42 protein-coding genes and 2 tRNA genes (2 of these 44 running past the window's edge) are annotated in these 57,671 nt (G+C 33.2%); 26 read left to right on the forward strand and 18 right to left on the reverse strand.

The window, feature by feature from the left end:
• Window positions 1-688, forward strand: the 3' portion of a protein-coding gene (gene ctaD / locus OXU93_RS00365; protein ID WP_267383859.1) for a cytochrome c oxidase subunit I. Its footprint begins 980 nt before the window's first position; only the last 688 of its 1,668 coding nucleotides appear in the window; its start codon lies off the left edge, out of view; it ends in the stop codon at window positions 686-688.
• A gap of 112 nt (window positions 689-800) precedes the next feature.
• Window positions 801-1,397 carry a heme-copper oxidase subunit III gene (locus tag OXU93_RS00370; RefSeq protein WP_324127515.1) on the forward strand — a complete coding sequence of 199 codons (597 nt, stop codon included), beginning with the start codon at window positions 801-803 and terminating at the stop codon, window positions 1,395-1,397.
• 519 nt (window positions 1,398-1,916) lie between these two features.
• Here OXU93_RS00370 and OXU93_RS00375 read toward each other — a convergent pair.
• A complete protein-coding gene (locus OXU93_RS00375) occupies window positions 1,917-3,101 on the reverse strand; it encodes a TRC40/GET3/ArsA family transport-energizing ATPase (protein ID WP_267383861.1) in 1,185 nt (394 codons plus the stop codon).
• 444 nt (window positions 3,102-3,545) lie between these two features.
• Here OXU93_RS00375 and OXU93_RS00380 point away from each other — a divergent pair, with 444 nt between their 5' ends.
• Complete coding sequence (locus OXU93_RS00380) at window positions 3,546-3,794, forward strand: winged helix-turn-helix domain-containing protein (RefSeq protein WP_267383862.1); 249 nt, start codon at window positions 3,546-3,548, stop codon at window positions 3,792-3,794.
• 531 nt (window positions 3,795-4,325) lie between these two features.
• Here OXU93_RS00380 and ilvD read toward each other — a convergent pair.
• The 4 genes from ilvD to OXU93_RS00400 all read right to left on the reverse strand — a co-directional run bounded on the left by ilvD (window position 4,326) and on the right by OXU93_RS00400 (window position 9,379).
• Complete coding sequence (gene ilvD, locus OXU93_RS00385) at window positions 4,326-6,011, reverse strand: dihydroxy-acid dehydratase (protein ID WP_267383863.1); 1,686 nt, start codon at window positions 6,009-6,011, stop codon at window positions 4,326-4,328.
• Between the two features lie 865 nt (window positions 6,012-6,876).
• Window positions 6,877-7,638, reverse strand: a complete 762-nt coding sequence (locus tag OXU93_RS00390) for a pantothenate kinase (protein WP_267383864.1) — start codon at window positions 7,636-7,638, stop codon at window positions 6,877-6,879.
• Window positions 7,639-7,901: 263 nt separating this feature from the next.
• Entirely contained in the window at window positions 7,902-8,825 is a 924-nt protein-coding gene (locus OXU93_RS00395) for a TIGR01777 family oxidoreductase (RefSeq protein WP_267383866.1), read from the reverse strand.
• A 440-nt stretch (window positions 8,826-9,265) separates the two neighbouring features.
• Window positions 9,266-9,379, reverse strand: a complete 114-nt coding sequence (locus OXU93_RS00400; protein ID WP_267383867.1) for a PetM family cytochrome b6-f complex subunit 7 — start codon at window positions 9,377-9,379, stop codon at window positions 9,266-9,268.
• Between the two features lie 169 nt (window positions 9,380-9,548).
• Between OXU93_RS00400 and pdxA the strand changes: the two genes are divergently transcribed.
• On the forward strand, window positions 9,549-10,691 hold the full coding sequence (gene pdxA / locus OXU93_RS00405; protein WP_267383868.1) for a 4-hydroxythreonine-4-phosphate dehydrogenase PdxA: 1,143 nt from the start codon (window positions 9,549-9,551) through the stop codon (window positions 10,689-10,691).
• Window positions 10,692-11,117: 426 nt separating this feature from the next.
• Here pdxA and groL read toward each other — a convergent pair whose 3' ends face one another.
• The 4 genes from groL to OXU93_RS00420 all read right to left on the reverse strand — a co-directional run bounded on the left by groL (window position 11,118) and on the right by OXU93_RS00420 (window position 14,520).
• Entirely contained in the window at window positions 11,118-12,740 is a 1,623-nt protein-coding gene (gene groL, locus OXU93_RS00410) for a chaperonin GroEL (RefSeq protein WP_267383869.1), read from the reverse strand.
• 143 nt (window positions 12,741-12,883) lie between these two features.
• The gene (gene groES, locus OXU93_RS00415; protein WP_267383870.1) at window positions 12,884-13,195 is read right to left on the reverse strand and encodes a co-chaperone GroES; all 312 of its coding nucleotides are present in this window, start codon (window positions 13,193-13,195) and stop codon (window positions 12,884-12,886) included.
• Between the two features lie 1,073 nt (window positions 13,196-14,268).
• Complete coding sequence (locus OXU93_RS08670; protein WP_416378799.1) at window positions 14,269-14,340, reverse strand: hypothetical protein; 72 nt, start codon at window positions 14,338-14,340, stop codon at window positions 14,269-14,271.
• A gap of 57 nt (window positions 14,341-14,397) precedes the next feature.
• Window positions 14,398-14,520: a hypothetical protein gene (locus tag OXU93_RS00420; RefSeq protein WP_267383871.1), complete on the reverse strand. Its 123-nt coding sequence runs from the start codon at window positions 14,518-14,520 to the stop codon at window positions 14,398-14,400.
• A gap of 227 nt (window positions 14,521-14,747) precedes the next feature.
• Between OXU93_RS00420 and ndk the strand changes: the two genes are divergently transcribed.
• From ndk to rpmA, 3 genes are all read left to right on the forward strand, one after another.
• Window positions 14,748-15,197 carry a nucleoside-diphosphate kinase gene (gene ndk, locus OXU93_RS00425; RefSeq protein ID WP_267384885.1) on the forward strand — a complete coding sequence of 150 codons (450 nt, stop codon included), beginning with the start codon at window positions 14,748-14,750 and terminating at the stop codon, window positions 15,195-15,197.
• Between the two features lie 821 nt (window positions 15,198-16,018).
• The gene (rplU, locus tag OXU93_RS00430; RefSeq protein ID WP_267383872.1) at window positions 16,019-16,402 is read left to right on the forward strand and encodes a 50S ribosomal protein L21; all 384 of its coding nucleotides are present in this window, start codon (window positions 16,019-16,021) and stop codon (window positions 16,400-16,402) included.
• A 69-nt stretch (window positions 16,403-16,471) separates the two neighbouring features.
• Window positions 16,472-16,735, forward strand: a complete 264-nt coding sequence (gene rpmA, locus OXU93_RS00435; RefSeq protein WP_267383874.1) for a 50S ribosomal protein L27 — start codon at window positions 16,472-16,474, stop codon at window positions 16,733-16,735.
• Window positions 16,736-16,852: 117 nt separating this feature from the next.
• Here rpmA and aroA read toward each other — a convergent pair whose 3' ends face one another.
• The 3 genes from aroA to OXU93_RS00450 form a co-directional block, all read right to left on the reverse strand.
• Window positions 16,853-18,199, reverse strand: coding sequence for a 3-phosphoshikimate 1-carboxyvinyltransferase (gene aroA, locus OXU93_RS00440; protein ID WP_267383875.1), 1,347 nt, complete (start codon window positions 18,197-18,199; stop codon window positions 16,853-16,855).
• A gap of 101 nt (window positions 18,200-18,300) precedes the next feature.
• The gene (locus tag OXU93_RS00445) at window positions 18,301-20,100 is read right to left on the reverse strand and encodes an SLC13 family permease (RefSeq protein ID WP_267383876.1); all 1,800 of its coding nucleotides are present in this window, start codon (window positions 20,098-20,100) and stop codon (window positions 18,301-18,303) included.
• 1,760 nt (window positions 20,101-21,860) lie between these two features.
• A complete protein-coding gene (locus tag OXU93_RS00450; RefSeq protein WP_267383877.1) occupies window positions 21,861-23,663 on the reverse strand; it encodes an aspartate kinase in 1,803 nt (600 codons plus the stop codon).
• Between the two features lie 477 nt (window positions 23,664-24,140).
• On the opposite strand from OXU93_RS00450, the gene gpmI reads away from it, so the two are divergent.
• The 3 genes from gpmI (at window position 24,141) to OXU93_RS00465 (ending at window position 26,876) form a co-directional block, all read left to right on the forward strand.
• Window positions 24,141-25,739: a 2,3-bisphosphoglycerate-independent phosphoglycerate mutase gene (gene gpmI, locus OXU93_RS00455; RefSeq protein ID WP_267383878.1), complete on the forward strand. Its 1,599-nt coding sequence runs from the start codon at window positions 24,141-24,143 to the stop codon at window positions 25,737-25,739.
• 21 nt (window positions 25,740-25,760) lie between these two features.
• Complete coding sequence (secG, locus tag OXU93_RS00460) at window positions 25,761-26,000, forward strand: preprotein translocase subunit SecG (protein ID WP_267383879.1); 240 nt, start codon at window positions 25,761-25,763, stop codon at window positions 25,998-26,000.
• 90 nt (window positions 26,001-26,090) lie between these two features.
• The gene (locus OXU93_RS00465) at window positions 26,091-26,876 is read left to right on the forward strand and encodes a peptidase (RefSeq protein WP_267383881.1); all 786 of its coding nucleotides are present in this window, start codon (window positions 26,091-26,093) and stop codon (window positions 26,874-26,876) included.
• A gap of 468 nt (window positions 26,877-27,344) precedes the next feature.
• Here the strand turns inward: OXU93_RS00465 and OXU93_RS00470 are convergent, their stop codons facing one another.
• Both OXU93_RS00470 and OXU93_RS00475 read right to left on the reverse strand, forming a co-directional pair.
• Window positions 27,345-27,701, reverse strand: a complete 357-nt coding sequence (locus tag OXU93_RS00470; protein WP_267383882.1) for an NAD(P)H-quinone oxidoreductase subunit M — start codon at window positions 27,699-27,701, stop codon at window positions 27,345-27,347.
• A 1,543-nt stretch (window positions 27,702-29,244) separates the two neighbouring features.
• Window positions 29,245-29,757: an inorganic diphosphatase gene (locus OXU93_RS00475; protein ID WP_267383883.1), complete on the reverse strand. Its 513-nt coding sequence runs from the start codon at window positions 29,755-29,757 to the stop codon at window positions 29,245-29,247.
• 736 nt (window positions 29,758-30,493) lie between these two features.
• Between OXU93_RS00475 and OXU93_RS00480 the strand changes: the two genes are divergently transcribed.
• The 8 genes from OXU93_RS00480 to OXU93_RS00515 all read left to right on the forward strand — a co-directional run bounded on the left by OXU93_RS00480 (window position 30,494) and on the right by OXU93_RS00515 (window position 40,555).
• The gene (locus tag OXU93_RS00480; RefSeq protein ID WP_267383884.1) at window positions 30,494-30,991 is read left to right on the forward strand and encodes a 2TM domain-containing protein; all 498 of its coding nucleotides are present in this window, start codon (window positions 30,494-30,496) and stop codon (window positions 30,989-30,991) included.
• Window positions 30,992-31,069: 78 nt separating this feature from the next.
• Window positions 31,070-32,464, forward strand: a complete 1,395-nt coding sequence (locus OXU93_RS00485) for a YcjF family protein (protein ID WP_267383885.1) — start codon at window positions 31,070-31,072, stop codon at window positions 32,462-32,464.
• Window positions 32,465-33,426: 962 nt separating this feature from the next.
• Complete coding sequence (larB, locus tag OXU93_RS00490; RefSeq protein ID WP_267383886.1) at window positions 33,427-34,200, forward strand: nickel pincer cofactor biosynthesis protein LarB; 774 nt, start codon at window positions 33,427-33,429, stop codon at window positions 34,198-34,200.
• Window positions 34,201-34,654: 454 nt separating this feature from the next.
• Window positions 34,655-35,290, forward strand: a complete 636-nt coding sequence (gene ruvA, locus OXU93_RS00495) for a Holliday junction branch migration protein RuvA (protein ID WP_267383888.1) — start codon at window positions 34,655-34,657, stop codon at window positions 35,288-35,290.
• A gap of 652 nt (window positions 35,291-35,942) precedes the next feature.
• Window positions 35,943-36,182 carry a hypothetical protein gene (locus tag OXU93_RS00500; protein ID WP_267383889.1) on the forward strand — a complete coding sequence of 80 codons (240 nt, stop codon included), beginning with the start codon at window positions 35,943-35,945 and terminating at the stop codon, window positions 36,180-36,182.
• A gap of 1,723 nt (window positions 36,183-37,905) precedes the next feature.
• Complete coding sequence (locus OXU93_RS00505; RefSeq protein WP_267383890.1) at window positions 37,906-38,583, forward strand: ABC transporter ATP-binding protein; 678 nt, start codon at window positions 37,906-37,908, stop codon at window positions 38,581-38,583.
• Window positions 38,584-39,689: 1,106 nt separating this feature from the next.
• Window positions 39,690-40,367 (forward strand): uracil-DNA glycosylase family protein, encoded by a 678-nt coding sequence (locus OXU93_RS00510; protein WP_267383891.1) that lies wholly within the window; start codon window positions 39,690-39,692, stop codon window positions 40,365-40,367.
• Window positions 40,368-40,482: 115 nt separating this feature from the next.
• Window positions 40,483-40,555, forward strand: a tRNA-Arg gene (locus tag OXU93_RS00515).
• 616 nt (window positions 40,556-41,171) lie between these two features.
• Here OXU93_RS00515 and OXU93_RS00520 read toward each other — a convergent pair.
• Entirely contained in the window at window positions 41,172-41,573 is a 402-nt protein-coding gene (locus tag OXU93_RS00520; protein ID WP_416378800.1) for a pentapeptide repeat-containing protein, read from the reverse strand.
• Between the two features lie 1,156 nt (window positions 41,574-42,729).
• Here OXU93_RS00520 and petB point away from each other — a divergent pair.
• From petB to OXU93_RS00540, 4 genes are all read left to right on the forward strand, one after another.
• Window positions 42,730-43,398: a cytochrome b6 gene (gene petB, locus OXU93_RS00525; protein WP_267383893.1), complete on the forward strand. Its 669-nt coding sequence runs from the start codon at window positions 42,730-42,732 to the stop codon at window positions 43,396-43,398.
• A gap of 117 nt (window positions 43,399-43,515) precedes the next feature.
• Entirely contained in the window at window positions 43,516-43,998 is a 483-nt protein-coding gene (gene petD / locus OXU93_RS00530; RefSeq protein ID WP_267383894.1) for a cytochrome b6-f complex subunit IV, read from the forward strand.
• Between the two features lie 167 nt (window positions 43,999-44,165).
• Window positions 44,166-44,239 (forward strand) — tRNA-Pro (locus OXU93_RS00535).
• 512 nt (window positions 44,240-44,751) lie between these two features.
• Window positions 44,752-46,500, forward strand: a complete 1,749-nt coding sequence (locus OXU93_RS00540) for an Rqc2 family fibronectin-binding protein (RefSeq protein ID WP_267383895.1) — start codon at window positions 44,752-44,754, stop codon at window positions 46,498-46,500.
• Window positions 46,501-47,233: 733 nt separating this feature from the next.
• Here OXU93_RS00540 and OXU93_RS00545 read toward each other — a convergent pair.
• The gene (locus tag OXU93_RS00545; RefSeq protein WP_267383896.1) at window positions 47,234-47,806 is read right to left on the reverse strand and encodes a peroxiredoxin; all 573 of its coding nucleotides are present in this window, start codon (window positions 47,804-47,806) and stop codon (window positions 47,234-47,236) included.
• A gap of 197 nt (window positions 47,807-48,003) precedes the next feature.
• Here OXU93_RS00545 and OXU93_RS00550 point away from each other — a divergent pair, with 197 nt between their 5' ends.
• From OXU93_RS00550 to OXU93_RS00565, 4 genes are all read left to right on the forward strand, one after another.
• Entirely contained in the window at window positions 48,004-48,420 is a 417-nt protein-coding gene (locus tag OXU93_RS00550) for a Fur family transcriptional regulator (protein WP_267383897.1), read from the forward strand.
• A gap of 1,640 nt (window positions 48,421-50,060) precedes the next feature.
• A complete protein-coding gene (locus OXU93_RS00555; protein WP_267383898.1) occupies window positions 50,061-51,893 on the forward strand; it encodes an ABC transporter ATP-binding protein in 1,833 nt (610 codons plus the stop codon).
• A gap of 588 nt (window positions 51,894-52,481) precedes the next feature.
• Entirely contained in the window at window positions 52,482-54,767 is a 2,286-nt protein-coding gene (locus OXU93_RS00560) for a heavy metal translocating P-type ATPase (RefSeq protein WP_267383899.1), read from the forward strand.
• Window positions 54,768-54,921: 154 nt separating this feature from the next.
• The gene (locus tag OXU93_RS00565; RefSeq protein ID WP_267383900.1) at window positions 54,922-55,155 is read left to right on the forward strand and encodes a hypothetical protein; all 234 of its coding nucleotides are present in this window, start codon (window positions 54,922-54,924) and stop codon (window positions 55,153-55,155) included.
• Window positions 55,156-55,874: 719 nt separating this feature from the next.
• Here OXU93_RS00565 and OXU93_RS00570 read toward each other — a convergent pair.
• Both OXU93_RS00570 and OXU93_RS00575 read right to left on the reverse strand, forming a co-directional pair.
• Complete coding sequence (locus tag OXU93_RS00570; protein ID WP_267383901.1) at window positions 55,875-56,480, reverse strand: DUF4340 domain-containing protein; 606 nt, start codon at window positions 56,478-56,480, stop codon at window positions 55,875-55,877.
• 50 nt (window positions 56,481-56,530) lie between these two features.
• Window positions 56,531-57,671, reverse strand: the 3' portion of a protein-coding gene (locus OXU93_RS00575) for a GldG family protein (protein WP_267383902.1). It continues 593 nt past the right edge of the window; the window shows 1,141 of its 1,734 coding nt (coding positions 594-1,734); its start codon lies beyond the right edge, outside the window; its stop codon occupies window positions 56,531-56,533.

A 57,671-nucleotide genomic window follows, 5' to 3' on the forward strand; every position in this document is an offset into this window, starting at 1 on the left:
TACGGGGATTAAGATCTTTAGTTGGTGTGCAACCCTTTGGGGAGGAAAACTTAACCTTAATACTGCCATGTTATTTGGTGTTGGGTTTATCGCAACCTTCGTCATGGGTGGCTTAACGGGAGTTATGTTATCTTCCGTTCCTTTCGATATTCACGTCCATGATACCTATTTTGTGGTAGGACATTTTCACTATGTCCTCTTTGGTGGAGCAGCTATGGGACTGTTTGCCGGATTTTATCATTGGTTCCCTAAAATGACGGGACGGATGATTAATGAACCTCTCGGTAAATTACACTTTATCCTCTTGTTCATCGGTTTAAATATTACATTTTTACCTATGCACAAACTTGGTTTAATGGGGATGAATCGTCGTATTGCCCTTTACGATGTGCAGTTTGAACCCATCAATTTAATTTGCACTGTTGGGGCTTATATTCTAGCTGTTTCTAGTCTTCCCTTTCTTATCAATATTCTTTGGAGTTTGAACAAAGGTGACAAAGCTGCTCGGAACCCCTGGCGTGCTTATACCCTAGAATGGCAGACTGCTTCTCCTCCCATCATTGAAAACTTTGAAGAAACACCCGTATTATGGGCAGGTCCCTACGACTACGGTACAGATTCAGAAGTTTTCAATGGGGGGGAAACTATCGACGATATGTTAAAGGAAGTCGGTTCTCAATCGAGATAATGCTCATGAACAAAAGCGATCACGGTTAATCTGTATAATGCGTGATCGCTATTCTTTTCGTTCTTTTTCTCTTAGATTTACTCTGTCACTATTACTCGATCAAACAATAGTTATGCAAGGATCAGCAATTGAACAGTCACAAGGAACTGTAAGTCATCATAGTGGTCATCCGGACCATCGCTTTTTTGGGATTGCCCTTTTTCTAATAGCAGAAAGTTCTATATTTTTAGGACTATTTGCTGGCTTTATTGTTTATCGCACGATAATTCCTGTTTGGCCTCCCGAAGGAACACCGGAATTAGAATTATTATTGCCTGGGATTAATACGATAATTCTAGTTGCTAGTAGTTTTGTGATGCATAAAGGTCAGACTGCTATTAAGAAAAATAACATTTCTGGGTTAAAATTCTGGTTTGGTATGACAGCTGTTATGGGGCTTGTTTTCCTTATCGGTCAGATGTATGAGTACTTCCATCTAGAGATGGGTTTAACCACTAATTTGTTTGCCAGTTGTTTCTATGCCTTAACAGGATTTCACGGACTTCATGTTACTTTTGGTCTGTTATTAATACTAGCAGTGTTATGGCGTGCACAAGAAGAAGGGCATTATTCTAGTGAGTCTCATTTTGGGGTTGAAGCAGCCGAAATTTACTGGCACTTTGTGGATGTAATTTGGATTATCCTTTTTATCCTGGTTTATCTTCTATAAAGTTCAGGAAAATCTTAAATTTATTTAAATTAACTGGGTTTTGGGAATTTCTTAATGACCCAGTTTTTTAGTTACATCTAAATGACCATGATTTATCTATGCTATTGGAACAAGGTATTTTACTTAATAAATTAGTAGGTTGAACATTATTTGTTAAATATTATTTAATTTATTCAAAACCAATAAAAATACTAAGATTTTTAGATTTTTGTGCACACGAACTAGGATCAAGTAAAGTTTTCTAGAATATTAGAAGCGACTATTTTCTGTTAGTTCTTAATAGTTTAATTTGTTATCTTAATTATTATATGTTATGTACTAAGGCTTGTTTTCTCCTTGATATTACTCCAATATAATATTGGCTTTTCTTTTTGTAAATAAACCGTATTTAGTAATTAAATTTGAATTCAGAATTATTGATCCAGTATACTACGAAAGTTTTCAGAGCAATAAAAGTCAAAGACATAAATTACGTTCAATTATTATTTTCTTAAAATTTTGGACCAATCGCCTAAAATTTTATTTTTCCTGGAGAAGAAAACAAATTCTTAGGTAATCGTTTTCTATTTTTGCACTTGAAGCCTTTAAAGTTGCTAAAGCTTGAGGGAGAATTAGATTCCGACGATGATTGCCAATTCGAATATTTAACTCATCTCCTGTCTTATTAAGTTGAATTTGTTCTTTACGTATTCCTGGTAAGTACAACTCCAAAATATAGCCTTCAGCATTTTGAACTACTTTAAGAATATTTTCTTTATAGTAAACCTGAGTAGGATCTTCGTTATCATATAGAGTTGATTTTAACCTTTCCAAAGCTTTTAATCCACACATTTCTTCAGAATAAAGGGGAACTTCCTTCACAGGTAAAGGGTGAAAATTATCGTAAATTTCTTTTCTGTAGATTTGTTGATTTTCTTTCCATCTTTGAAAAAAATCATCCGTAACTGTATCAGGAATTATGCGATTAGCTACAACTAAATCTGTGGACACATTATATAAACTTAGATAAGCATGCGCGCGCAATGATTCTTTAATCACCATTTTTTCAGGATTAGTGACTAAGCGGACTGTAGTTTTATTATTATCTGTTAAGACTTTTTCTAATGCTTCAATCTGCTCATAAAATTCGTAGGGGGCTTCCATTACTTCTTTATCAGGTAAAGAAAATCCTGCAATAGGCTTAAATAAGGGTTCTACTAACGGTCTTAATGCAATAGACATTCCTTGTAAAGGCTTATAAAAGCGTCTCATATACCATCCTCCTACTTCAGGTATACTTAACAACCTTAAGGCTGTTCCTGTAGGAGCTGAATCAATAATCAAAACATCATAGTCTCCTTCATCATAGTGACGTTTCATACGTACTAAGCCAAAAATCTCGTCCATTCCAGGTAAAATTGCTAATTCTTCAGCCTGAATACCATCGAGTCCTCTCGCTTGTAATACTTTGGTGATGTAACGTTTAACTGCTCCCCAGTTATTTTCTAACTCCATAAGCGCATCCAATTCAGCCCCCCAGAGATTAGAACAAATTTTACGGGGATTGTGTTCCAACTCTAAATTAAAACTATCGGCAAGGGAATGGGCAGGGTCGGTACTTAAAACTAGGGTTTTATAGTCTAATTCTGCACACCGCAGCCCTGTAGCCGCTGCAACGGAGGTTTTTCCAACTCCTCCTTTACCAGTCATAAGGATTATACGCATTGTTTTCCAATAGAGTTTGCATTACTTAACTTATCTTTATTATGAGGGATTTAGAGAAAAATATTGATTAATTGCATCTTAATTAGAAAGGATTTCAATAGTCGATATGGGTATCTTCCATAAAGAGTGCAGTCCCCATGTAAATTTTCTTAGAAATAGTAAATTTTATGTAAGTTGGTATTTATTTATTTAAGTGTACGGTATCTAAGATCCTAAAAACTATCAAAAATATCTTTATTTCTAGATAAAAAACAACATAAAATAAGCAAATTTACTGATAGTAATTATTGATAATAGTCATAATAAATTTTATTATGACTATTCAACTTTTGTGCAAAATTAGATTTAAAAGACATCGTCGACTCTAATACCTGGGAACTATATTAAAATCAACAATGTCTTTTCTCTAAAAATAGAAACCCTATTGATTGAGTAAACTAAGCCTTGCCATTTACTATTATTCATCCTACTCCCGGACCAACAACAACCCAAAAAATCCGAGAACTAATTTTTACCCATCCTCAAGGGATTACGGTAAAAAAGTTAAGTAATCTCCTAAATCGTCCTGTATCAATGATACAGTGCTGTCTCAAGTCTCTCTTAGCTGTAAAAGTTATTGAAGCCAAGCGACCTTCTGATACCCAAAAGTGGGTTTATTATCCTGCTTCTGTTCCACCCCTCAAATCTAATTGAAGTTAACTATAAATTTATCCTCTCGTTTGACTAAGGGGAATCATTTTTTAATAGCTTTAAATTTTAATAGCTTTAAATGAATACAATGATTTTTGTAGTCATCTGCATCCATGTTATTTTATTATCAAGGAATGAGTATACTTCTTTTGGGTAGTCTGAAAATCTAAATTTAACCTTTTCTAGCTCTGATATTGACTGTAGGAACAGTGATTAATTTATAATTATTTTCTATAAGAACTCCTTATTACAGAAAAATTGAGTATATTTTCTAGATTTTTGCAAAAAATCGATGCTTTTAGAGAGTAGAGATAGATAATTCCTTACCCATTTTGAGCACAATATTTAAAGACTGTTTTCACAGCCAAATTTAAATTCTTACTGTACTATATGTTTGTGTAATATAAACTCAGATTTACTAGCAATATCATGCTTAGTGCACTTTAGTTAATATTATATGTGCAAACCACTTTTGTTGAGCAACTAGTCCGATATTAAGGCAAAAAACTCAAGGGGCAGACAATGCCCCATAATTTAGAACAAATCTAAATCTGTGACCGCTCCCAAACTACTTGAAGAAACTAACTTAGCATATTTACCTAAAACTCCTCGTTGATAATTTGATTGTGGCGCGGTCCAGCTCTGAAGACGTTGGGCTAATTCCTCTTTGGAAACATTTAACTCTAATAATCTTTCTTTTGCATCAATTGTGATAATATCCCCCTCTTCTACTAAGGCAATAGTTCCTCCAACAAAAGCTTCTGGGGCCACATGACCAACTACTAACCCATAAGTCCCCCCAGAGAAACGACCATCTGTAATTAAACCTACCGAATCTCCTAACCCCGCCCCAATAATAGCTGAGGTTGGGGCTAACATCTCCCGCATTCCAGGGCCTCCTTTAGGACCTTCATAACGAACGACAATGATATCCCCTGCTTTAATTTTTCCTGTTAAAATTGCATCTAAACAGCTTTCTTCCGATTCAAAAACTTTTGCCGGCCCAGTAATTTTTGGATTCTTAACTCCACTAATTTTAGCAACGGCCCCTTCCGGAGCTAAATTACCCTTGAGAATTGCTAAATGACCTTCTGCATAAACGGGTTCATTCCAAGGGCGAATTACATCTTGATATATTGACGGTTTATCAGGAATATCTTGTAATACTTCGGCAGTAGTTTGTCCCGAAATTGTCAAAGCATCTCCATGTAAGAATCCGTTAACTAATAACATCTTCATCACTTGAGGAATTCCCCCAGCTTGATGTAAATTTGTAGTAACGTAGCGTCCCGATGGTTTTAAATCACATAATACGGGAACTCTTTTTCGAATGACTTCAAAGTCATCTAGAGTTAATTCAACTCCAATTGTATTAGCTATTGCTAATAAGTGTAATACCGCATTAGTAGATCCCCCTACTGCCATAATCACAGCAATAGCATTTTCAAAGGCTTTACGGGTTAAAATATGACTTGGCAGAATTTGATGGCGAATAGCATTCACTAAAAAAAAAGCAGATTTTTCCGTATTGTCGGCTTTCTCGGCGTCTTCAGCGGCCATTGTTGAAGAATAAGGCAAACTCATTCCCATTGCTTCAAATGCTGATGACATAGTATTGGCCGTAAACATTCCCCCACACGAACCTGCCCCAGGACAGGCATTACGTTCAATAGCTAATAATTCGTTATTATCTATTTTACCGGCACTGTATTCTCCTACTGCTTCAAAAGCACTAACAATGGTTAAATCTTGTCCCTTATAGTGACCAGGTTTTATCGTTCCTCCATAAACAAAGATCCCTGGAATATTTATCCGGGCAATAGCAATCATTGCCCCAGGCATATTTTTATCACAACCGCCAATAGCCAAGATTCCGTCCATACTTTGAGCATTACAAGCAGTTTCGATGGAATCAGCAATTACTTCCCGTGAAACGAGAGAATACTTCATCCCTTCAGTTCCCATAGATATACCATCACTAACGGTAATTGTCCCAAAGATTTGAGGCATTGCCCCGGCTGTTCTTAGCCCAGCTTCGGCTCGTTTCGCTAAATCATTAATGCCAATATTGCAGGGAGTGATAGTACTATACCCGTTGGCTAACCCTACGATAGGCTTAGTGAAGTCATTATCTGTAAACCCTACTGCTCTTAACATAGCTCGGTTTGGGGTTCGTTGGCTTCCTTGAGTAATGGTACGGCTTCTGAGATTATCCGACATTTATAAGGTTCTCCTTGTAGCAATAGCACTTCTTCTATTCTTTATAGTTATACAAGCTTTTTACGGATGCACCTAAAATTGTCTATATTAAATGTGATTTTGATAGGAGTTAACAATATAGTTGCTATTCTTAATGCATAAGTCACAACTCTACAATAGACTATATAGAATATATATAAAACATTGATAATCAGTATTACAGTTTTTATCAAAAAGCAATAAGGATGAGAGAAGTTTAATTTTTAAGTCCAAAGGAAGAAGATGATTTTTAAGTAATTCTGAATATATTAATTTAGAAAAAAAATTATAAACGCTTATATTTCTCTAGTATTTAATTTAGGACTTGTTTTAACCTTGATTGTGAATCATTGCAATCAAAAAATACTGACGGAATAAACTCATATAACTTTGTTCTATTAACTATTACTTTATATTCCTAATCTTTACAATTAAACTTTGTGTTAACTCAAAAGTTTTTATTAACTCGGAAGCTGTATTCTTATCATTTGTGTTGTCTGGAGTTAACTTGAGAGTTAATAATTTACTGTGTTCGTTCAGAATTGAGTTATGTTTGATATTGTAATGCTACATTACGATATCTTGGTTTAATAAAACTCAGTCTTTAAAGACTAGGTAGTTAGCACCACGGCAAGGCTAACAGAATACTCATATTTAAAGCAAGAGTAGAATGACAGTAATATAGCTAAATAATATTTAGCTATTTATTAGGACATAAATACAACCTAAAAAAGTTATCAATATTTTTGATAGATAATTAATTTTTATTAATAAAAAGCAATAAACTGACTTAATAAAGTATCCAAAAAATATAGTAATAATTATACTTTATTTATTGTAAAATTGCTTATTCTATACAAGAAAAAACTTCTCTAATTCCCCAAAAAATAAGATTACTATCTTGTTTTAACCTTTCCGAGAAATAATCATTATCAACTTTTAGATAACTTATAATTCGTTGCGAATCTCCCCCTGTTATAAGTACTTTACTAGTAGAAAAATTTTTAAGCCAATCTTTAACAAATGTTTTAATTGCTGCTAGGACAGTGTAAATGATACCACTTTGAATTGCTTCAGAAGTTGTCATCCCCCAGGGGATAGGCAAATTCGTTGGCAATACTTCTTCAGATAAAGCAGCTGTATTATTAGCTAGAGACTTAAATTGTAATCTTAATCCCGGTAAAATTGCTCCCCCAACTAAAGTATGATCGTGATCAACTCCTGTAAAAGTTAAGGCGGTTCCTGCATCAATTACAAGGCAAGGAAACCCATAAGTTTTTCCTGCACCTAAGACTGCTAAAGCACGATCCATTCCCAGACTTGGGTAAAGTTTGTGTAGAGGTATATGTGCTTGAGTAATAATTTTTATTTTCGGATAAGTTTTCCATAATTTAGTTTGAGAAAAAACTACAGAGGTGAAATAAACGGGTAAATTATCCGGTAATTTAGGAGGTAATAAATGCTTAGGTAATTTGTTAGTTGTAATAGGTCTAGATAAATGAGGAGTATCCCAGGTATTTTGTAATTCACCTGTTTTAAAATATCCCCAATGCAGACGAGAGTTACCTACAACTAAAGCAAAATATGTAGGAGAATTTGAAATATTCATATTATTATTAAATAGTTAAACTATCTAACATTCTATTGTTTAGTCATTTATTATTTTACTTAAAAACCAGATTGTTAAGTAAAGTTTTATAATTTTTAAAATCAAATAATAGCTAATTACCTTTATTTTTATTGTTAAATAATGTATTCTATCAGTATTTGAATAAAACCTCTAATATAAAAGATAAATTTATTATTTTATTAGTGCTTTAAGAGTAATTACTCTTGGAGTTATTCATATATTCCCATAGTCATTAACTTTAATTAAATCCTAGGTACAATATCTACTAGAGCTTTTTCTAAATTCGGATATTGATACTTGAAACCTATGGATTGAGTTCTTTTGGGTAGAACATGTTGTCCTTCTACTATTAATTTCGATGCGTCCCCTAACAAGAATTTTAAAACAAAAGCAGGGATAGGCAACCAAGAGGGACGATTCATAACTCTTCCTAAAGTTTCACAGAGTTCATTCATACGAACAGGATAAGGAGAGGTAGCATTAAATATCCCTTCAACATCATTCCTATCAAGAGACTCAATTATTAAATTAACTAAATCATCTAGATGAATCCATGAAAACCATTGATTGCCATTTCCCAATTGCCCTCCTATAAACAACTTAAATGGAGGAGTTATTCTTGTTAATGCTCCTCCATTTCCCAAAACAACACCTATACGTAATACAACTAAACGAACACCTGCTTTTTTTACCTCGTTGGCTTCTGTTTCCCATATCCGACAGACTTGAGCCAAAAAACCATCTCCAGAATCACTATCTTCGTTGAAGATATTTATTTCACTGCCTCCATAGTAACCAATAGCCGAAGCATTCACTAGAACTGAAGGTTGAACATCTGCTTGAGCAATAGCCTCGACAATCTTTCTGGTTCCTAACTGACGACTTTCTAAAATAGCTTTTCTATTTTCTGGAGTCCATCGTTTCGTAATGGGCTCTCCTGCTAAATTTACTACTCCATCACAACCTGAAACAACTTTTTGCCAATCTCCCGATTCTGCTGGTTGATAAGGAATAATCTCTAAGTCAGAAAACTCAGAAGCAGAATATAGTTGTTGAACATGATTGGCATTACGGGTCAAAATCAATAATTGATGTCCATCATTTTTTAATTTTTTAACCAACCGACTACCAACAAATCCAGTAGCTCCGGTAATAGCAATTTTCATAAAAAAAATAGATAATAAATAATTAAAAATTTAACTAATTTGAGCTACTTTTGTAACTAACAGTACTGGTCTCTTTATAGAATAATGCATATATTAGTAAATAAGGTAAATAACTTGGCTTAATTTTAAATTCATATTTAACTCATTGTAACTTATGTTTTTTATTCTTACCCCGAAGCAGACTCTCCCAAAGAAGTTCAGTTCTAAATTGAATATTCAGAATTAACTAACCACAAATTTCTATGAATTTTTTTTATAAATCCTCACATTTTCTAGAAGTTTTAGAACTTTAAATATTATTAGAACACAATGGAAAACTCTCCCTTTGAGATAATGTAAACTATCATCATTTTAAGCTTCTTGAATATATATTCTATATTTGATAGATATGAGGGATAACAAGATAATTTATTTCGTTATCCCTCAGTATAAATTAAAAATTACTCAGGTCCTCCTCCCTGAATCTTTAGGATAAGAAATCCCCAAGCTAAACCTACCAATACGAGAACAACACAGAGAATAGCTCCGTTAAACATCATACTTTCTGCGCTCATCCTAATTGCTCCTTAACGAATTAATAAACATTAACTTTTGTTGCAATTGTAGCTGTCAACAAGTTACTTAATCTTAGTTGAAAGTAAGCGGATAAAAATACCTACAAACCTTAAGCCGAAACTGGCTTATCCATTGATATCATTGTAGAACATAAGGCGACATTGTGAGATGCAACCTCTTAACTTGAAAACTGCATTAAAATCTGAAATTATCGACCGACCTAACTCCCACCGTCTTCATTTAGCTATAACGATGGGAGACCCTGGAGGAATTGGAGCAGAAATTATTCTGAAAGCGTTGGCTGATCCCTCAATTACTGAAAATTGTTGTATAACAGTATTTGGAACACAGTCAATTTTAAAAAAAAACTATCAATTATTACAGACTACTGGGGAATCACTGGCTGATCCTGAATCTTTGTCTGTGGTAGATGTTCCACTTAACAAGACAACCTTATCTCAGATTACTCTAGGACAGGGAAATCAAGCTAGTGGTAAAGCAAGTTTTGCTTACTTAGAGGCAGCTATTGACCTTACCATAAAAGGTAGATTTCAAGGCATTGTAACCGCACCTATTGCTAAGTCTTGTTGGAAGGCAGCAGGGTTTAACTATCCAGGACAAACTGAAATATTAGCCCAGAGAGCAGGTGTTGAAAAGTTTGGAATGTTATTCGTTGCACAATCGCCACACACAGGGTGGACATTGCGCACTTTATTGGCCACTACCCATATCCCTTTGTGCCAAGTTTCTGCTAATTTAACCCCCGAATTGATGACCTTAAAGTTAGAACTGTTAATCAACTGTTTACAGCGAGATTTCTCGATTAAAAAACCCAAAATTATTATTTCTGGACTAAATCCTCATAGCGGGGAGCAGGGACACTTGGGTACTGAAGAAAAAGATTGGCTGTTCTTTTGGTTGAAGACTCAACAAAAACGATATAAAGATGTTGAACTGGTAGGGTTGGTGCCGCCTGACACTATGTGGGTTAAACCTGGAAAATCCTGGTTTGGAAGTCAGCTAAAGTTTATGCAAACGAAGAATACTTCAGCTGATAACTCAAATACTAGTGCAATAGATTCAGGAGATGCTTATGTTGCACTGTATCACGATCAAGGACTAATTCCCGTTAAATTAATGGCTTTTGATCAAGCAATTAATACTACTATTGGTTTACCATTTATCAGGACTTCTCCCGATCATGGAACTGCCTTTGACATTGTAGGTAAAGGCATTGCTAGAGCTACGAGTATGAAAACAGCTATCAAATTAGCTTCTAAATTAGCCTATCACCGGTTAACTTTAGGATGATTTTCGATTTTTTATCTCTATAAATAGCTCCTTTCACACAAAATAATAATATTGTTCAGATATTATTATTTTGCTCATCAATAGACGGTATTTATTTGAGAAAAAGAGCTTTTTACTATACCATTTTGTAGTTAAGTAATAAGTTTTGCAATCTCTATTTTATTGGTCAACATATTGAATTTTTAAGTAATTATATAAACCACAGAACGAATTTTTCTATATTGAAATTGAAGATAAGGTTTCTCTATCTAGTTAAATATAACCATTTACATATCAGTTAAAACTTAGGATAAAATTTCGTTATCTTTCCTAATCCTTAGTTTTTAGAAAGAGTAACTTAGTGCAGATTGGCTCAATAAGTAGGTGAGTATAAACAGAAAGGGTGGGAAATACCCACCCTCTTGAAAATATTCAATAAATTTGAACTTAATAATCAAAATCTCCGCCGGCAGGGGCAGCGCCTTTTTCTTTCTCTGGTTTATCCACCACAATACACTCTGTGGTCAGGATCATTCCAGCAATAGAGGCTGCGTTTTGCAGTCCGGAACGGGTAACCTTAGCAGGATCAACTACGCCGACGGATATCATATCAGAGTAGTTATCCGTAGCGGCATCATAGCCAACATTGAACTCCTTCTCTTTTACTCGTTCAGCAACGACAGCACCATTCTGACCAGCGTTTTCAGCAATACGCTTAAGGGGGGCTATTAAAGCGCGAGATACAATTGTCGCTCCAATTAGTTCTTCGGCTATCAGGTTGCTATTAGCCCATTTTTCTAATTGAGGAGCTAGGTGAGCTAAAGTTGTACCACCTCCAGGAACAATTCCTTCTTCAACAGCTGCCTTAGTAGCATTGATAGCATCTTCTAGACGAAGTTTACGATCTTTCATTTCCGTCTCAGTAGCCGCGCCTACTTTGATGACAGCTACTCCACCAGACAATTTAGCTAAGCGTTCTTGAAGCTTTTCTTTGTCATAGGAAGAATCACTATCTTCAATTTGACGACGAATCAGATCACAGCGTGATTTGACCGCTATTTCGTTCCCTTCAGCTATAATGGTGGTGTTATCTTTAGTTAAAGTTATTCTACGGGCAGTACCTAGCATTTCTACCTTAGTATTCTCTAGTTTAAGCCCAGCATCTTCACTGATTACCTGACCGCCGGTGAGAACAGCAATGTCTTCTAACATTTGTTTACGACGATCACCAAACCCAGGTGCTTTAACTGCCGCAACTGTTAGAACACCTCGTAGACGATTGACTACTAGGGTTGCTAGAGCTTCTTTCTCGATATCTTCGGAAATAATGACTAAGGGTTTTCCTTGACGGGCAACTTGTTCTAAAACAGGAACTAAGTCTTGCACCAGGGTAATTTTTTTGTCGGTGATTAGAATATAAGGGTCATCTAATGCTGCTTCCATCCGTTCGGTATCAGTTACAAAGTAGGGAGAAATGTAACCTTTATCAAAACGCATACCTTCGGTAATTTCTAATTCTGTAGTCATGGACTTTCCTTCTTCAAGAGAAATAACTCCCTCTCTACCTACTTTGTCCATGGCGTTAGCGATCATCTGACCTACTTCTTCATCATTTCCTGCAGAGATAGCCCCTACTTGGGCAATAGCTTTGGAATCTTCAATAGGTTTAGCGTATTCGGCAATTTTAGTAACTAAGAATTCCGTAGCTTTATCCACACCCCTTTTGAGGGCGATAGGATTAGCTCCGGCAGCTACATTTCGTAATCCTTCTTTAACAATGGCATGAGCAAGAACAGTTGCAGTAGTAGTTCCGTCTCCAGCTACATCATTGGTTTTTGAGGCAGCTTGACGAATTAAAGATACTCCAGTGTTTTCAATATGATCTTGTAATTCAATTTCTTTAGCGATAGTTATTCCGTCATTAATAATTTGGGGAGCACCAAATTTTTTCTCGAGAACTACGTTCCGTCCTTTAGGACCTAAAGTAACAGCAACAGCCTCGGTGAGAGTGTCCATGCCTCTTTCCAGGGCACGGCGCGCATCTTCATTGTAAACAATAGATTTAGCCATAGATATGCCTTTTGTGAGTAACCTTGAGTAAATAAGTAATGGATGTCAATCTTTATGTGTAGGTGTCAGTAGTCTTTGTTGTGCCTATCCTGATTGACTTTTCAATGAATTGAGGGGGGGAATAGATTACCCTTGCTTCAAGCTTACGCAACTGCTGCTAAGATGTCCTTCTCGGATAACAATACATAATCTGCTCCACCGAGTTTAATATCAGTTCCAGCATATTTAGAGTAAAGAACTTGATCTCCAACTTTAACCTCAATTGCAGAACGGCTACCATCATCATTACGTTTACCGGGTCCAACGGCGACGATTTCACCAATCTGGGGCTTTTCTTTAGCGGTTTCGGGGAGTAATATGCCTCCGGCTGTTTTTTCTTCAGATGCACTGACCTTAACAAATACGCGATCGCCAAGGGGTTTAACGGTTGAAACGTTGATACTAATTGCTGCCATGTATAAATCCTCTAGGATTTGATTTAAAGTTAAATCTCAGAAAAGGTGATGTATCTCAATAAGTTAGCACTCTCACCTCATGAGTGCTAATTTAGCGAAATAGAGGCAAGAGTGGCAACAGGTAGTTATGTACGGGTTTCCGAACTGATCTCAAAAGATCATTGATTAACTATCACGTATGGACGGAAGACTAAGATATTTTTAAATATTAGTTATTTTTACTGACAAATTTTGTTTTTTTTATAGTTTAGTTTAAACATAGTGAATTTAAACTGAACTCTTCAGTCCTTGATTATTCAAAATTTAACAAATAAATTACCATAACTAAAACTATTAAAACTAAGTACAGTTATTAACTGGCTACCAATAAGTAATGTTTATACTGGTCACAATGTAAACATTACTTTTGAGTTCATTGATCGTGTTAATACGATTAATAACAATGTTTAATTGTTATATATTAATGGCAGTATTCTTGAATAAGATTCAATATTGTTTTTGATTAAATCTTAATTAACCGTACATCCTTTCAGGATCAAATACTGTGACTAGCCTGAATTTTGTTTATGAAAATTTACAAATATTTTTATCAACTATAGCTATATTGAAAATAAAATTTTTCTTGAAGTCTAATCCAATATTCCGCTGATTTTCAGCAGAGAAAGACTTTTATGCTTTCCTAACGATCAAATCATCATAAAATAATTTACTATTTAGTTAAATATTACTTATGTAGAATAGAATATTGATATAACTTGTTAGTTTTAATCAACTTAACTAGATTGTAAAGATTTGGATAGGTTAATTGAATAAACAATCAATGTTTTTTTTGATGAATTGCTGTAGAATAGTTAAATTAGTAAAAGAAATTTAATGTCCACTATATTAATTTCATGATATTCAATCATTGTACTGATATTTTTTAAAGTTTCCTTATCTTTATTGACAGCTCGAACTGGAACTATCATGCCTTGTATTCCATGCACGATTAAAATAGGAGAAACAAAAGGTGTGACGGCTTGAAGTTAAGAATGTAAATAACCACTTAAGCTACAAATACCAGCTAGTGACACTTATAAACCAACATTAAGGGACATTGCACCTCCTTGCGAAAAACCAGTAAGAATAGTTCTGGATAGTGGAATTCCAGTTGTATCTTTTAAAGAATATAATCAGTTTTGTAAAAGATTCCTACTTTGAGACTATCCTTGATAGTTCCGAGTTTCGAGATCGTACCAAGCTCGTCCTCCAGAAATTTTAGGGTGAGAAAAAGGTGCATTAGGAAAATTTAGCTGAAAATTTTTTAAAGATAGTATTGCAGCCAAAGAAGATAAATCCTTGGCATTAGCCCCCAACCATCCAACATTTTAAAAGAAATAGAGGAACTATTCCCTCAGTATGGGCGATGGAAATAGCCTTTGAAGACACTAAAAACAACTCCTGTTTAAAAAATATTTTATCCATTATTGATTGATCCTTGTTAACCCACAAAGGTAAACTAATTGAGTGTTTTTCAGACATTTTTATCAGGCAAGTAAAAAAGGAGTTAGCTTTGGAACAAACATTTATTATGGTCAAACCTGATGGAGTGCAACGTGGCTTAATTGGCGAAGTTATCAATCGTTTTGAAGCTAAAGGCTTTGTCCTCGTAGGACTCAAACTCATACAAGTTTCTAAGGAATTGGCTGAGGCACATTATGATGTCCATAAAGAAAGACCTTTTTTTGGCAGTTTAGTTGAATTTATTTGTTCTTCACCAGTGATAGCAATGGTATGGCAAGGAAAAGGGGTAGTCGCATCCGCTAGACTTATCATTGGAGCAACAGACCCTTTAACGGCTACACCAGGAACTATTAGAGGTGATTATGGAATGAGTATTGAACGTAATCTGATTCACGGTTCTGATGCCATTGAGACTGCTCAAAAAGAAATTAGTCTTTGGTTTAATAACAAAGAATTGAGCAGTTGGGAACCTACGATAACACCCTGGTTGTATGAATAGATATATTTACCTTTATTTAATTAATTGCTAACGGGCTCGCTCACAAGAAAAGGTTTACCCTCCTCCTTCGTGTGAGCACCGTAATATTTTTGAAAAAATCTTATTTTATTTGTACTTAACAATAGCATTTCTAGAACTAAATTCAAGAGTAATCTCGAAAATCATAACTAGATTTTATGGACTTATTTAAAAGTCATTCTAGGTGAATATACTGATACTATTTGTTGTTAACAGAATATATAAAAACAATTACCATAGTTTTTTTGCTAAAATTTAAGAGATAAAAAATTATAATTTTGTGCACTGAAATATTTTGTTATTTTTTGTTGAAAGAGCATTAATTATCCAACTGTTCTTTATTTTATTTACAATATAATTAAAATATAATGATTGTTCCTATTCATTAGAAAATCACAGTAAATTACAAGCACAATACTTATATTTTTGTTAATTTGTTATGACTTCAATCCTACCAAGTTATTATTGAGATTTACTAATCACATTTACTCAAAAAATATCAACAATTTAAACAGTTTTTTAAATAAAAATAGAAAATTATAATTTATACAAAATCAATAAAAACAACTTGTATTAATTTTGCTAAACTTTAAGCATTTTAACTAATTATTGTTGATTATTCTTTTTCATGAGATTGACATAAATAGTTAAATCATAGATAATAACGGGTGATGTATCTCAATCATCCCTGCTCGGATCAGGTTAAGACATCGCTCTGAAAAGTAGAATATGGATAAACAAACTAAGTAAGATCTAATTCTGCTACCTGTACGGCAACTAAAAAAGGACAGTTTATTTAAGTTATGAGTTACGCTATCGTTGAAGTAGGCGGACAGCAGATTCGTGTTGAGCCAGGTCGCTTTTATGACCTAAATTATCTCGGAGTTGACCCCGACAGCTCTTACAGTATTGATAAGGTTTTATTAGTTAACGATGAGGAAGAAGTTAGAGTAGGACAGCCTTTTGTTGAGGGAGCAATCGTTGAGGGGAGAATTCTGGAACATCGGCGGGGACGTAAAATTATTGTTTATAAAATGCGTCCTAAGAAGAAAACTCGGAAAAAAAGAGGACACCGCCAAGAACTGTCTCGCTTGATGATTTCCGCTATTAGGATTAATGATAAAGTCATTGGAGGGAACTCAAAAGACACATCAGAGGCTAAAACAGAGGCTACCTCCCCGTTGTGACAAGTGCTACCGAGGAAGGATAAATATCTATCATATAAATAATTTCATTGTACTATAAAGGACAAAAAAATGGCTCATAAGAAAGGAACGGGTAGTACGCGAAACGGTCGTGACTCGAGAGCACAAAGACTTGGGGTTAAACGGTATGGTGGTCAGATTGTTAGAGCTGGAAATATTCTGATTCGCCAACGGGGAACTAAAGTTCATCCAGGGAATAATGTTGGTCGTGGTAGTGATGATACCCTGTTTGCTTTGATTGATGGAATTGTCACTTTTGAACATAAAACCCGCAATCAGAAAAAGATCAGCATTTACCCTATAGTGGATGAATAGACCACTGTAAAGTAAAACGGTAACCCCGGCAAATTAATCCGACTACAATACTGTTTCTGTGATGACAAATATGTTCTTAATTGATTGTAGGGTGGGCATTGCCCATCCTGACAGTCTTTACGTGATCAGTTGTTGCAAAGTGGTTATAAATTCGGGATAAGAAACTGCTATCGCTTCTGAACGATGAATGATAGTCGGCCCCTTAGCCATGAGAGCAGCGATAACTAAACTCATAGCAATTCGGTGATCAGCATAACTATCTAATTCCCCCCCTGTTAAGGGAGTCCCTCCAACAATCTCTAGTCCATCGGGGAATTCTGTAATTCTGGCTCCCATACGGTTTAATTGAGAAGCTATAGCTGCCAGACGGTCACTTTCTTTAACTCGCAGTTCTGCCGCATCCTTAATGACAGTTATCCCTTGAGCAAAAACTGCCGCCACCGTTAGAATAGGAATTTCATCAATTAGGCGGGGAATAATTTCTTCGCTAATTGTACAAGCTTTTAGACGACTTGATTTTACCCGCAAATCTGCTACAGGTTCCCCAGTAACCACCCTTTGATTCTCAAAAGTAATATTGGCTTCCATCATAGCCAATACTTCTAAAATACCGGTTCTTGTCGGGTTAACTCCCACATTTTTAATAACCAATTCTGATTCTGGAACAATAGCTCCGGCAACTAACCAAAAAGCTGCGGAACTAATATCTCCAGGGACCACCACTTTTTGTCCAGTTAAGGGGGTTCCTCCTGTGATAGTCACACTATGAGTCGACGGATCAATATCTAAAGTTGCCCCAAAAGCTTGTAACATTCGTTCGCTATGATCCCTGGATAAAGTAGGCTCGGTAATTGTCGTTTTACCCTCAGTCATCAGCCCTGCTAGAAGAATACAAGATTTAACCTGAGCTGAGGCAATGGAAGAATAATAATGGATGGGGGTTAAATTATGTCCTTGGATGGCAAGAGGAGCTAGGGAATGATTTTTTCTTCCCCAAATTTTTGCCCCCATTTCCTGTAAAGGTTTAACTACACGAGACATAGGACGAGTTCGTAAAGAATTATCCCCCGTTATGCAAAAAAAATGACCTTGATGGGAGGCTAGTAACCCTAACATTAATCGTATGGTTGTTCCTGAATTGCCAGCATCAAGAACATTTAGTGGTTCTTGTAAATTTTTTAGTCCTACTCCCTTGAAAGTGATACAGTCGCTATTGAGGGGAGGGATTTCAACTCCCATTCTCCGCAGACAAACGGCAGTATTGTGAGGATCTTGCCCCAATAATAATCCTTTAATGATAGTCTCTCCTTGAGAGATTGCTCCCAATATTAAAGCGCGATGGGAAATTGATTTATCCCCGGGAATTTTAAAAGTTCCCTGTAATGCTAATTCTGAAGACTGTAAATTAATAATCAAGTCCTGGTGGTCGGCAATTGTTTTGAGAGTGATAAAAGATGATGACATAAGCTAAGCTAGTTGCTGGTAAATATTTACTAAGGACGTTAAAAATTTAACAGACTATATAACCTGGTACAAAATTTAATTGTTCTATCATGTTCCAGTATTTATTGAATCTCAAGACCGTATAAACGCACGATCAGAATGGGGACGAAAATGATCATCATTAAATTTATTGGTCCGCCAACTCGTACGAAATCTAAGAAACGATAGCCTCCTGGAGTATACACCATTGTATTAGTTTGATAGCCAATGGGGGTTGTGAAACTATTAGAAGCAGCAAAAGTTACAGCAAACATAAAAGCATAGGGGTTTAGATTTAAAGTTTCGGCAACTTGAACTGCGATAGGAAACATAAGAACAACAGAAGCATTGTTTGATAGAATTTCTGTAAGTATAGAGGTAATAAAAAAGAAGAATGTTAATATCCAATATCCTGATATAGTTCCTCCTAAATCAACCAAATAATTTGCTAACCATTCAGTTGCCCCCGATTTGTTCATGGCTGTACCTAAAGGAAGTAATCCTGCTAAAAGGAAAATGACATCCCACCGTACGGAACCATAAATTTCTCCCGGCTTTAAACAGCGTGTGAAAATCATCATTAAGACCCCTGATAAACTACTAACCAAGATCGGTAATAGATTAACAGCGGATAGAATAATGACACTACTTATAATTACTAAAGCAGTCCAAGCTTTATCTTGTCTGACTGTTTCTAGGTTTCGTTCTTCTAATACCAACATCTCTCGAGTTGTTTGTAAACCAATAAAACTCTGTTTGGGACCTTGAACTAATAATAAATCTCCAAATTTTAAAGGAACTTTTCCTAATCTTTCTCTAACTAATTCTTCTCCCCTCCTAACGGCTAAAACTGTAGCATTATAACGTTGACGAAATCTTATATCTTTTAAGGTGGAACCAATTAAACTAGAGTTGGAAAGAATTAATATTTCAGCTACTTTCTCTTCACCTGTATTAATTTCTTCTTCAATACTTTCATTATTAAATTGAACATTTGGAAATATTTCAATTCCTTTTTCATCCCTGATTTTTAGTAAATCTCCTTTATTTACTCTAACTAGTAATATGTCACCAACTGAAATAATTTTATCGGCCAATGGTTGAGGAAAGCGAGTATCATTATGAATAATTTCAAGAACATCTAAATCAAACTTTCTCTGAATTTCACTTTGATAGAGAGTTTGTCCAACTAAACTTGAACGAGGTGTAATAATAACTTCACTAACGTAATCTTTAAGATTGTAACTTTCTCCCAATGAACTACTACTAGGAGATTTACGGTCAGGTAAAATCTTAGGGGCAATTACCACTAAATAACTTAAGCCAATTATAAAAGTTAGTACCCCTAATCTACTAAATTCAAATAGACCAAATTCTTTATATCCTAACTGTTGAGATAATCCGCTAGCTAAAATATTAGTTGAAGTACCAACAAGGGTTAACATACCTCCCAATATTGAACAATAAGACAAAGGAATCATTAATTTAGAAGAAGAAATATTTTGCTTTTTACTCCATTCTTCAATCATTGGTAAAAACATAGCAACTACAGCTGTATTATTAATAATAGCTGTAATTGGACCTATGATTATTCCAACGATAAAAATATTTCGGCTAGTACTATTTCCTCCCCACTTGATGAGCCAGTTCTGTATTACTTGAAGTGCACCAGTACGAGTAATTCCAGCACTTAGAATAAACATTGCCATGACAGTAACCGTAGCAGAATTTCCAAAACCAGCAATACCTTCTTCAGGAGTTATTACTCCTGAAATCATCAAAATTACGGCAATAGTAATAGCTGTTATATCAGGAGGAAATAGTTCACAAACAAATAAAATTAATGCACAAAAAACAACCCCTAATGTAAAAACAATTTCCATAGTATTTGATGGTTAAGTACAGTAATAAACCACAATAATTAAAATCTTTTAATTGATAGCGATTTACTTCAATAATTAGTTAATTATTCGGTATATTTTTGTATTTTAATACAATACATTATGTTGCACGCTATCCATTGATTTTATTATTTTTAGGTTAAATTTATTAAGTCTATTATCTCGTTTTTAAACTTTATTATATTACTTATCTACTATAAAAAATAATAGGACGTATATTATTATTTTATAGCTCTTCCAGAAAAGGTAAAAAAAGATAATTAAATCAATCTTGATTCTAATTGACTTTATCTAATCATTTTTTTATGCTCCTCCAGTAATTCTTAGGGACAGAGACAAGCTAGCACGATAGAAGCTATTATGTTGTCTCTAAAACATATGGACATATAATTGAGGCGAGATAATTATTTTAGTTTCATATGTATCCTTTCCCATCACATCTATCAGAATATTAAGCGGAAAGAAACATTTACTGTCAATCTTCCTCGACCTGTCCAAGCATTCCTAACCAGTTTAGCAATATCCTACTGATATTTTAAACAAGCCGTAATGATTAAATAGTATTAATATAAGTTTACCTTTTTCTTAAATATTAGTTAGAGTAAAATATTATGGTTAATTGTTTCTATTCCTGACTTACTAAATATTTGAGAACATAATTACATGTTAAGAGTTAAGATATTGGCTATAATTTATAATTTATAATTTATAATTATGTCTTTTTATGGATTAATTTATGAGATCAACCAATAAATATGAGCTATATTTATTGCCGTTAGGGAAATAATTAAGCTTTTGAAATAAGTAGTTGTCGTAAATTTTTCTTAGACTTACTGTTAGGGTCTTAACGAAGACTACATATCTGTAGTAAAAATTAAAACAGAGTGTAAGTGTCATTTTAAAGTTATCTTTTATTATTCAACACTTGTTTATCACTAATAACAAAATTTTATTCTTAATTGAATAAGATAAAAAACTTTAAAGAATTTAAAACCTCTTTTAAAATCATAATTAATAGTCTTTAATACTTGATAATATTATTCAAAACAAGTTACGATTATTTTTTGCTATTTAAAGAAATAAAACATCAACTGGGAGCGTATATTATTTTCGATAATTTTTGATAGTATCTTATCGATAGATAATAAAAACTGCATAGTACAAGATACTATAGTTCACCCTAAATACTATATTTTAACTATTTTGATTCTATCAACTTCATTTTTAAATATACTTGTGGAGTTTTGTTAGACTTTACTTAAAACTAATTATTTAAATTTTGTTTGATCTAAAAAAGTAGGGTGCATTAATTAATAAATATAAATAAACTAATATTTATTTTCTTTACATTTATTATATAGTCTATTTTTGTTTCTTTAATATCTTTTTATTTTTAGATATAAAATCCTCGTCTATTGCTTTCTACTTACGGTCCTATTTTAAAAAAAATATTTCTTAAAACTAGTGTTTAGATTATGATTGATAATCATTTACTTTGATTCAGGAATAATATTCCTGCTCTTAATTGTCAGTTTATAGATAATTTTTATCCTCAAGCTAAATTTAATACAGCTTACTTTCATGATCTCATTGGCATATCCTTATAAGATTTATTATTTTGAAATTTCTTCCCCACTTTTTATTTATTTTTTCCTTATATAAGAATACTCGATTTTAAATAAAAATCTAATAGTCAACTCAATAATTTAAATTTATGATGTTATCATTTTTAATTGTTTAAATTATAAAACAGAGATTTTTGAGGTCTCTTGTTCTGTTAATTCAAAGGCTTTATGTACTGCCTTTAATGCTTTGATCCCCTCCGCTTTAGCTACCACACAACTAATTTTAATTTCTGAAGTAGCAATCATTTTAATGTTAATTCCCTGCTCGGCTAAAGCCCCAAAATACTTAGCAGCTATTCCGGGCTGTCCAAGCATACCTGCTCCAACAATACTTACTTTAGCAATCTCTATGTCAGTAATAACCTCGGTAAAGCTACCTGAAAGGATATCTAGGGAAGTGTGGACGGCTTGCAAATCCTCCTGAGAAACTGTGAAGACAATGTCACTTGTGGGCATTCCATTAATAATGCGACAACGTTGAGATTGAATGATTGTATCAACACTGATATTTTTATCGGCTAAAGTTCCAAAAATTTTGGCCGCCATCCCCGGACAATCCTGAACACTAAGTAAAGCAATTTGAACTTGTTTGGTATCAAGGGCGACTCCTCGAACATGGGGGGAAACCTGAACAAGATTAGAGGCTATTGGGGTTTCAGATAGTTGAACATCGAATGCTTTACTTAAAGCATCGATAGCGCGATTGCTGTTATTTGGTGAGATAACACAACTGACCTTTACCTCAGATGTAGCAATCATCTCAATATTAACTTGAGCATCAGCTAAAGTCTTAAACATCTTAGCGGCGATTCCTGGCCGTCCAATCATTCCAGCCCCTACAATGGCAATTTTAGCTGCTCCTTTTTCTATCAAAACTTCAGCTTCATCATTGTTAGTTGGAGAATTTCTTAAAGCAGGGGCTATCGCTTCAACTATAGCTTCAGCTTTATTTAAAACATTTTTAGATACAGTGAAGGCAATATCATTACTATTATTTTCATGAATGGACTGAATAATTAAGTCCACATCTAGCTGTTGGCTAGCAATTTCCCCAAATATACGCGCTGCTACGCCAGGAGAATTAGGGACCCTTAATAGAGCTATTTTAGCTTGATCAGAGTCAAAGTTTATACCGTCAACTGACTTAGTTAGTTCCAATTTATCAATGTATCTGGGTTTAGGAGTAGGAGAAATAACTCTAGTTCCTGGGGTATCACTCCAACTGGATCGCACCACTAACGGAATTCCATAATTCCGTGCAAGTTCTACTGCTCTGGGATGGAGAACCTTCGCTCCTAAACTGGCTAACTCCAGCATCTCATCACAAGTAATTTCATTTATTAATTGGGCATCAGGAACTAAACGTGGATCAGTAGTTAAAATACCAGGAACATCAGTATAAATTTCGCAGCAATTCGCCTTTAATGAAGCTGCAATGGCTACTGCAGAAGTATCTGATCCCCCTCGTCCTAGAGTAGTAATCTCTAAATCAGTTCCATCACTAATTCCTTGAAATCCTGCTACTACAACTACTTCGCCTCGATCTAAATGACGTTGAATGCGATGGGGGTTAATTGATAAAATGCGGGCGCGACTATGCTCAGCTTCAGTAATAATCCCCACTTGCGCCCCAGTTAAAGAGATTGCTGGCTGTCCTAATTCTTGTAAGGCTATACTCATCAAGGCAATAGATACCTGTTCTCCTGTCGACAACAACATATCCATTTCCCTACGACAGGGACTAGAAGTAATTTCTGAAGCTAATTTAACTAGCGTGTCAGTAGTTTTGCCCATAGCTGAAACTACAACTACGACTTTATTGCCCTTTTGGGCTATTTTGTGAATACGTTGTGCTACTGTCTGAACTCGTTCTACAGAACCTATGGAGGTTCCACCGTATTTTTGGACAATTAAGTTCATAATCGTATTTTTTTATTCTCTTGAAAAAGAGGAATTAACTAAATTGATGAAGTATCCTTAGCCCTTAAGGGTAGCAAATTTAATAAATGTAAGTTGGGCATAAATTTTAAGAGACTGTTATCAAACATGTTCTAAATTTAGGACACGTTTGATAACATACAGTTTTTTGGGGACAGTTGATATTTTTTTTCTATACTGTAATCTACCAAAATATCTGTTTTGTCATAGGTAATATGCCCTAAAGTTCTTTCTAGAATTTACTTTATGAAAAGTATATAAAGATGTGTTGATTAATTTAATATATCTTATATATTTGACAGATGATGTAATTAATATTTTTTAGCAAAAAATAGTTAAAATAAGCAGAATATATTCCCTGTAATTACGTGGGAAAAATATTAGAGGATGGGCGGATTTTGAAGGTCAGTGGTATCATCGATGTGCATAAAATAAAAATATCAAACTAGGTGAACAATCATGGCAAAAGTGCCTATATCTCCAGTGGTGCTAGTGGTTCTAGACGGCTGGGGTTATCGCCCGTATATGGACGATAACGCCATTGCTCTAGCAAAAACTCCAGTCATGGAATGTCTTTGGACTACTTATCCCCGTACCTTGATTCAAGCCTCTGGAAAAGATGTCGGCTTGCCCCAAGGTCAGATGGGTAACTCAGAAGTGGGACACTTAAACCTTGGAGCTGGCCGTATAGTGCCTCAAGAATTAGTTCGCATTTCCGATGCAGTAAAAGACGGCTCATTATTAAAAAATCCTCAACTAGTAGAAATTTGCCAAGAAGTACGTTCCCATCAGGGAAAACTACATTTGATCGGCTTATGTTCTGAAGGAGGAGTTCATTCTCATCTCGATCATCTGTTGATGCTATTAGATCTGGCGAAAGAGCAAGCTATTGAACAAGTATGTATTCACGCTATCACTGATGGTCGGGATACTAACCCTACTGAAGGGATAAATGCTATTCAAAAACTTGAGTCTCATATCGATAAAATTGGATTGGGGCGTATTGTTACTCTTAGTGGCCGTTACTATGCGATGGATCGTGATCGCCGTTGGGATCGTATTAAAAAAGCCTATGATATCTTAACTATAGATAGTATGGGAGATAGCCTCTCAACCATCGAGGTAATTAAAGATTCCTATAGTAGAGGTGTTACTGATGAGTTCATTCTCCCAACCCGCATTGCCCCTGGGGCAGTGGAGTCTGGAGATGGAGTGATTTTCTTTAATTTTCGTCCCGATAGAGCACGGCAACTGTGTTATGCTCTGACTTCAATTGAGTTTGATGAGTTTGAACGGCAAAGAATTTCTCCCCTGAGCTTCGTTACCTTTACTCAATACGATACTAATCTTCCTGTAAAAGTGGTTTTTGAGCCACAAAATTTGGATAACATTTTAGGGGAGATAGTTGCCCGTCAAGGATTAAAACAATTTCGGACTGCGGAAACAGAAAAATACCCCCACGTTACCTATTTCTTCAATGGAGGATCAGAAGAGCCCTTTGAAGGAGAAGATCGAGAGTTAGTACCAAGTCCTATGGTAACGACCTACGACAAATCTCCAGCAATGTCAGCATCGACTGTTACTAGCCGTGCCTGTGCTGCTATTGAAAAGGGGATTTATACTTTGGTGGTGATTAATTATGCCAACGCTGATATGGTAGGTCATACAGGCAACATAGAAGCTGCCATTAAAGGGGTGGAAACCGTTGACAATTGCTTAGGACAATTATTAACTAGTATTAGCAAAATGGGAGGAACTGCCTTAATTACTGCCGATCACGGTAACGCAGAGTTAATGCGTGATAAGCAGAAAAATCCTTGGACGGCTCACACCACAAATCCTGTTCCCCTAATCGTAGTTGAAGGAGAAAGACGAAAAATTATTGGACACGGGGGGGTCGTTGAACTTAGGGATGATGGGCGGCTTGCAGATGTTGCACCAACTATCCTTGAAATTTTACAATTACCACAGCCAGCAGAAATGACGGGGCGATCATTAATTAAACCTACTGCGGTTGAGTTTAAGACAAATCATGCTCCTATTTTGCTTTCTCATTAATTTATTTATCATTGAATTTCTATGATTCTTTCACAACTTTTGCAAGTTATCTGGGTGGTTTCTGCTGCTTTGTTAATTGTTTCTGTCCTTTTACATAGTCCTAAAGGAGACGGTATTGGGGGGATTGGAGGACAAGCACAACTGTTCACTAGTGCTAAAAGTGCTGAGAAAACCCTAAACCAAATTACTTGGACGTTGAGCACGGTCTTTATAGCTTTAACCATTGTTTTAAGCGCAGGATGGTTAAATACACCTCAGTAGAAAATTCAATTATTTCGATGTTGACTACTGGTTGACTAAGGGGATAAAAATCTGAAATAAAAATTTTTTCTTTGTCTGGATTGTAAACAAATGCAACTGCTCACTAATATTCTCAACCAAAAAAGCCGAAAATATTATTTTTTGTTGGGCATAATTTGGCTAACTATATTAGTCGTATTTTGGACTCAATCTGTGAATGCTCAAAGGGAAGATTTAGAAAAGTCTTTACCCCCTTTACGATCCCATAGTCTACCCTTAACCTTAATTGAGTGGCAAGATTCCAAAAACTTAGGGGATTATTTTGACAAAATTTCATTGAGCCCTGCAGGCTATTTAATTTGGTCACAATTCCCTATTAAATTCTATTTGGATCGTCCTACCAACCTTAATACTCCCGACGCCGCAAGTACCCATCGTTTTCTACAATGGGTGGATACTGTCTTGAAGGCGATCACAGAGTGGCAAAATTTTTTGCCTATGGTAGAAGTAAAAGATCCACAATTGGCAGATATTGTAATTAAAAGAACTGAGCCGCCCTTGGGTGTCAATTTTGATTCCGAAACTGGGAAACTACAAATTCCTAGGGCGCGATCGGCCCAAACTAGTTATAAATTCTACCTGACTCAGGATAAGCCTCCTGTGCTACGCCATCGTATGACTATTAAAATTAGTCCTGGTTTAAGTCAATTGTCTATCCTATCAGCCTCCCGTCATGAACTTGGCCATGGGTTGGGAATTTGGGGGCATAGCGATCAAGAAACCGATGCTTTATATTTTTCTCAAGTCCGCAACCTTTCTCCTATTTCTGTAAGGGATATTAATACGCTGAAAAAAATCTACCAGCAACCCACAAGATTAGGATGGGAATTACCCTAGCTAGTACATTTTTAATTAACTTTTGACCCATGCATCGTATCTACTGTTAGATTACCTCTATTTTCCTAGAGGTCAGCTTATCTCCCTAGCAATAATATTCTAATCAAATACCTAGCCATAACGTTTAATTCTGGAGAGAAGTATTTAAAAAGGTATTAATCACTTTCAAATGCCAATTTTTATTTAAGTAAGCTGTCACTATACCAATCAAGATTGGGTTGTTTCCAAGTAGTTATTTAATTACCTTTATATTATGCTTAGTCTTCCCTGAAGCTAGGTTAGGCATACCGCATGGCAAGTTGACTGGAGAAACAGCAGTCTGGTTTAGTCCTTTTTAGTTGCAACTCCTTCCCCACCCATTACCACTGGGCTAGAGACGGGTGGGGATATAGGACACTATCATGTTGTTCCAGTCGTTGCGTAGTGTTTGTCTAGAATCTCTATTAACTTGCGCAAAGGAAGAAATAATTAATTATAGTTCCCTTCAGTCTCTGGACTTTCAACTTTAGGGAGTCCCATGCTGTAGTTAAGGACACGACTTCCAATATTGTAACTAATATCCCCGTTTTGTAACATAGAGCGAATAAAATGTTCCAGACTTGAACCAATATGACGAAGATTATAATCAGTTAAATCCTCTCCACTGTAGGATTCTACCAGAACATCAAATTTTCGATAAACTTTCTGTAATGAACCTTCACTCCAATTGAACTCATTATCGGGATCAATATCAAGAGTTAAGACATTTTCACTAGGAATTAGTTCGTTATTTTTAATTTCAGCCGTGTAAAGGCGAATATGACGAGTAGTAGACTTTAAGAGCATGGACTTAAATGCTAATAGGACATTTACAATACAGTATATTAATATTAATTCACTTTCATCCTTAGGAATAACAAAAGAATATAAGCAACGACTTAGTAGAGTATAATTGCTCCGTTTGATACCTTATAGAGACTACTAATGCTTGAAACCGCTTTGGTGATAGTCCTAAGTTAGGCATTTACTTATAGTGTCAATTTTACCTCAATAATTGGATATACTATAACGTATGGGTTGAAATCAATGCTTTTTCTAGACTTGCTATTATAATAATTCCAATAAACAAAGACTGAAAATCGAAATTTTCCATATTCATAATTATTAATCGAATAGGTGAACTGTGCACTTATATTGCAAAGGTCAAAATATTTTCTATTCTAGAAAGCTCAAGTAAGGCTCAAAAATAAATATATACATTAGTTATTTTAGGTTCAATACTGATTTGAGCCTATTGAATAGAATTTAAATTCTATTGTTTATTTTTTTATTTAATTACCCCTTTTTTAAAATATTAACAATTAGTTTTTCTGTCTTTGAAGTAGTTTATTTATAGTTAATATAAATAGTTTTTTGTGCTATGTTAATTGATATACATTTTTCAGGATACTTTTTGTTGATTTAAGTCCCTTAATCTTGTACTGATTACTCTAAGTTTTATTTTTTATAGGACTTAATAGCTAACAACACAAATATATTACTTTTAAATATCTTTTGTGTGAAAACAATATAAATTGCTAGAATTTTTAAGCCTATATTTTGCCTGTAAGAAAACATATTTATTTAGTTTTTAAAATATTTTTGACTCAATAAATTAAATTTAAGGATTCAGTAATTTAAATAAGAATATTAAAAATTTTAGATTTAATTTTATTTAGGAGATTAAATGTTTTTTGTAAAACAGAAATAATATTGATTTAGTCATTTTAGCCATTAATATAATTACTGTTTATGACAATATTAATTTAGCGCTATTAAACTAATTATTTTAAACAAAGTGATTAATAAAATGCAATTAAATATAATCACCTATTAATTAAAAATTAGGGTAGTCTTTTTCAATAGAATTGGCTATATTTCATTAAACAAAGGTATAAGAATAAAAAATGTATTTTCGTATCTTGTAATCGAATACTATTCAATTAGATTTAGGATCTATTTCTATAGGCGTTGATACATTTTAGTTGAATATTCAAAATGGTTAAAAATACAGAGTTTATTTGTATGAATAGTTAATTTTAACTAATTAAAGGAAACTAAGTAAATTAAAGATAGCATATATCAAAGATATTCCTTTGTTAAAGGAATTAAAAGGACAAGTTATTAATTAATATATTGTATTTTTTAGTAAGTTAATTAAAATAAATAGTATAGCCAAAAAGAGTTGACTTTATTTTTTAGAAAAATTATGGATTTGTTCTAGTAATATGAGAATATTAATCAGATGTTATTATTTTTTGAGAGCATGCTATAAAACAAACCCCGCATTTTTTCTTCATAGGCGGGGATTTTCGATAAATTACTGGTTTGTAGGTGAAATATTTAAAAATTATCTACTTCCAGCTTTGATACATTTTTTAACAATAGGAAGTACCGCTTCAACGTCCTTCCATCCAATAATTTCTGTTATTTTCTTCTCCAAATTTTTGTAGGTACGAAAAAATTCAGCGATTTCATTTAAGCGATGAGAAGCAACATCTTTAAGGGATTTAACCTGAGTGTAGCGGGGATCTTTATCAGGAACACAAAGAATTTTTTCATCGCGATCACCTCCATCGATCATTTCTAATAAACCAATAGGACGGGCAGCAATGATACATCCAGGGAAAGTCGGTTGATCCATTAACACCATCCCATCTAGAGGATCACCATCATCGGCTAAAGTGTTAGGAATAAATCCATAATCACAAGGATATTGGACTGATGCATAAAGAACGCGATCTAAAGCAAAAGCATTTAAGTCCTTATCAAACTCGTATTTATTTTTGCTGCCAGCGGGAATTTCGATTAAAATGTTGATTAGACCAGGTTTAGGTTGGGCTGGAATGAGGGATAAGTCCACTAACTCTCTCCAAATACTATACAAAATCACAATTCACTTTAGGAGCCCCAAAAAGCTTTTAAAGGCTTGAACGCACTTACAATTAAATAATGTTCTTCTCTGAGAGGAACTGGCTATACGTTCTCTAGCCCACCATTTTACAATGAAGATGGAACTTGTGAGAAAATAATTTGGCTCATATAGGCTAAGTTAAGTAAGGATATATTTGTACCTAATCAATTCCCAAATTTTTATCCTAGGAACGTTTTGTAATTCTGAAGACTTGATTAATACAGAAGTAGAGCCTTTATGAACCAAAGGGACTTGTCAACAGAATCTGATAACTATCATTGTTAACTTAGATATTTTTAGCGTTTTTCTACTGTAACTTCTGATATATAAAACAGAAAAGTCAACATTTTTTGTTAATATAATAAATGTCATGATTAAGAAGTAATTTTAACTGCTTAGCAACAAATATTTAAAACTTCTAAATATTTATTAGAGTCAGGAGTTCTAAATATTAATGCATGGTATACGCAGGAACAGTTGATAAGCAGAAACTATCCATTTTTTACTACAAGATTTATCCATTGGTTATTTATGACTCAGTTTTAGAAATAAGTTATTAACGGTTAGCAGATCTCTATTTTCAGATTCAAGATAAAATCTAAAAAGATTTGGACTGGCTGATTTTGAGATGATAACCATAGTCAGACAAGCTGGTTCACTGAGTTGAGTCTAAAGTAAGTAAATTATGTCAACTTCTAACGTGCACCCCCCCGAATCCTACAGTCAAAATGATGTCCAAGAAATTCTTCACCTAGCGATAACTCGTACAGCCGATGGTTCAGAATTGTCGAGAATGCAACTGTGGGAAATTGCCACCGAATTAGATATTGATCTTGACTGTCTGAGATCTGCTGAGCGCGATTGGCTTAATGGTAAAATAATCGAACGGAAACGACAGGAATTTGATTATTATAGACAGGAACAATTAAAACAAAAGGTCGTTCGCTATGTTATCATCAACGGGTTTCTCTTGATAATAAACTTTCTTAGTTCGGGGACTTTATCTTGGTCGTTGTATACTCTTTTAATCTTGGGATTGCCTTTATCTTTAGACACCTGGAAAGCTTTTCAAACAGAAGGAGAAGCTTATGAAAAGGCCTTTCAACGTTGGAGTCTCAAAAAACAAATGAAAGAATCTCTTTCAGGTCTTTGGGATAGATTAAAAAAGGCATGGCAATCTTAAGATAGTAAAAACCCTGAAAGAGGAAATAAATTTTAAAAAGTCTGATTTCTATAAAAGGATTGTTCGGGGGAATTAATAATGAAAAAAAAGCTCAACAAGCCAATTCTGGTGGCAGGCATCAGTATTTCATTTATATTATGGTTTTATGATGGATTCAGCCAGCAAATCTTAGAGATAAAAGAATGGGGACTACTTAGTACAATTTTCTTGGGCTTGGGATTTTGGTGGCGGCAAGGACAAAAAGAAACAACAAGTAAGCCATTACCAGTAACAAGCTTAACTGAAGAATCAGTTAAAGATATTATTAATCAAGGGGAACTAATTCTTAATACTTTATCCACCGAAGCACCAGACTATGATATTTCTTTCTTTAAGAAACAATTAAATCAATTATCTTTAAGCTTTGATCGTCAACAATTAACGATCGCTCTAGCAGGAGATAAAAAGGTTGGAAAGACAACTTTAAAAGATAAGTTATTATCTCAAAATATTTTTAATGATATCTCTTTTATAGAAGTAGAATCTTTATTTAAAGAAGTAGAAATGCCTGAAATAAAAGCAGATCTAATTCTATTGTTAATTACTGGAGACTTAACTAATTCTCATTGGGAATTTTTACAAAAGTGCAATCAAAATTATCAACGATTTATTCTAGTTTTTAATAAAAAAGATCAATATATTCCAGAAGAGAGAGTCTTGATTTTAGAACAGGTACAGCAAAAATTAAAATCAATGATCACTCCTTCTGATGTTATTGCCATCAGTGCTTCTCCTCAATCTCTAAAAGTTCGTGAACATGAAGAAAATGGGACAATTCGGGAGTGGATTGAAGCTCAACTGCCTGAAATCGACCCTTTGAGTGATCGCTTAAAACTGATTGTAGAACTCGAAAGAAAAATGTTAGTCTGGGGAAGTTTATGGCGTGAAGCAATGTCTCTTAAAAAAGACGTTAAAGCAAATCTTAATAACATAAGACGAGATTGTGCTCTACCTATTATTGAAAAATATCAGTGGATTGCAGCAGCTAGTGCTTTTGCTAATCCCGTAGCTGCTTTAGATTTATTAGCTGCCGCTGCTATTAGTTCTCAATTAGTTATAGATTTGGGAGTGATTTATAAACAGAAATTGTCTTTTTCCCAAGGACGAGTTCTGTCAGGAATCATTGGGAAATCGATAGTTCAACTAGGATTAGTTGAACTATCAACTCAAACTATTAGTAGTGTACTTAAAAATAATGCTATTACCTATGTTGCTGGAGGAACGGTTCAAGCAATAAGTGCTGCCTATTTAACCCGTTTAGCTGGATTAAGTCTAGTAGAACATTTTCAAGATCAAGATGTTGATTCAACGGTAGTAAAGGAAATAGATCTAAAGCAATTTCCTCAAAAAATAAAAAAGGTTTTCGAAAAAAATAAACGTACTGCTTTGGTCAAAAATTTTATTCAACAGACTTTACCCCGTTTATCAAATTGACTTTAACTATTGTCATTAAGATATGTATGTATAATTTATCTTCTTAAATCTTGTCTTATATATTTATGGGACAAGAAAATCATTCCTATTAGTAATAGAAAATGCATGGTTTGTTATTATTTAATATATATACTCTGACTTATCATTTTTGCTCTTTTCTTACGACTAAAATTTAATGTAATTCAAAAAAATAATGATTACTATAAATATATCAAACTTAAATATATTTCAATATGGGTGAACTTATAGAATATTTTTCAGAGTTTTGAAGTATAGTTAAGTGACTATTGTACTTGTCTCTATTATTTACTTATCTAATATTATTAAGGTTGATATCTCAATAAAGTTATAAAATTTAGAGAAAATTCTTCGTAAATATAAAAATATTTAGTGTGCTTGAATTGTGTAATAGTTTTGATGATTTTAGTTTGTTTCTATACAGCATATATCATTTAGTTACTATTGTTTACTTTTAATATTTTGTTTTCACAATCAGAGAATATATTTACCTCTACAGTCTTAAGTTTAGTATTTCTTCGCAAACATATTAATAACAATTTAAGTTAATAACTTAAATTGTTATTAATATGTTTGCATAACTAATGTTAGTGTGATAATGTGAGGACCTTAAATTTATTAAAGTCATGATAGCTAATGATTATGAGTTTATTGATTATTATCATTATGTTAAATAAGAGGTAGTAATCAGATAGCTGAAGGGTCCTTTATTTTGTCAATTTTAGGATTAACTAAATGAATACCCCTCAATATTGATTGAATTTTTAATTAGTTGATGCTAATGATTTTCTAATGTTGTAATTTAGTCAATATGACAATATTGACTTTTACTTTTTGTATTTTACCTAGGAAAGCGATTTCAGAAATAGCCTGTAAAATCAGTTGAGTTCTAAGTCGTATTCAATTGTTGAAATAGTTATATAGTTCAAAAAAAATTTCAGACCATGAATTTAGATGCACTCCAGTCTCTTTTGCAAGCAATCTCCACAGGAGAAGTCAGTCCTGACCAGGGATTAGAAAAGCTCAAATATTTCAGCTTTGAATCGGTTGATGAATTTGCAAAAATAGATCATCATCGTCTTCTACGGACAGGATTTCCTGAAGTTATTTGGGGGACAGGCAAAACTCCTGAACAGATTGCTCAAATTATGCTTACAATGGCATCTCATTCTCCTGTGGTTATGGCAACTCGTATTGAAGCAAAAATGGCAGAACAACTGCAGAAACAAGTACCTAATTTAATTTACTATCCAGTGGCTCGCATTTGTGCTTTGAAAACTTCTGAGATTCCTTTAATTGGATTGGGAGTAGTTGGGATTCTTACAGCAGGAACAGCAGACTTGCCTGTAGCCGAAGAAACTGCTATTACCGCACAACTTTGCGGGGTTGAGGTACGACGCTTATGGGATGTAGGAGTAGCAGGTATTCATCGTTTATTAAGTTATCGTGAGTTAATTAATCAAGTAGATGTATTGATTGTAGTAGCAGGTATGGAAGGAGCCTTGCCTAGTGTAGTAGCCGGAATGGTAGACTGTCCAGTAATTGGAGTTCCAACTAGTATAGGTTACGGAACAAATTTTGGGGGGGTTTCTCCATTATTGACAATGCTAAATTCTTGTGCAGCAGGAATTGGCGTGGTTAATATCGATAATGGCTTTGGAGCTGCAATTTTAGCTGGACAAATCTTACGAACGGCTAATCGTTTAATTAATAAATAAAAACAATATTAAAATCTATTTGTTTTTAAAAATTAGAAAATTATTATTTAAAGTCCATATTCAACAGATAAATACGTTGAATATGGACTGTCTGGGATTATAAACTAATTCTTAAGAATAAAAGGTAAAAACAAGTATATATAGAATATATTCTTGAGCATATAAGATAGCCCCAAAACTATTATGTTACAGAAAATTACTAGTCAATGAGTGTCAAAGCTATTTAACATCTATATAATAGATATTATCATGACATATAGATAGACCATAAAGTATAGTTATTTTTGTTGCGACAAAAAAATCAATCATGTAAATACTACTAAGGGTATAGAATAATTTGCTATGATTTTATTTAAGGTTATCATTTGGAATGTTTTTTTAAAATCAAAATAAATAAGTCATATTAAAATAATCAAAAATATTTTATTAACGTCAAAATTATTAATAATAAACTGTGTTAAGTTATCTTAAAGGCGATCTAATTGAAGTTATAGATAATATTCCAAATAGAATTATTCTTATTTTAGAAGTCAATTGTATAGGTTATGAGATACAAATTTCATCACGATTCTTACAAAATTTAGTTAAAAATAAACAGGAAAAAATACAAGTTTTTACTCACATACAAATCAAGGATGAAAACCCTATTTTATATGGTTTTGCTACTGATGCTGAACGAGAATTATTCCGTCAACTAATTAATGTTAATGGAATTGGTGCACGATTAGCAATCGCTTTAATTGAGACATTAGGATTAGAAGAGTTGGTGCAAGCAATTATTAATGGCAACATTTATATTCTGTCTAAAACACCAGGAGTTGGACGAAAAACTGCTGAGCGTATTATCTTAGAACTCAAAACTAAACTCTATCAATGGAAACAACGATTAGGAAGAACTTTATCTTCTTCTATGGTAATCTCATCCTTAGAGGTGTTAGAAGACTTGGAAGTAACTTTGTTAGCATTAGGATACACAAATGAAGAAATTAGTCAAGCTATTTCCACTCTTAATAAAGATAATCGAATATCAAAAAATAATACTAGCGAGGAGTGGATCAGGGAAGCTATCATTTGGTTGAACGAACAGTAACAATTTATATAATATTTATTCTAATAATTTTGTTGGATTTAGTATATTTATTGATGTTAAATGTTAGCTATCTAAAAATACAAGGTAATTATTCAAGACAAATAAAATTACTAAAATGGAGGGTAATAATAACAGTCAATGTTAATTATTCTATTAACTATATCATTACAAGTTTCAATTAATTTTAATAATTTTAATTGAAACTTGTAATAAAAATAACTTAAAAAAAATAGCTTAAGTATTAATGAATATTAATTGAAATAAAATATCAGTCTGTTTTTAAATTAAGGTAATTTAACTGTTGCCGTCAGGAAGCAACCAAGTGGGTCGTAATCATTTGTCCACTATATAGTGATTATCATAAAACTTAATATATCTCAATAAAAATACAAACAATAGAGAACGACATACCTGATAAAATCAGACAGAAGTTCTAAGCAAACAGCCCTTACAGACTATCTGTGACAATACCATAGCAAACAAAAGCTAAAATTCTTACTGTGTAAAGTTTACTAAACTACAAAATCTTGATTGCTAAAAAAATCATATTTTAGACTTACATGATGTAGTAAGAATGGTAGTTTTGGGAGTATTGACTACTAATTAATCACACTTAGTTTGGAAGGGATAAAAAAATAAATTATAAAGTTATATGATACATTCTCAGTTACATCAAAATGCTCTTGACTTGCTTTTGTCTTTGGTTCTCCCTTATGGGTGTTCTTTTTCTGTGCTTTCTGATTCCACGTATCGTATCAGCTGTCCTGATTATGAAATTGCAGATAAAGTCTGGGAAAACCGAGTTAACTGTATTTTTCCCTTATTGAAATCGGGACAAGCCCTTGAAGTAGTAGCATCAAATTACTATGCGAGAAGCCATCCTAAAATCTGAACATTTCACGATAATAAAAATCACTTGAAATCCACTATATAATAGGCCAATATTACCACTGTTATTGCCACTTGTGGTAATAGAATTGTAGTAGATCTTATTTCTATCAATCTGAGATGTGATTATGGGTAAAGTCTCTCCAAAAAGATTTGAGAGACTTTACCTTCTTTTGAAGGTAATATTTTTTCTATATGGTGATTAACTTATCCTAGTTCAGTTAGTTGCACTGTTCGTCAGACTTTGTAAATCAATTAAGAATATCCCCATCTACATCAGATAGTCTGCTGTTTGACTATTAGTAGCCTAGTTGAGACTATATGATGGATTCTGTTTCAATTTGAAATTCATCTGAAAGCTAATTATATTTAGATAATAGTAGCTAACAGTTTTTAATTAGTTTTTATCTTGACTAGATAAGTGTGACTAGGACTCTTAGTATTGTATTTATACCGTATATTTTTTAGTGAAAGAAATAAGATATAAGAGATAAATTTTAGACAAATATTATGATGTTAGTTACTATAGTGTTAACTATAATCTTATAAATTAATAAAAAATAAAGCTAAGCTCGATTTTTTCTGGATCTGTATTTATGTTATCTTTTTTTGCAAAGTAAAGAATTAGTTTAAATATGCATTAAAAATATATTTAAGTTATCAAGATAAACAGCTTTTGTTCTAAATATTTATAGTTGATTTGTTTATGATATTATAGGTTTTATATGTTTTTATTGTTTAGACTCTTTATTTTGTTAAATTTTTTTATAAACTTAAATATTGATCGATATTTAAGTTTATAAAAAATAATTACTATTGATTAATAATAATCCAAAGAATCTATCGATAAACAATCACTTGAAATACTATTATTTGTAATACAATATAACTCCAGGTTATATAATTAGTTTAGTCAAGAAAAACAAACTAATTAAATTTTATGTAAAATATACAACTATCTTAATTTATGAGTCTTATGGTAGTTTATTTGAGGTCTTTTTATAGAGAAAAATGGAAAATATTGCATAATTAAACTCTGAAAGTTGAATTGCGCAAGCCATGTTTATTTAGATCGATTACAACCTCAAGATGCTGCTTGTATTAGTATATTAATACTAGAATTTTAACTTTACTGGGAATACTACATTATGAATTAAAGTCTTTCCAGGAATTGAAATTGACTAAGTTACAGATCCCGTTTCAAAGTCTGCAGTAGTTTGCTCTGAAGTTCAACTAGTCGAACATCTTTATAGAGTTCTCGAAATTCATTACATCAATCAAGGGGATGTAAAAGCTACAAGGGTAGTAATTTTAGTAGACACTTTAGATGTGAATAGACATGATTGTTTAAAAACCAAGGTGTTTCTATCCAAATTATTCGCCACATCGATTCTTATTAAGCGTAATTAGTTAGCTCTAATCAACTAGGACAAATTTTAGTAGTCAAGCAGACTCTTTTTTTTAGAATATTAGCCAGCTGCTTATCTAGTTTGAGCCGTTAATGAGATAGAAAAAGCGAATTTAATTAATATTCTTCAGGTTTCGGCTATTGATAGTTTCAGTCAGTTATATTTAGGAGAGAGAAAAACAAGATATTACCGTAGATTCTCAATCAATACCAGGCTCTATGCAGTATATTGCTGAACAAATTCAAGATAGATAAGAAAACGATGGATAATTACTTTTATTAGTTAACTTTTACATTTATTTTATATTTAATTTAAATTATGAACTCTAAGTCAATCCCATTATTAAAATTATCGGAAGTCAGCCTTACTAATTTTAGGGAAAAAAATCAATTATTAACTAATATTTCTTTTCAAGTGAATCAAAGTGATCGCTTCGCAATTGTTGGTCCTTCAGGCGCTGGCAAAACTACCTTATTGCGATTGATTAACCGTTTACAAGATCCCACATCAGGGTCAATTGAATGGGACTCTCAACCTCTTTGCGATCTCTCTATTGTTAAACTGCGTCAACAAATTGTTCTAGTTCCTCAAGAGCCAAAGTTATTAGGGATGACTGTTGAAGAAACTCTTGCTTATCCTTTAATATTGCAACAGTTACCTAAACTAGAGATTGCACAGTCTATTGATATGTGGCGGTCAAAACTATCTATCCCTGATGATTGGTTAACTCGCAACGAATTGCAATTATCCTTAGGACAGCGACAACTAGTAAGTATTATGCGGGGGTTGATGATGAAACCTAAACTGTTATTGTTGGATGAACCTACTTCGGCTTTAGATAGTGATCGTGCCCAACAATTGATAGAAACTCTAATTAATTGGAATCGGACCGAGCAAACTACTATTATTATGGTGAATCACCAAAAAAAATTTGTCGAACAATTTGCTCAAGCTATTCTAATATTAAAGGAAGGAAAAGTCCAGGTTATTTCCTAGTTTAATAACCTGGAAATATTCTAAGTAAATTTTAAATAAAATAACTACTTGACATAAAAAATATAGGATAAAATATTACCTTTTAAAATACAAGTCTGTTATATACAGTATCTAGTCTTTACATACAAATTTAGTAATTGTTCTCTGCAACTTAATTCGTACTAGTATTTAATACTAACAATCATTTATTTTTTCTAGACAATCAATAGTAAAAGATATGAACAATCAATTTAATTTGATCTAAAAACAGAACATGTACACTAAAAATATGTTAATTTTTAATTATAAAATTCGTTTTTTAACGTTTTATAAATATAGGTTTAGTTTGGTTTAATCTCCGAGCATAAATTATATATTCTCTTTAATAAGAAGAGTATTTACTATAAATTAAAATATAATATTTTTACTTAAATTTTCTAAATTTATCTTTCTAGTAGAAATTAATTGAAAAATCATGGTTTGATAGACTGTAAAGTTAATAAATTAATTTTTTTTATAAGTTAATACCAATAAATATTTTTATTACTTATCTGTTTAAAATAGTTTTTTATCTAAATTATACATAAGTGATTCTAAATAGGTTTGACATCTCTTTAAAAGACTATCTCTATCTTTTAAGCTGATCAATATTTAGCCAATATGATTAGAATAGCAAGCACTATAAAAGTTTAATAATAACCTAAAAATTATTTGAAGAATGTAAATAAAAACTCAAATTTTACTCTTAAGTCTATTAGATTTAAGAGTAAAATTTAGTAAATTATAAATCAGACTAAGCTTTTATAAAATACAATAAAACAAACAATTTTTAGATTATTTATTTAATAAAAACAATATTTTGTTTATTTTATATACTATCTGTATACGTCTTTTATTAAAACATCTTGTAAAAAGAATAGAGAAATAGCATAATAAAAATTATTAATATATATTCAAATACCAACATAATTTAGTCTAAGTAATTAGACAAGAGATTTATCAAACAAATAAGTCAAAATCATATCTAAAGCAATTACATGTCTACCTTACTTGCTTTTTTTAAAATGTTTACTTGTCACAAATAATGCTATTGTACGAATTGCCACAACTATGGATTAGGTTAATTAATGTCAGACATCGAAACCTTAATTGTCCAAATATGTCAAGAAGCTAAACAAAAACCATTTCCTGTTGATACATCAGTTTATGAATCTGCAAACAAGGATCCTACTCAACCTATTTTATATGCAGGAAACTTAAAAAGTCAGATTTGTTTTTTCGGACGAGATCTTGGACGAGATGAAGTCCACACTGGGCAACCTTTAATTGGTGCCGCAGGCACTTTAGTTCGTAAGGGATTCTATTGGGCAATGCACCATCAACAGGCGAAAACTCAACAGGAATTGCACCGTATTTGTGCTCGTGTTCTTTTAGCCAATACTGTCCCCTATAAACCTCCTGGTAACAAAGCTTATACTACCGAAGTCAAAAACCGCTTCCGCCCCTTTGTGGAACAATTGTTAGTCCTTTATTGGCAAGGAAATCAAATTATTACATTAGGAACCGACGCTTTTAAGTGGTTTACCCCTTATGGAGATAAAGGAGAAATTAATGAATTTTTTCAACGGAGTGATCGCTATGAAAACAAACTCCCTGTCACCCTCAGAGCGACTGATACTTTGGGCGTGAAACATCAACGACGAGTAACTTTACTCCCTTTACCCCATCCCTCTCCTCTCAATCAGAAATATTATGCTAAATTTCCCCAAATGTTACAGAAGAGACTCAATGAGTTTGATTTTTAATTCTAAGTCGAAATATATAGTATAGAATGCTAAGATTTGAAGTTAATGACTTTTAGAGTTGACGTTATTAGTAACAGAGGGTATAAAATTATGAAGTGGTTATAATGGATTTTGTGGGTGTGTAGCTCAATGGATAGAGCACCGACCTTCTAAGTCGTAGGTTACAGGTTCGAGTCCTGTCACACCCGTTATAGTCATTTTTTCTTTGAGAAGAGTCTAGCATTATCATATGCTAGACGGTTTATTGGTTAGCTAAGGTTTTATGCTGAATCTAAGAAATATAAATTTTGATAACAGTATTCTTAGATAGAGTCTTGACATAACATTTTTGATGGACTATCAGCCAATTTTATAAAAATTCGATCACTTAAGAATAACAATCACAGAGCAATTTTATATAAACCAACACTGAGATGTCGGCTAAAGTCATAAAATAAAAGCTGGTCGGGCCTATTCATCTTTGGGAAGTTAGTAGGATTGATGACTTTTTTAAATACTTTTGTCTATTCTTTTAAGAAGTTAGATTGATTTATATGTAAAACTTAGAAAAATGTACCGCTCCAACAAGATATAAAATAACCTATCTCCTGATTATAATCATAACAGGGACTCGTCTCTTCAACTTCAGCTATCAGAGAACTAAGCAAATTACGTTTTAAAATAATTCCCAAAATCCAAAATCTAAACACAGTTTAGATTTTGAAGGTTGTATAGAGTATATTAATACCTACATTATTGGCCGATATTCCCTAATATAATTTATAACAGCAGATGAGGTATCTGAATCTTTTTGACTTACTGCTTCTAATCAAAGGCCGGATCTTGTCCACCAATCCCAATACCCGTATCAAAGATTTGAGCACTCGTTAAATCTAGGTTGTTCATTGATGCACCTGTTACATCAGCATCATAAATCATAGCTCGGGTGAAGTTAACGTCATCTAGATTCGAATCATTAAAACTGGCATTAGTGACCGTTGCTCCGGTTAGATTAGAGCCCTCAAGGTTAGCTCCCGTCATATCTGCACCCTCTAAGTTAGCTTCAATCAGATTCGACCCTGATAGATCAGCATCTCTCAAATCTGCTCCAATCAAATGAGCATTTCTCAAGTCCTCATTTGAGAGGTCACATCGCATGCATTCATTAGTAGTTAACAATCTTTGAATATGAATTGGATTACCTGCTAGGGACGGACCTGCTAACATGACAGGAAGGGCAATAGCTAATGCTGTAAAAATGTTTTGTCTCATAAACTTATACTCTTCACTTTAATTAAAATTTACACTTTATAGTCAAGTATAAAAAATATAGCAGAAAAAAACTTCACCCAATCGGATTATTTTCTAATTGTTAACAATATATTTTCATAAATCAACTATGTACTAATTAGTAGAAACAAAAACTTGGATATTTATTTTTCGGCTATCTCGACTTTCAACCATAGTGTTTATCATTGTAAATATTGTCTTGACAATAGAGAGTTTAGGATTAGTAACTACTATGTCCGAAGTTAAATTATTTGCAAAATTGATATTTTATTATTGCTTGTCATCAGATCTAAATTTGTCCTTCATTAAATTTATGCAATGGGGTCAGTGAGCATCTAAACATGACTTGAAGCAACTGTTAAGAACAGGAAAGTCAGTAGCTTAATTGAGATAAACTCTAGTCCAAAATAATTTCAGCCTTTCATATAGTCACTGCCTTAACTGTCTTAATCTAAACATCATATTTTTATCACATTATTTATCTGACAAACAAAAAAAAGATTTTCTATACAGATGAATTACCTAAGATTAAGTGTTTAACATTTTTTGCAAAAGAGAAGAGTTTTTATTCATAGTCACTAATGTGTGTAGCCTACACAACTAAATTATTATTGATCCTCGCCACTTACTAGGAGATCAAGTAGTCCTAAAACTTAAGACTTACCTCACTGTATAATGGTGTCCATCAATGACTAGTCAGTACATTATTTAGACAACATGTTAGACTAAATTGATTCCATCTCCTACAATGTCGATAACCTTAAAGATAAATTACTTTAACTATCCAGACTCGTTATGAGATAAAGTCGTCTTGGAAGTGATACTAATCTGATTTTATTCCCCCTCAAGATGCAATTCGGGAAATGTTAAGAACACTAGTTAAAAAGTTTTGAGATAGTAAATTAATCTATCCCTTTAGATGGTGATCATAGTAAACACAATTGAAAATTGAAAGTAGTGTGTTAGATTTTCTAATGAGGTGTTTTATTTTCTCCATGTCGCCAACCTTGACTCTTTCTATGGAGTATCTCACTAAAGTAGTCAAGCAAACCAATCCTTGATCATTCATTAACGATAGCGAATTATAGCTTCAATGTTCTCTAAAAAAGTTACAGACTCTTCCATTTATAAGTGGTTTGATGATCGCCTTGAAGTTCAGGCAATTTCCGACGACATTACCACTAAATACGTTCCACCCCATGTAAATATTTTCTACTGTTTGGGTGGAATAACCTTAGTTTGCTTCTTAGTCCAGTTTGCTACTGGATTCGCCATGACATTTTACTACAAACCAACGGTTGTTGAAGCCTTTTCTTCAGTTAAATATATTATGAACGAAGTTAACTTCGGTTGGCTAATACGTTCAGTCCATCGCTGGTCAGCTAGTATGATGGTATTGATGATGATTCTTCATATATTCCGTGTTTACTTAACTGGTGGCTTTAAAAAGCCTCGTGAGTTGACTTGGATGACTGGAGTTGTCTTAGCTGTTATCACTGTTTCTTTCGGTGTAACAGGCTACTCTCTTCCTTGGGATCAAGTTGGTTATTGGGCGGTTAAAATCGTTTCTGGTGTTCCTGCAGCTATTCCCGTGGTGGGGGATCAATTAGTTGAACTTCTCCGAGGTGGTCAAAGCGTAGGGCAAGCTACCTTGACGCGTTTTTACAGCTTACATACCTTTGTTTTCCCTTGGCTGATTGCAGTCTTCATGCTGCTGCATTTTTTAATGATCCGCAAACAAGGGATTTCCGGTCCTTTGTAAGGTGTTCAAGGGTGGCCAGTGAACGGTTAGTTAATTGAAAATTTTGGGTAATTCAAGACTGGTCACTAACATTTAGATGTACATTCTGCTGATCCTCAGTAAGGAGAAATTTATCCAATGGCAACCGAAAAAAAGCCAGATCTTAGCGATCCTAAACTACGAGCAAAATTAGCTCAAGGTATGGGTCATAATTACTACGGTGAACCTGCTTGGCCTAATGACTTGCTTTATATTTTTCCTGTAGTAATTCTTGGAACCATAGGTCTACTAGTAGCATTAGCAGTTCTTGATCCCGCTCTGGTTGGTGAGCCTGCTGATCCTTTTGCTACTCCTCTAGAAATTCTACCGGAATGGTATCTCTATCCAGTTTTTCAGATTTTACGGATTCTTCCCAATAAATTATTGGGAATTGCTTGTCAAGCAGCTATTCCTTTAGGTTTAATGTTGATTCCTTTTATTGAAAGTGTCAACAAATTTCAGAATCCCTTCCGTCGTCCTATCGCAACTGCTATGTTCCTTTTTGGAACCCTTGTTACTCTATGGTTGGGTGCAGGTGCAACTTTCCCCATTGATAAATCTTTAACTTTAGGATTGTTCTAGAAAGTCTGACATTTTTTATAGATGCCTGGGGTTGGTTCTACATCTTGTGCCACAAGATGGATTAGAGGTAATCACAGGCATCTTGGTCTAAAGCTTAAGATAAAAATTTTTCAGAAAAAGGTTGCATTATGATTGTGATATAGTCTAGAATGATACTCTGCGGATAGCGGGGCGTAGCGCAGCTTGGTAGCGCACCACTTTGGGGTAGTGGGGGTCGTGGGTTCAAATCCCGCCGCTCCGATTTTCTTGGTTGTAAGTGTTTTATGTAGTAATAGTAGTTGTGGTTTAGTAACTTATTATTTGTCTATTAGTCTTCTGCTCAACCCTTGGATGTTTCTATCGTACTCTGATCTTGGATAAGACAGACTTTGGGAAGAAAAGGGATATCCTCATAAAGTATTTGACTGGCGTTATTAGTATAACAAGCATTAAACTAATAATATCATTCTGTGAAAGAATAAAGTTTGACAGGCTCTAAAAGTATAATTATCATTTTCAATATCTAAATCAGGATATAAAGTAGCTAATCATTACCTGGAAATAGTAACTTTTAATAATTAAAATTGGAATAGTTGTTAAAAAAGATTAGTACACACAGCTAACTTAATCTTTGTTTCCAAATTAGGAAATATGTCGATTATTTCTTAGATACATAAGCACAGACAATTATCACAGAAAAAAAGCCAACAGTCAGTTTTTTATCATTGTTTTGATAAATTCGAGCAACTATTTATTTTTGTCGTTGAAGACACCATGCAATCTTTTGATGTTACTACTCTAACTGCCATTTGTCGAATACTCCAAACCAATTGGATACCTTCTCGTCTTGAACAAATTTATCAACGTGATCGTTACACCATTTCTCTTGCTCTAAGAACCTTAAAAACACGTAGTTGGTTAACTATTTCTTGGCATCCTCAGGCTGCTCGAATCTGTATTAGTACTCCTCCTCCTCGTACCCCCGATACTTTTACTTTTAGTGATCAATTGCGTCATCAACTCAATGGGTATGTCCTAACTTCTCTAGAAATGATTGAGCCATGGGAAAGAGTTGTTGATTTGCAATTTGCCAAACGCCCTGGTGAACCCCCAGTTTGGCATCTGTTCTTAGAAATCATGGGCAAATACAGTAACGTTATACTCACCGATGCCAAACAACAGATTATTACTGTTGGACATCAAGTAACTGCTAATCAATCAAGTGTACGTACTATCAAAACTGGAGAACCTTATAAATTTCCTCCTGCTTTAACAGGAACCTTACCCAAATTAGAGGAATCTTATGAATGTTGGCAAGAAAGAATTAATCTTATTCCTGGATCTTTAGAAAAGCAACTATTAAATAATTATCGAGGGTTAAGCCCTGTGGTTGCTCGTTCAATGATCCAAACAGCCAATTTAGATCCCAAACAGTCAACGGATACCCTAAGAACATCTGATTGGCATAAATTATTTGACTTGTGGCAAACTTGGTTAACTATTTTAGTTACAGCAGATTTTAAACCCGGATGGACTTATGAAGGTTATACTGTTGTAGGGTGGGGAATAGTAAAGTCTAGCTCTGATATACAAACCATAATCGATCAATACTACCAAAATCAGACTAATTATCAGATTTTTAAACAACTACATCATCAATTATTACAAAAGCTCAGTTTTCTTATCAAAAAACTGAAAGTTAAAGCATCGAATTTCACTCAAAAATTAAAACAATCTACTGAGGCTGGTCAATATCGTCAACAAGGAGATTTGTTAATGGCGCATTTACACTTATGGCAACCAGGAATGAAGTCTATTGTTTTGAGAAACTTTGAAACGGAAACTCAGGTTAAAATTTACCTAGACCCTAAAAAAAATGCCGTCAAAAATGCCCAATATTTCTATAAACAACATCAAAAACTAAAACGCTCTCGTAGTGTTGTCGAACCTTTGTTAGCTGAGGTTAAAGCAGAAATAAATTACTTAGTACAAGTCGAAGAAAGTGTAAATCAACTAGATGTCTACAACTCTTCCCAAGATTTGCAAACTCTCCAGGAAATCCGAGAGGAATTAATTCAACAAAATTATCTAAAGTCTTCTACTCAAAGTAATTCTATTAATTCATGTGAATCCCAGCCTTATCAATATATAACTCCATCAGGATTAGAAGTCTGGGTAGGTCGTAATAACCGACAAAATGATCGTTTAACTTTTTGTACTGCAGGAGATTATGATTTATGGTTTCATACTCAAGAAAGTGCTGGAAGTCACGTTTTATTACGCTTAGAACCAGGAAAAAAACCTAATAAGGTAGACTTACAATGTGCTGCGGATTGGGCTGCTTATTATAGTCGTGCTAGATTTAGCAAACATGTACCTATCGTTTATACCGAACCCAAATATGTTTACAAACCTAAAGGGTATAAACCAGGAATGGTGATCTATAAGCAGGAAAAATTACTATGGGGACAACCTCATAAGACGCAAGCTTACCTAAAAAATCAGAAGCAAACAGAAAATTAATTCTTTTTACCAATAAAAAAATAACAGTATTCAAAGGATATTACAATCTTTTAAAAGTTGATAGAGTTGATGTATTGAGAATGCGCAACTATTATTCAACCAGAATTCCCGAAAAGATAAACAACATGATAATTGTAATCTACCAGTGATTGTGATCACTGGTCTTCTATTTGATTAGTCTTTTAATCAACATTTATCTCAATTAATCAACATTTATCTCAATAACATCAATTTAACTAATCAGTCTTTATTTATTATACTAATTGGTTTTGTACTCAAAAATTAGAATTAGCTTACGACAAGGATTGGAGTTGAAAGAAAAAATTGTTTTAGGCTAGGGAACTAATATTCTTACCGTAGGGGTATAGTATTTATGGAACTACTAATTACTATTGATGTACTCAGGCTTAATGAGGCTCACATCAAGGTGTTGAAGGCATAAAATTAACTTTTTTGGGTTTATGGCTTCAACACTCACTACATAAAGGTTAACTAAGGCGCTCAAAGTCAATACAGATAAAGGTTTTAGAGATCAGCTAAGGTAAATCAGGATACACATCAAAGATGTTCCACGAATAAGCGGTTAAACTACCTATAGAACAGAACTGAATTCCGTGACAGCACTGGAGAGGACTGAGAAGCCTACTCCAGTTTTTTATTTGTGAAAAGTAGGGGTGACTAACTGTTCACCCCTACTCCTATATTTTGTACAAATTTTAAGTTTGATTATTGATTAACCAATAAATGCTTTACGAGGTTCAGAAACACCCTTGGATTTTGTTCCTTGAAGATAGGCTAACATAGTATCAGCGTCAGATACTTCAAAGGGATCAGTAGGACAATTATCAGAGAATTCAGGTTCTATGAAGATTTTTTCGATTTTGCAGTCATCAACCAGCATAGAATAGCGCCAGGAACGCATTCCAAACCCAAGGTTAGACTTATCGACCAACATTCCCATTTTACGGGTGAACTCTCCGTTGCCGTCGGGAAGTAGAAATACGTTAGTGGCACCTTGTTGTTTGCCCCATTGGAACATGACAAAAGCATCATTAACCGATAGACAAATGACTTTATCTACTCCTTGTGCCTGGAACTCCTTGTACAACTCTTCATAGCGAGGTAAATGGTTGGACGAACAAGTGGGAGTAAATGCTCCAGGTAAAGAGAAAACAACGACCTTCTTTCCAGCGAAAATTTCTTTAGTGGTTAGATCTTGCCAACGATAGGGGTTAGGACCAGAAACAGATTCATCACGAACGCGAGTTTTAAAGACAGTATGGGGAACCTTTTCAATTACAGCCATCTTTTTAATTGCCTCACTTTCTTATATAGTGTAATTGTATACAGTTTTTTCTGTAACTCTATATGAGAATAATTCTTGTATAACAATCTGTCAAGAGTTATAACAATTTAAATTTTAGAGCTAATTACTAGATGGTGTTGACACTACAATAAGAATCGTTATAGTCTGAACAAGTTTTAGTAAAAGTCTTAAAAAAAATGAGTGTTCACAAAGGTGAAATTGTGACAATCTTGAAATCAAAAGGACTGAGAGTAACGCCTCAACGCTTTGCTGTTTATGCAAATTTGCGATCACGTGGAGATCATCCCACAGCTGAGCAGATTTTGAGAGATCTAAATAAGGAGATTTTTACTTCTTCTCAAGCAACAGTTTATAGTACTTTACAGACCCTAAGAGAAGTAAATTTGATTCGAGAAGTATTGTTGCAAGAGGGGGTTTCCCGATATGACGCAAATGTTTCTCCTCATCATCATTTTCGTTGTTGGCAATGTCAGAGAATAGAAGACGTCGATTGGGATACTTTTCCGTCTATTAGTCTAGATTCTCTTCGTGCTGGTTTGACTGTAGATAGCTACGAAATCACGATCAGGGGATTATGTGAAGATTGTCAGTAAACAAAATTAATCGTATATACGTAAAAGTCTTAAATCGAAAATTAAGTCAAGCGATTTAATTTTTGGAAGAAGTTTCAATACTTGAACTTTTCAAACCTTTTAGCTTTTTTATTCTAATTTTAATATATCGATTTAAAATTATTTTTGGACTCATATCCAATTTGTTCTCATAAAATAAATTATTTAATATTTGGAATAAATGATCGTATTATAAATATTAGGATTTAATAATCAACCATCAACAAATAATCTTAACAAATTTAGTAATATCTTTAGGTGTTCAGATAGCCTGTATTGTCGACGTAAACTAATTAATTTCTAGTTATTTCAGTGAAATAGATTTATTTAATTACTTGTTGATAATTTACTTTTTTTATGTTCATCTTTTAAATTACAATGATAGTTCTATAAAATAATTAGATAGCACATTTACTATGTTTGCAGTCGTCTACTTAAAAAACTAATTTCCTAATAGGGTTAAGATATCGTCATTTATTTTCAGGAGTCAACCCTAATTACTATGTATTAAAATCAAACAAATAACCTATATTTATTCACATAAAGTAGTCTAATTATTAAAGTTTATGATACTTTAATTTATCAAGTTTTTCGACTAAAGTTTCATTATTTAATATAGTGTTTGCTAGACAACGTAAGATTGATAAAGAGGTTGCACTAATTGCAGTAGAATAATAAAACAGTTGCTCCTTATCTTAGAAAGATTAATTTAAGGATTAAAGATTTATAACAAGCCTATTTTTAGATGTTAACTCAAGTTACTCACAAATCCAGGAGACTCAACTTATTTCAAGCTAACATGATCAGAACTGATTTATGCTGAATAAATTAATTAGAGCTAATTAATTTCAAGAAAATTTAACTAGAACATCTCTATAAAATTTTTGTATTAGGAGAAACTGGTTTTAGACGAGCGAGATTCAGTCGAACTAATTTAAGTTAAGTTATTGAGACAAACATAAACTTTTATATAGCAGATCGCAGTCAAAAAATTTTATATAAAACATGGTTACGAGGAGCATATTTTTATCGAGCATATTTTCTTCAAGCACAATTAATTCAAGTCTATTTGTATAAGAACTAATCTCACGAATATTAAAATAGATTTTATAAGTTTACCTTAGAGTAATTTAAGTTATACAAAATCAAGAAAAGTAAACCTAAAATTTGCTAAACTATGAGGAGTTTTTTTAAAAAAACTCCTCATAGTTTAGCAAGAAAAATATTGATGGTAATTTTAGTATTGCAAAGGCTCACTCTATTATAGATTATCTTATACAATTTATTGTAAATAATAATAGTTTAATAAATACTAATAATATACTCTATATATAATTATTTATTAATAACTTATTATATTTATGCAGCTATATTAAATTAAGATTATACGATAGTTAGCTATTGTTAAACTGACATAGATTTATGTTATCAAAAAAAGTAAAAAGCTTCAATTAAAATCAATAATTGACAACTTCAGATTTTATCCTACATATTAATTTATGAAATTAAATTCTACAAATTAATATACCTGTTTTTCTTTAGATACCCTACTAGAAAAAAGGACACAAACTAGAAGCTTATGTTACCGTTACTTTAACTATAAACTATAAATCATTAACTTTATGTCCGTTTTCTCTCCTATACGTCAACAAAAAAAATTGAATCGTCTCAACGAAAGTAATATAAGACTTATTCTGAGACTCGCCCCTTATCTCCGTCGCCACATTCATTTGTTGTTACTGGCAATGGGATTACTTCTACCATTAGCTACTGCCGGCGCAATACAACCTTTAATTATTGGACAAGCAGTTTCTCTTTTACGTCAAGAGCATACATGGTGGTTCTTAAGAACTCTTTCGATAGAACAAGGAATAGTACGATTGAGTATCCTATTATTAATCACAGTTATTATTCGTGTTTATTTCGCTTCTTTTCAAGGATATATTATCCAAAAAATAGGTCAAACAATTACCGCAGATATACGTAAAGATTTATTTGCTCATGTTATTTCATTAGGAATTAGTTTTTTTAATCGTACTCCAGTAGGACGCTTGATAACACGATTAACTAGTGATGTTGAAGCATTAGGAGATGTATTTTCCAGTGGTGCAATTGGCATCTTAAGTGATGGCATTTACATTCTTGTGATTATTGTTACCATGATTACAGTACAAGTAAAATTAGCATTAATGCTAATTCTAATGATAATTCCTGTAACTGGATTAATCATCTACTTCCAAAGTCAATATCGAAAAGAAAATTACAAAGTCAGGGAAGAACTTTCCCAACTAAATTCTATATTGCAGGAAAATATAGCTGGAATTAACGTTGTTCAATTATTTCGTCGGGAACTATTTAATTCAGAGTTATTCCGTTCTACTAATGAACGATATCGCAAGGCAGTTGATAAAACAATTTTTCATGATTCAGCCGTTTCTGCAACTCTAGAATGGATTAGTTTAGTAGCAATTGCAGGAGTTTTATGGCTAGGAGGGGTTTTGATTGTAGATGAAGTCATTACCTTTGGTACTTTATCTGCATTCATTCTCTATGCACAACGTTTATTTAATCCTTTGCGTCAACTAGCTGATAAATTAACTATGTTTCAAGCCGGATTTACAGCTATAGAACGTATTGGTGAATTAATGAATGAATCAATTGAGATTTCTGAAGCTAAAGATGAAGTACTCTCTCTATCAAGTTTTTGTGAGAAAAATATAAATGGCGAAATTCGGTTTGAAAATGTTTGGTTTCGTTATAACAAGGATGAGTATGTTCTCAAGAATTTAGATTTTACTATTCATGCAGGAGAAACAGTTGCATTTGTCGGTCCTACCGGGGCTGGAAAAAGTTCTATTATTCGTTTGTTATGCCGTTTCTATGATCCCATTCATGGGAGAATCCTGATTAATGGCGTAGATATTCGAAATATTTCTAAAACTGAACTACGGCGATATATTGGTGTCATCTTACAAGAAAGTTTTCTATTTGCAGGAGACATTATGCGTAACATTACTTTGGGAGAGAATTATTCCTTTGAAAAAGTAAAAAAGGCAGCTAACATAACCAATATTGGGCAGTTTATTGACGAACTTCCTCAGGGCTACAAAACTAAAGTTCGGGAAAGAGGAACAAATTTATCTGGAGGACAAAAACAATTATTAGCATTTGCCAGAGTTGCTATTCGTGATCCTCATATTTTAGTTTTGGATGAAGCGACTTCTAGTTTAGATGTCAAAACAGAGGCATTAATTCAAGATGCATTAGATTATTTATTAAGCAAGAGGACTGCTGTTATTATTGCGCATAGACTTTCAACTATTAAGGGAGCAGATCGTATTTTTGTTTTAAAAAAAGGTGAGTTAATTGAATCAGGAAACCATAAAGAATTAATTCAAAAAGGCGGACTATATCATGATTTATATAAATTGCAAATGATTAAGTACAAAAAATAGTTAATAGTTGTTCTGATAGGGGTAAGATGTAATTATATTAAACAATTTAGCTATCTTTAACAGTTTTGGTTATAAAGTAATTACGATAAACTATCGAGTCAGTATTTCTAATTTGCCGGAAAATATATACTAATCAGTGAGAATATATTCATTATCTCTATTCTTAATAAATAAGAGTATCCTATCTCGAGGTTATTAACCTATAGTAACTGGAAGACTTTTAAATCCGTAAAAAGAGATACAAACAGCAGTCTTCGTTATATATTTTGGAGATAAGTCAATAGATAAAATTCATAAAAACAGTAAAATTGTTGGATCTTACATTTAAGGTAAGGAACTTATCAGTATGTAAAATACTAAAAAATATTTCATTGTTCAGCATAAAGTTTACTTACAAGTAAAATAAAAGAATCAAATATAAATATTGAGTAAATGAACATTTTAGATATTAAATTAGAGTAATATAAACCTAATGAAGTAAATTATCTTCATTCTTGTCCCAATTAACTGTAATTTAACTCTTGATTTTGAGTAAATCATTCAATAGAAAATAGAAGACTTTTAAAAAAATATTAAATTATCATTTCAATGGAAACTTGTCATTTAAAACTACAGGGAATGAGTTGTGCCGGTTGTGCCTCCACAATCGAAAAAGCTATTCAAGAAGTTGAAGGAGTCAACCAAGGCAACGTTAATTTTGCTATTTCTCGAGCAACTGTAACCTATGATCCGGAAAAAACTACTTTACTAATTATTCAACAGGCTGTGAAAGAAGCGGGCTATAATGCTTATCCCGTTTTAGAAACAAAAAATGAAGTAGATTTAGAACAAGCGACAAGAATAACACAACGAAAAGAGTTAACTTGCAAATTGATTGTCGGTTCTACTATTAGTATTTTATTAATTATTGGGGGGCTCCCGATGATGACGGGATTAGAAATGACTTATATCCCTACCTTTTTACATAGTTTTTGGATTCAATTATTCTTGACAACTCCAGTTATTTCTTGGGTAGGTAAAGACTTTTTTCTAGGGGCTTGGAAGTCCTTTAAATTTCGTTCAGCTAATATGGATACTTTAGTTTCCTTAGGTACTGGAGGCGCCTATTTATATTCTGTATTTACAACTTTATTTCCACATATTTTTGAGTCTCATGGAATTGTTACAGAAGTTTATTATGAAACTGTTTCTGTCGTTATAACCTTAGTGTTATTAGGAAAACTTTTAGAAAATAGAGCTAAAGGAAAAACTTCAGAAGCAATTCAACAATTAATGAGCTTACAAGCAAAAACAGCGAGAGTAATCCGTTATCAACAAGAAATAGATATTCTCATTGAACAAGTAATTGTAAACGATATCATCTTAGTACGTCCTGGAGAAAAAATTCCTGTTGATGGTGAGGTGGTAGAAGGAGAGTCCTTTATTGATGAATCGATGATAACAGGAGAACCTATTCCTACCCAAAAAGAAGTAGGAGATGAAGTTATTGGAGCAACCATCAATAAGACAGGAAGTTTTAAATTTAAAGCAACAAAAGTAGGAAAAGACGCAGTATTGGCACAGATTGTTAAGTTAGTTCAAGATGCTCAGGGAAGTAAAGCTCCAATTCAAAAATTAGCTGATCGGGTAACAAGATGGTTTGTCCCAGGAGTTATTGCTTTCGCTATTGCAACGTTTGTAATTTGGTTTAATGTAATGGGGAATATTACTCTAGCTATGATTACAACAGTAGGAGTTTTAATTATTTCCTGTCCCTGCGCCTTAGGTTTAGCAACACCTACATCTATTATAGTTGGAACAGGAAAAGGTGCAGAAAATGGTATTTTAATTAAAGGAGCAGATAGTTTAGAATTGGCTCATAAATTGAACACTGTTGTTCTTGATAAAACAGGAACTATTACTCAAGGAAAACCTAGTGTTACTAATTATATTACTGTTAATGGTGTAACTAATAATAATGAACTAGAACTCTTAAAACTTGGGGCTGCTTTGGAAAAAAACTCCGAACACCCCTTAGCCGAAGCAGTGGTTAATTATGCTCGATCTCAAGGAGTTAAAATGCCGTTGCCTGAAGTAAAAAATTTTAAAGCTGTTGCTGGAATGGGGGTTCAGGGAGAAATTATGGGTAGAATGGTACAAATTGGTACACAAAGATGGATGGACATGTTAGGTATTAACACTAAATTGCTAGATGTCACCCGTCAACAATGGGAAAGTGAAGCCAAAACAACTGCTCTGATAGCTGTAGAGGGACTGGTTGAGGGACTGATAGGTATTGCAGATGCGACTAAACCTTCGTCATTAGAGTCCGTAAAATCCTTGAAAAGAATGGGTTTGGAAGTGGTAATGTTGACAGGAGATAATCAGAAAACTGCGGAGGCTATAGCTTCTGAATTAAGCATTCAAAGAGTTTTTGCTCAAGTGCGTCCTGATCAAAAAGCCAGTATCATTAAACAAATTCAACAGGAAAGAAATGGTCGTAAACAACAACCGAAAATCGTAGCAATGGTTGGGGACGGGATTAATGATGCACCTGCCTTAGCACAAGCTGATGTGGGAATAGCACTTGGAACAGGAACAGATATAGCAATGGCTGCCAGTGATTTAACCTTGATTTCTGGGGATTTGCGAGGTATTGTCACAGCAATCCAACTAAGTCATGCTACCATGAGAAATATTAAAGAAAATCTCTTTTTTGCCTATATTTACAACAGTCTTGGTATTCCTATTGCCGCTGGAATTTTATATCCTTTTTATGGTTGGTTGTTAAATCCTATGATTGCAGGAGCAGCAATGGCTTTTAGTTCTTTTTCTGTAGTAATGAACGCTTTGAGATTACGAAATTTTAGTCCCCAGAAAATAATTAACTTATAATCACTATTATCTGCATTTTTGTCCCAGTATTTTAGATTTAGATAAGTTGACATGAGATCACATTAACAGTCATTATTATTAATATTATCTGGTTAGATAATTATTTCTTGCTCGTTTAGGATATTTATTTTTTCTGTTGCAAAACCGTCTACTAATGAATAAGATTAAAGTAATTTTGTTTGTAATAATAAGTTCTTGTTTAATATTAGGAAATGTTTCTATCTCTCAGGAGAAGACAAAATTTAGAAAACCCAATAGTCAATTTTCTCGTCTGGAACAGCCGTTGCCATTAAAACTGTTAGTAACATTGGGGGGAGGAGGATTAATTGTAACAGAAGTTTGGTGGTTTTTATTCAGTAAAACAAAATCTAAAAAGACTAAATCTTAATAAAGACACCTACACAAATTAAAGTCGAAATCTATTTTTTAACTCTTATCAAACAATTAACTTATCTATTACTCAAGTAAGTTGGAATAAAAAAAATAATTAGAGATGAATATTTCCTAAAAAATTTTTTGGTTATTCTAATGTCTTCTAAAATTTATCTTAATGCAAAGACAGTTATCTCTATGATCTTTGAACTAGTTGTAGATAAGTAGGATGAACAAAACAGTTTCACTGAAAAGCTTCCAAGACGACTAGGGTATTACTTAACTCATAAGTAATAGAAAAATATAATTTCAAAATTATCGCTATAATTATTCTAGCAATAGTAATAAAAACGAAAAGAACCCTTAATCTTATTTAATCTTTTTCTAAACTCAAAAAATAACACAACTTACTTGAAAATCAAAAAAAACTTATAAATATAAACTTGACCTTATACAGAGTCATGGTGAACAGTTTGATTAGCTATTTCTTATGGGGTCACAAAAGTAATTTTTGTATAAAGGAGTATCAAACAAAGCTTTAGCAATATAATTTCAGGTTTTATCTACAGTTTACACTGTTACTCTCAAGTCCATGATTAAAGATAAAAATAGTAACAAAAATTATAAATAATTAATCGACTCCAAAAGATATAAATATTTGGCTACTATAAACTAATTTTTATTGTCTGTGTGTATTAAAGTATAAATAATTTATTCAGTTAATTATTTAATTGACTACTTTTCCTGTTCTACCTCAGTTTTTTTAAAATTTTTCAATGATTCATCTATTTTCAACCATTCATCTATTTCTCTATCAATTGCATATCGGTAATTTTTAGAAACTAAGCTGATATTTATTTCTGCTGCATCTTGATTATTAGAATCTACCTTAGCATATAAAAAACTATCATTAAAATCAGAATTTCCTAAAATTATCTGATGTTTACTTCCATCATTTAGTATTACTTTTATAGTTGCTAGTGGCTTGTTTAGACCATAATCTTTCTGTTGACTAGTAGAAATTGTAAAGCGGCGATCACTTTCTCCCGTAACCAATAGATTTGTCAAAAACGAAATAGTTGCATCATTAGCAGTTGCCTGTTTTGGGTGAATCATTTTCCACTCTTTTTTACCATCTTCAGTCTGTTGAAATTGTAAAGTGTGCTGTTTAGTTTTAACGGATATATTTTTAATATCCTCTTCTGTGAAGTTAAATATTTTGTTATTGTTTGACCTGATTTGTAATTGGTGCTGTTGAAATTTAACTTCATAAATATATACAGTAGTGCATAAAAAAACAGCAGCAATTAACAAACCCCAAGTTTTTTTCTGTAACTTCATAAATTTTCTACACTATTAAATTCTAAGTTTACGGACAAATATTTTATATATCACTGTCTACGTAACCAAGTCATAACTCCAGCAATCAATCCTCCTAATGGAAAAAATACCAATGTTAGAAAAGTCAATAATCCTGCTTTTAGGGGAGTTAAATTAATACGACGATTTTTCGCTTCTTTAGGACGAATTAACAAAGGTTGATCATCTTTACTCACTAACCATTGAACTGAATTTAAAAAGACGTCGCCATTTAGTTGTTGATTAAATAAATTGTTAGTAATAAACATCGAATTGCCAATTATCACTAACCGAGATTGAATCACATTAGATTTTTTTTGTATAGTGTTTTCACTATTTTCTTCAGCACTAGAACTATTTTCATCAGTTTCCATTGTTTCTGAAGGGGTAGAAGAGACTTCTGTATCTTTTAAAAAAGAAGAAGGAGTTTCTTTGACTTCTTTTTCAGATAGTTTTTTACCAAGTTGTTCCTCTGTATAAGAAGTAGTTAAAGAATCTTTGTTTAGTTTATTAGAAGAAGATGATGCTTGAGGTATCTGTCTTGTACCTGAATTAATTTTACGAATTAAGACAACTCCTAAATCAAACGGACCGGCGATGTCTTGAGTTTCATCAAAAGTAAACTCTTTAGAGTCTATATTACTTTCAGCCCACATTTGTTCACCGGCAATTAACAAAGAAATTGCTTCTACATCTTCTACTTTAACAGTATCAATAGGACGTGCTAAAGGATAGAACGAAATTCCGTTATTAAATTCTTTTGTAATAGGATGATTTCCATAATTATTAATCAAAGGAGTTACCGGACCTAAACCAACTAAACTTCCTCGTCCTGAACTATCTATTACAACACGATTATCTAGTTGCACTCCCCATTTTTCTAAGACGGTTTCCAGCCCTGTTTCAATATTAGGATTAAGTAATAAAAGAAGATTACCTCCTTGATCTGAATAAGTTTCTAATGCCTTAACTTCTTGTTTAAATAATTTTCGTTGGGAACCTGCGATAATTATGGTATCCGCATCATCGGGAATCTTAGGAAGTGTTATTAAATTAAGAGGTTCAACATTGTACCCTTTATTTTTTAAACTATTAACGGCTGTAAATATACTATCTTCATGAGATTCTTCTAAAGAATATTCTCCATGTCCTTGGAGAAAATAAACTGTTGGA

Origin of the sequence: Cyanobacterium sp. uoEpiScrs1 (genome assembly GCF_947331815.1) — a bacterium.
In the GTDB taxonomy this organism is placed as follows: domain Bacteria; phylum Cyanobacteriota; class Cyanobacteriia; order Cyanobacteriales; family Microcystaceae; genus Rippkaea.

Coding starts and splice junctions, on each gene's coding strand:
- OXU93_RS00555 (WP_267383898.1), top strand. CDS start 50,061: ATGTCCGTTTTCTCTCCTATACGTCAACAAAAAAAATTGAATCGTCTC.
- OXU93_RS00390 (WP_267383864.1), bottom strand. CDS start 7,638: ATGAATATTTCAAATTCTCCTACATATTTTGCTTTAGTTGTAGGTAAC.
- OXU93_RS00510 (WP_267383891.1), top strand. CDS start 39,690: ATGTCAGACATCGAAACCTTAATTGTCCAAATATGTCAAGAAGCTAAA.
- OXU93_RS00520 (WP_416378800.1), bottom strand. CDS start 41,573: ATGTTAGCAGGTCCGTCCCTAGCAGGTAATCCAATTCATATTCAAAGA.
- OXU93_RS00550 (WP_267383897.1), top strand. CDS start 48,004: ATGAGTGTTCACAAAGGTGAAATTGTGACAATCTTGAAATCAAAAGGA.
- OXU93_RS00565 (WP_267383900.1), top strand. CDS start 54,922: ATGAATAAGATTAAAGTAATTTTGTTTGTAATAATAAGTTCTTGTTTA.
- secG (WP_267383879.1), top strand. CDS start 25,761: ATGATTCTTTCACAACTTTTGCAAGTTATCTGGGTGGTTTCTGCTGCT.
- aroA (WP_267383875.1), bottom strand. CDS start 18,199: ATGTCATCATCTTTTATCACTCTCAAAACAATTGCCGACCACCAGGAC.
- OXU93_RS00450 (WP_267383877.1), bottom strand. CDS start 23,663: ATGAACTTAATTGTCCAAAAATACGGTGGAACCTCCATAGGTTCTGTA.
- pdxA (WP_267383868.1), top strand. CDS start 9,549: ATGCAACCTCTTAACTTGAAAACTGCATTAAAATCTGAAATTATCGAC.
- petD (WP_267383894.1), top strand. CDS start 43,516: ATGGCAACCGAAAAAAAGCCAGATCTTAGCGATCCTAAACTACGAGCA.
- OXU93_RS00480 (WP_267383884.1), top strand. CDS start 30,494: ATGTCAACTTCTAACGTGCACCCCCCCGAATCCTACAGTCAAAATGAT.
- rpmA (WP_267383874.1), top strand. CDS start 16,472: ATGGCTCATAAGAAAGGAACGGGTAGTACGCGAAACGGTCGTGACTCG.
- OXU93_RS00570 (WP_267383901.1), bottom strand. CDS start 56,480: ATGAAGTTACAGAAAAAAACTTGGGGTTTGTTAATTGCTGCTGTTTTT.
- groL (WP_267383869.1), bottom strand. CDS start 12,740: ATGGCTAAATCTATTGTTTACAATGAAGATGCGCGCCGTGCCCTGGAA.
- OXU93_RS00560 (WP_267383899.1), top strand. CDS start 52,482: ATGGAAACTTGTCATTTAAAACTACAGGGAATGAGTTGTGCCGGTTGT.
- OXU93_RS00400 (WP_267383867.1), bottom strand. CDS start 9,379: ATGAGCGCAGAAAGTATGATGTTTAACGGAGCTATTCTCTGTGTTGTT.
- OXU93_RS00540 (WP_267383895.1), top strand. CDS start 44,752: ATGCAATCTTTTGATGTTACTACTCTAACTGCCATTTGTCGAATACTC.
- petB (WP_267383893.1), top strand. CDS start 42,730: ATGTTCTCTAAAAAAGTTACAGACTCTTCCATTTATAAGTGGTTTGAT.
- OXU93_RS00470 (WP_267383882.1), bottom strand. CDS start 27,701: ATGCTCTTAAAGTCTACTACTCGTCATATTCGCCTTTACACGGCTGAA.
- ilvD (WP_267383863.1), bottom strand. CDS start 6,011: ATGTCGGATAATCTCAGAAGCCGTACCATTACTCAAGGAAGCCAACGA.
- groES (WP_267383870.1), bottom strand. CDS start 13,195: ATGGCAGCAATTAGTATCAACGTTTCAACCGTTAAACCCCTTGGCGAT.
- OXU93_RS00465 (WP_267383881.1), top strand. CDS start 26,091: ATGCAACTGCTCACTAATATTCTCAACCAAAAAAGCCGAAAATATTAT.
- OXU93_RS00505 (WP_267383890.1), top strand. CDS start 37,906: ATGAACTCTAAGTCAATCCCATTATTAAAATTATCGGAAGTCAGCCTT.
- OXU93_RS00485 (WP_267383885.1), top strand. CDS start 31,070: ATGAAAAAAAAGCTCAACAAGCCAATTCTGGTGGCAGGCATCAGTATT.
- OXU93_RS00445 (WP_267383876.1), bottom strand. CDS start 20,100: ATGGAAATTGTTTTTACATTAGGGGTTGTTTTTTGTGCATTAATTTTA.
- larB (WP_267383886.1), top strand. CDS start 33,427: ATGAATTTAGATGCACTCCAGTCTCTTTTGCAAGCAATCTCCACAGGA.
- rplU (WP_267383872.1), top strand. CDS start 16,019: ATGAGTTACGCTATCGTTGAAGTAGGCGGACAGCAGATTCGTGTTGAG.
- OXU93_RS00375 (WP_267383861.1), bottom strand. CDS start 3,101: ATGCGTATAATCCTTATGACTGGTAAAGGAGGAGTTGGAAAAACCTCC.
- OXU93_RS00370 (WP_324127515.1), top strand. CDS start 801: ATGCAAGGATCAGCAATTGAACAGTCACAAGGAACTGTAAGTCATCAT.
- OXU93_RS00500 (WP_267383889.1), top strand. CDS start 35,943: ATGATACATTCTCAGTTACATCAAAATGCTCTTGACTTGCTTTTGTCT.
- OXU93_RS00395 (WP_267383866.1), bottom strand. CDS start 8,825: ATGAAAATTGCTATTACCGGAGCTACTGGATTTGTTGGTAGTCGGTTG.
- OXU93_RS00545 (WP_267383896.1), bottom strand. CDS start 47,806: ATGGCTGTAATTGAAAAGGTTCCCCATACTGTCTTTAAAACTCGCGTT.
- gpmI (WP_267383878.1), top strand. CDS start 24,141: ATGGCAAAAGTGCCTATATCTCCAGTGGTGCTAGTGGTTCTAGACGGC.